At 74.1% G+C, this 55,545-nt stretch carries 55 protein-coding genes and 1 pseudogene (1 of these 56 only partly in view); 29 read left to right on the forward strand and 27 right to left on the reverse strand.

From position 1 onward, the window contains the following. The 3 genes from I4I78_RS01485 to I4I78_RS01495 all read left to right on the forward strand — a co-directional run. A partial coding sequence (locus I4I78_RS01485; RefSeq protein WP_218609324.1) for a PIG-L deacetylase family protein occupies positions 1-805 on the forward strand: 805 nt, incomplete at its 5' end. Positions 806-835: 30 nt separating this feature from the next. Further along, entirely contained in the window at positions 836-2,602 is a 1,767-nt protein-coding gene (lnt, locus tag I4I78_RS01490; protein ID WP_218609325.1) for an apolipoprotein N-acyltransferase, read from the forward strand. Continuing rightward, positions 2,595-3,383 carry a polyprenol monophosphomannose synthase gene (locus I4I78_RS01495; RefSeq protein WP_218609326.1) on the forward strand — a complete coding sequence of 263 codons (789 nt, stop codon included), beginning with the start codon at positions 2,595-2,597 and terminating at the stop codon, positions 3,381-3,383. Before lnt ends, I4I78_RS01495 begins: the two co-directional genes overlap by 8 nt. Before the next feature lie 4 nt (positions 3,384-3,387). On the opposite strand, the gene I4I78_RS01500 is transcribed toward I4I78_RS01495, so the two are convergent. From I4I78_RS01500 to I4I78_RS34110, 9 genes and pseudogenes are all read right to left on the reverse strand, one after another. Further along, positions 3,388-5,106 carry a DUF885 domain-containing protein gene (locus I4I78_RS01500; RefSeq protein ID WP_218609327.1) on the reverse strand — a complete coding sequence of 573 codons (1,719 nt, stop codon included), beginning with the start codon at positions 5,104-5,106 and terminating at the stop codon, positions 3,388-3,390. 109 nt (positions 5,107-5,215) lie between these two features. Then, positions 5,216-5,557 carry an RNA polymerase-binding protein RbpA gene (locus tag I4I78_RS01505; protein ID WP_218609328.1) on the reverse strand — a complete coding sequence of 114 codons (342 nt, stop codon included), beginning with the start codon at positions 5,555-5,557 and terminating at the stop codon, positions 5,216-5,218. A gap of 300 nt (positions 5,558-5,857) precedes the next feature. Next, the gene (locus tag I4I78_RS01510; RefSeq protein ID WP_218609329.1) at positions 5,858-7,186 is read right to left on the reverse strand and encodes an MFS transporter; all 1,329 of its coding nucleotides are present in this window, start codon (positions 7,184-7,186) and stop codon (positions 5,858-5,860) included. 112 nt (positions 7,187-7,298) lie between these two features. Further along, on the reverse strand, positions 7,299-8,435 hold the full coding sequence (locus tag I4I78_RS01515) for a CaiB/BaiF CoA-transferase family protein (RefSeq protein ID WP_218609330.1): 1,137 nt from the start codon (positions 8,433-8,435) through the stop codon (positions 7,299-7,301). Beyond that, positions 8,432-8,857 carry a hypothetical protein gene (locus I4I78_RS01520; RefSeq protein ID WP_218609331.1) on the reverse strand — a complete coding sequence of 142 codons (426 nt, stop codon included), beginning with the start codon at positions 8,855-8,857 and terminating at the stop codon, positions 8,432-8,434. Before I4I78_RS01520 ends, I4I78_RS01515 begins: the two co-directional genes overlap by 4 nt. Before the next feature lie 16 nt (positions 8,858-8,873). Then, the gene (locus I4I78_RS01525; RefSeq protein ID WP_218609332.1) at positions 8,874-10,388 is read right to left on the reverse strand and encodes a sodium:solute symporter; all 1,515 of its coding nucleotides are present in this window, start codon (positions 10,386-10,388) and stop codon (positions 8,874-8,876) included. A 168-nt stretch (positions 10,389-10,556) separates the two neighbouring features. Next, positions 10,557-11,513 (reverse strand): LysR family transcriptional regulator, encoded by a 957-nt coding sequence (locus tag I4I78_RS01530; RefSeq protein WP_218609333.1) that lies wholly within the window; start codon positions 11,511-11,513, stop codon positions 10,557-10,559. After that, positions 11,510-12,319: a zinc-binding dehydrogenase gene (locus I4I78_RS34105; protein ID WP_374225827.1), complete on the reverse strand. Its 810-nt coding sequence runs from the start codon at positions 12,317-12,319 to the stop codon at positions 11,510-11,512. Before I4I78_RS34105 ends, I4I78_RS01530 begins: the two co-directional genes overlap by 4 nt. After that, positions 12,202-12,627: pseudogene (locus tag I4I78_RS34110) on the reverse strand (alcohol dehydrogenase catalytic domain-containing protein); the annotation flags it as partial. The gene I4I78_RS34105 and the pseudogene I4I78_RS34110, both read right to left, overlap by 118 nt. A gap of 157 nt (positions 12,628-12,784) precedes the next feature. On the opposite strand from I4I78_RS34110, the gene I4I78_RS01545 reads away from it, so the two are divergent. Then, complete coding sequence (locus I4I78_RS01545) at positions 12,785-14,698, forward strand: NAD(P)/FAD-dependent oxidoreductase (RefSeq protein WP_308251843.1); 1,914 nt, start codon at positions 12,785-12,787, stop codon at positions 14,696-14,698. 25 nt (positions 14,699-14,723) lie between these two features. Here I4I78_RS01545 and I4I78_RS01550 read toward each other — a convergent pair whose 3' ends face one another. Next, positions 14,724-16,091 (reverse strand): sorbosone dehydrogenase family protein, encoded by a 1,368-nt coding sequence (locus I4I78_RS01550; RefSeq protein ID WP_226378913.1) that lies wholly within the window; start codon positions 16,089-16,091, stop codon positions 14,724-14,726. A gap of 147 nt (positions 16,092-16,238) precedes the next feature. Between I4I78_RS01550 and I4I78_RS01555 the strand changes: the two genes are divergently transcribed. Next, the gene (locus I4I78_RS01555) at positions 16,239-16,850 is read left to right on the forward strand and encodes a class I SAM-dependent methyltransferase (protein WP_218609336.1); all 612 of its coding nucleotides are present in this window, start codon (positions 16,239-16,241) and stop codon (positions 16,848-16,850) included. 149 nt (positions 16,851-16,999) lie between these two features. Here I4I78_RS01555 and I4I78_RS01560 read toward each other — a convergent pair whose 3' ends face one another. The 3 genes from I4I78_RS01560 to I4I78_RS01570 are packed head-to-tail and all read right to left on the reverse strand — an operon-like array spanning position 17,000 to position 20,405. Next, positions 17,000-17,929 (reverse strand): alpha/beta fold hydrolase, encoded by a 930-nt coding sequence (locus I4I78_RS01560; protein ID WP_218609337.1) that lies wholly within the window; start codon positions 17,927-17,929, stop codon positions 17,000-17,002. Continuing rightward, on the reverse strand, positions 17,926-18,807 hold the full coding sequence (locus I4I78_RS01565; RefSeq protein WP_218609338.1) for an SDR family oxidoreductase: 882 nt from the start codon (positions 18,805-18,807) through the stop codon (positions 17,926-17,928). Before I4I78_RS01565 ends, I4I78_RS01560 begins: the two co-directional genes overlap by 4 nt. After that, on the reverse strand, positions 18,804-20,405 hold the full coding sequence (locus I4I78_RS01570; RefSeq protein WP_218609339.1) for an NAD(P)/FAD-dependent oxidoreductase: 1,602 nt from the start codon (positions 20,403-20,405) through the stop codon (positions 18,804-18,806). The genes I4I78_RS01565 and I4I78_RS01570 overlap by 4 nt, the downstream gene beginning before the upstream one ends. A 109-nt stretch (positions 20,406-20,514) precedes the next feature. Between I4I78_RS01570 and I4I78_RS01575 the strand changes: the two genes are divergently transcribed. The 4 genes from I4I78_RS01575 (at position 20,515) to I4I78_RS01590 (ending at position 24,860) form a co-directional block, all read left to right on the forward strand. Continuing rightward, complete coding sequence (locus I4I78_RS01575) at positions 20,515-21,597, forward strand: AraC family transcriptional regulator (RefSeq protein WP_218609340.1); 1,083 nt, start codon at positions 20,515-20,517, stop codon at positions 21,595-21,597. 110 nt (positions 21,598-21,707) lie between these two features. Next, complete coding sequence (locus I4I78_RS01580; protein ID WP_218609341.1) at positions 21,708-22,514, forward strand: enoyl-CoA hydratase/isomerase family protein; 807 nt, start codon at positions 21,708-21,710, stop codon at positions 22,512-22,514. Continuing rightward, the gene (locus I4I78_RS01585; protein ID WP_226378914.1) at positions 22,511-23,746 is read left to right on the forward strand and encodes an acyl-CoA dehydrogenase family protein; all 1,236 of its coding nucleotides are present in this window, start codon (positions 22,511-22,513) and stop codon (positions 23,744-23,746) included. Before I4I78_RS01580 ends, I4I78_RS01585 begins: the two co-directional genes overlap by 4 nt. A 1-nt stretch (position 23,747) precedes the next feature. Then, the gene (locus I4I78_RS01590; protein WP_218609342.1) at positions 23,748-24,860 is read left to right on the forward strand and encodes an acyl-CoA dehydrogenase family protein; all 1,113 of its coding nucleotides are present in this window, start codon (positions 23,748-23,750) and stop codon (positions 24,858-24,860) included. Positions 24,861-24,972: 112 nt separating this feature from the next. Here I4I78_RS01590 and I4I78_RS01595 read toward each other — a convergent pair whose 3' ends face one another. Beyond that, entirely contained in the window at positions 24,973-25,836 is an 864-nt protein-coding gene (locus tag I4I78_RS01595) for a class II aldolase/adducin family protein (RefSeq protein WP_226378915.1), read from the reverse strand. Positions 25,837-25,981: 145 nt separating this feature from the next. Here I4I78_RS01595 and I4I78_RS01600 point away from each other — a divergent pair, with 145 nt between their 5' ends. Beyond that, a complete protein-coding gene (locus tag I4I78_RS01600) occupies positions 25,982-26,197 on the forward strand; it encodes a hypothetical protein (protein WP_218609343.1) in 216 nt (71 codons plus the stop codon). 19 nt (positions 26,198-26,216) lie between these two features. On the opposite strand, the gene I4I78_RS01605 is transcribed toward I4I78_RS01600, so the two are convergent. Beyond that, the gene (locus tag I4I78_RS01605) at positions 26,217-27,308 is read right to left on the reverse strand and encodes a class I SAM-dependent methyltransferase (protein WP_218609344.1); all 1,092 of its coding nucleotides are present in this window, start codon (positions 27,306-27,308) and stop codon (positions 26,217-26,219) included. Positions 27,309-27,470: 162 nt separating this feature from the next. Continuing rightward, positions 27,471-27,851: a MarR family transcriptional regulator gene (locus I4I78_RS01610; RefSeq protein ID WP_308251844.1), complete on the reverse strand. Its 381-nt coding sequence runs from the start codon at positions 27,849-27,851 to the stop codon at positions 27,471-27,473. A gap of 207 nt (positions 27,852-28,058) precedes the next feature. Between I4I78_RS01610 and I4I78_RS01615 the strand changes: the two genes are divergently transcribed. Continuing rightward, the gene (locus I4I78_RS01615; protein ID WP_218609346.1) at positions 28,059-29,867 is read left to right on the forward strand and encodes an ABC transporter ATP-binding protein; all 1,809 of its coding nucleotides are present in this window, start codon (positions 28,059-28,061) and stop codon (positions 29,865-29,867) included. A gap of 98 nt (positions 29,868-29,965) precedes the next feature. On the opposite strand, the gene I4I78_RS01620 is transcribed toward I4I78_RS01615, so the two are convergent. After that, positions 29,966-31,372, reverse strand: a complete 1,407-nt coding sequence (locus I4I78_RS01620; RefSeq protein WP_308251845.1) for an MFS transporter — start codon at positions 31,370-31,372, stop codon at positions 29,966-29,968. Next, a complete protein-coding gene (locus I4I78_RS01625; RefSeq protein WP_218609347.1) occupies positions 31,369-32,148 on the reverse strand; it encodes an IclR family transcriptional regulator in 780 nt (259 codons plus the stop codon). Before I4I78_RS01625 ends, I4I78_RS01620 begins: the two co-directional genes overlap by 4 nt. Before the next feature lie 196 nt (positions 32,149-32,344). Here I4I78_RS01625 and I4I78_RS01630 point away from each other — a divergent pair, with 196 nt between their 5' ends. From I4I78_RS01630 to I4I78_RS01645, 4 genes are all read left to right on the forward strand, one after another. Continuing rightward, positions 32,345-33,844, forward strand: a complete 1,500-nt coding sequence (locus I4I78_RS01630; RefSeq protein ID WP_218609348.1) for a long-chain fatty acid--CoA ligase — start codon at positions 32,345-32,347, stop codon at positions 33,842-33,844. After that, positions 33,841-35,565 (forward strand): alpha/beta hydrolase, encoded by a 1,725-nt coding sequence (locus I4I78_RS01635; RefSeq protein WP_218609349.1) that lies wholly within the window; start codon positions 33,841-33,843, stop codon positions 35,563-35,565. The genes I4I78_RS01630 and I4I78_RS01635 overlap by 4 nt, the downstream gene beginning before the upstream one ends. A gap of 34 nt (positions 35,566-35,599) precedes the next feature. Beyond that, the gene (locus I4I78_RS01640; RefSeq protein WP_218609350.1) at positions 35,600-36,442 is read left to right on the forward strand and encodes an alpha/beta fold hydrolase; all 843 of its coding nucleotides are present in this window, start codon (positions 35,600-35,602) and stop codon (positions 36,440-36,442) included. A 189-nt stretch (positions 36,443-36,631) separates the two neighbouring features. Beyond that, complete coding sequence (locus I4I78_RS01645) at positions 36,632-37,678, forward strand: CdaR family transcriptional regulator (protein ID WP_218609351.1); 1,047 nt, start codon at positions 36,632-36,634, stop codon at positions 37,676-37,678. 15 nt (positions 37,679-37,693) lie between these two features. Here I4I78_RS01645 and I4I78_RS01650 read toward each other — a convergent pair whose 3' ends face one another. Next, complete coding sequence (locus I4I78_RS01650) at positions 37,694-38,095, reverse strand: hypothetical protein (RefSeq protein ID WP_218609352.1); 402 nt, start codon at positions 38,093-38,095, stop codon at positions 37,694-37,696. A gap of 99 nt (positions 38,096-38,194) precedes the next feature. Next, a complete protein-coding gene (locus I4I78_RS01655; protein ID WP_218609353.1) occupies positions 38,195-38,539 on the reverse strand; it encodes a hypothetical protein in 345 nt (114 codons plus the stop codon). 120 nt (positions 38,540-38,659) lie between these two features. On the opposite strand from I4I78_RS01655, the gene I4I78_RS01660 reads away from it, so the two are divergent. Further along, positions 38,660-39,457, forward strand: a complete 798-nt coding sequence (locus I4I78_RS01660) for a hypothetical protein (protein ID WP_218609354.1) — start codon at positions 38,660-38,662, stop codon at positions 39,455-39,457. A gap of 22 nt (positions 39,458-39,479) precedes the next feature. Here I4I78_RS01660 and I4I78_RS01665 read toward each other — a convergent pair whose 3' ends face one another. From I4I78_RS01665 to I4I78_RS01680, 4 genes are read right to left on the reverse strand one after another with little or no spacing between them, the layout of a single operon-like run. Then, on the reverse strand, positions 39,480-40,712 hold the full coding sequence (locus I4I78_RS01665; RefSeq protein WP_218609355.1) for an acyl-CoA dehydrogenase family protein: 1,233 nt from the start codon (positions 40,710-40,712) through the stop codon (positions 39,480-39,482). Beyond that, a complete protein-coding gene (locus tag I4I78_RS01670) occupies positions 40,709-41,644 on the reverse strand; it encodes a 3-hydroxyacyl-CoA dehydrogenase NAD-binding domain-containing protein (RefSeq protein ID WP_218609356.1) in 936 nt (311 codons plus the stop codon). Before I4I78_RS01670 ends, I4I78_RS01665 begins: the two co-directional genes overlap by 4 nt. After that, positions 41,641-42,381, reverse strand: coding sequence for an acetoacetate decarboxylase (locus tag I4I78_RS01675; RefSeq protein WP_218609357.1), 741 nt, complete (start codon positions 42,379-42,381; stop codon positions 41,641-41,643). Before I4I78_RS01675 ends, I4I78_RS01670 begins: the two co-directional genes overlap by 4 nt. After that, entirely contained in the window at positions 42,378-43,595 is a 1,218-nt protein-coding gene (locus I4I78_RS01680) for a CaiB/BaiF CoA-transferase family protein (RefSeq protein ID WP_218609358.1), read from the reverse strand. The genes I4I78_RS01675 and I4I78_RS01680 overlap by 4 nt, the downstream gene beginning before the upstream one ends. 142 nt (positions 43,596-43,737) lie before the next feature. Here I4I78_RS01680 and I4I78_RS01685 point away from each other — a divergent pair, with 142 nt between their 5' ends. Next, the gene (locus tag I4I78_RS01685) at positions 43,738-44,424 is read left to right on the forward strand and encodes an IclR family transcriptional regulator (RefSeq protein WP_218609359.1); all 687 of its coding nucleotides are present in this window, start codon (positions 43,738-43,740) and stop codon (positions 44,422-44,424) included. A gap of 17 nt (positions 44,425-44,441) precedes the next feature. Here the strand turns inward: I4I78_RS01685 and I4I78_RS01690 are convergent, their stop codons facing one another. Next, complete coding sequence (locus I4I78_RS01690) at positions 44,442-44,903, reverse strand: MarR family winged helix-turn-helix transcriptional regulator (RefSeq protein WP_218609360.1); 462 nt, start codon at positions 44,901-44,903, stop codon at positions 44,442-44,444. Positions 44,904-44,933: 30 nt separating this feature from the next. Here I4I78_RS01690 and I4I78_RS01695 point away from each other — a divergent pair, with 30 nt between their 5' ends. Beyond that, positions 44,934-45,413 (forward strand): hypothetical protein, encoded by a 480-nt coding sequence (locus I4I78_RS01695; protein ID WP_218609361.1) that lies wholly within the window; start codon positions 44,934-44,936, stop codon positions 45,411-45,413. Between the two features lie 30 nt (positions 45,414-45,443). On the opposite strand, the gene I4I78_RS01700 is transcribed toward I4I78_RS01695, so the two are convergent. Next, a complete protein-coding gene (locus tag I4I78_RS01700; RefSeq protein WP_218609362.1) occupies positions 45,444-46,394 on the reverse strand; it encodes a TIGR03557 family F420-dependent LLM class oxidoreductase in 951 nt (316 codons plus the stop codon). 91 nt (positions 46,395-46,485) lie between these two features. On the opposite strand from I4I78_RS01700, the gene I4I78_RS01705 reads away from it, so the two are divergent. The 9 genes from I4I78_RS01705 to I4I78_RS01745 all read left to right on the forward strand — a co-directional run bounded on the left by I4I78_RS01705 (position 46,486) and on the right by I4I78_RS01745 (position 53,514). Then, on the forward strand, positions 46,486-47,598 hold the full coding sequence (locus I4I78_RS01705) for a Vms1/Ankzf1 family peptidyl-tRNA hydrolase (RefSeq protein WP_218609363.1): 1,113 nt from the start codon (positions 46,486-46,488) through the stop codon (positions 47,596-47,598). Positions 47,599-47,785: 187 nt separating this feature from the next. Next, entirely contained in the window at positions 47,786-48,493 is a 708-nt protein-coding gene (locus I4I78_RS01710; RefSeq protein ID WP_218609364.1) for an ANTAR domain-containing protein, read from the forward strand. A gap of 2 nt (positions 48,494-48,495) precedes the next feature. Continuing rightward, on the forward strand, positions 48,496-49,524 hold the full coding sequence (locus I4I78_RS01715; RefSeq protein ID WP_308251847.1) for a methylenetetrahydrofolate reductase: 1,029 nt from the start codon (positions 48,496-48,498) through the stop codon (positions 49,522-49,524). Between the two features lie 43 nt (positions 49,525-49,567). Then, complete coding sequence (locus tag I4I78_RS01720; protein WP_218609365.1) at positions 49,568-50,335, forward strand: class I SAM-dependent methyltransferase; 768 nt, start codon at positions 49,568-49,570, stop codon at positions 50,333-50,335. Between the two features lie 46 nt (positions 50,336-50,381). After that, positions 50,382-50,861: an SRPBCC family protein gene (locus I4I78_RS01725; protein WP_308251848.1), complete on the forward strand. Its 480-nt coding sequence runs from the start codon at positions 50,382-50,384 to the stop codon at positions 50,859-50,861. A 124-nt stretch (positions 50,862-50,985) separates the two neighbouring features. Further along, positions 50,986-51,285, forward strand: a complete 300-nt coding sequence (locus I4I78_RS01730) for a hypothetical protein (protein WP_218609366.1) — start codon at positions 50,986-50,988, stop codon at positions 51,283-51,285. 42 nt (positions 51,286-51,327) lie between these two features. Further along, positions 51,328-52,452, forward strand: a complete 1,125-nt coding sequence (locus I4I78_RS01735) for a maleylacetate reductase (protein ID WP_218609367.1) — start codon at positions 51,328-51,330, stop codon at positions 52,450-52,452. Between the two features lie 287 nt (positions 52,453-52,739). Further along, positions 52,740-52,973, forward strand: coding sequence for a hypothetical protein (locus I4I78_RS01740; RefSeq protein ID WP_218609368.1), 234 nt, complete (start codon positions 52,740-52,742; stop codon positions 52,971-52,973). A 31-nt stretch (positions 52,974-53,004) separates the two neighbouring features. Beyond that, positions 53,005-53,514 (forward strand): MarR family winged helix-turn-helix transcriptional regulator, encoded by a 510-nt coding sequence (locus I4I78_RS01745; RefSeq protein WP_218609369.1) that lies wholly within the window; start codon positions 53,005-53,007, stop codon positions 53,512-53,514. Positions 53,515-53,544: 30 nt separating this feature from the next. On the opposite strand, the gene I4I78_RS01750 is transcribed toward I4I78_RS01745, so the two are convergent. Beyond that, a complete protein-coding gene (locus I4I78_RS01750; RefSeq protein ID WP_218609370.1) occupies positions 53,545-54,063 on the reverse strand; it encodes a hypothetical protein in 519 nt (172 codons plus the stop codon). 169 nt (positions 54,064-54,232) lie between these two features. Between I4I78_RS01750 and I4I78_RS01755 the strand changes: the two genes are divergently transcribed. Together I4I78_RS01755 and I4I78_RS01760 are read left to right on the forward strand one after the other, a co-directional pair. Continuing rightward, entirely contained in the window at positions 54,233-54,802 is a 570-nt protein-coding gene (locus tag I4I78_RS01755) for a MarR family transcriptional regulator (protein ID WP_308251849.1), read from the forward strand. Then, a protein-coding gene (locus I4I78_RS01760; RefSeq protein ID WP_218609372.1) for an MFS transporter crosses the window boundary here: on the forward strand, positions 54,799-55,545 show its 5' portion. It continues 555 nt past the right edge of the window; 747 of the gene's 1,302 nt are visible here — the first part of the coding sequence; the start codon lies at positions 54,799-54,801; its stop codon lies off the right edge, out of view. Before I4I78_RS01755 ends, I4I78_RS01760 begins: the two co-directional genes overlap by 4 nt.

Genomic DNA, 55,545 nt, shown 5'->3' on the forward strand with positions numbered 1-55,545 from the left:
CTCCGGCGAGACCGTCCTCGCCCTGCACGCCCACCCCGACGACGAGGCCATCTTCACCGGGATCACGCTGCGCCGCCTCGCCGACGCCGGCGCCCGCGTCGTCCTGGTGATGGCCACCGGCGGTGAGCTGGGCGGTTCCCGCCTGCCGCTCTCCGACGGCGAGACCGTCGCCGCCCGCCGTCGCCGCGAGCTCGAGCACGCCGCCGAGCTGCTCGGCGTCGCCCGCCTGGTCCTGCTCGGGCACCGCGACTCCGGCCTGCCCGGTGGCCCCGGCGAGTCGCACGCCGGCGCGCTGGCCGGGGCCGACCCGCTCGCGTTGGGACGCCGCGTCGCCGAGCTCGCCGACGCCGAGGGCGCCGCGACCCTGGTCTACGACGACGACGCCGGCATCTACGGCCACCCCGACCACCGCGTCGCGCACGCGGTCGGGGCCACCGCGGCCTCGCTGTCCGGTGCCGCCGGCTACCGGATGACCGTCGACCGGGAACACCTGCACCTCAGTGCCCGCGACCGGCACCTGGTGCACGGCGCGGCCCGCGCCGCCGACGTCGCGTTCGGGCGGGTCACCGCCGAGATCGCGACGGCCGTCGCCGGATCCGCGCGCGACCTCGCCGCCAAACGGGCGGCGATGCTCGCGCATGCCAGCCAGATCGCCCCGGACGCGGTGCCGGACGAGACGTTCGCCGCGACCTACGGCTACGAGTGGTTCCTGCGCGACGACGCCCGCGCCGGGGCGGGAGGACACGGGCTGCTCGACGGCCTGGGCAACGCGCACCTGCTCGCCGGCGCGCCGAGTCCGCGATGACGCCCTGACCCGAGGACGTAGTCTCATCGCGTGTCCGCGACGTTGACGAGCCCGCCCGCACCGGCGTCGCCGACCCCGTCCCGAACCTCGCTGTGGGGGCTGCGGATCGGCGCCTGGCTGCTCGCCGCCGGGGCCGGTGTCCTGCTCTACGCGAGCTTCCCCCCGCGGACCCTGTGGTGGCTGGCGCTGCCGGCGTTCGCGCTGTTCGGGGTGCTCCTGCGCGGGGCCGGGCCACGGCGCGGGTTCGAGCTCGGGATGCTGTTCGGGATCGGCTTTCTGCTGCCGCTGCTGAGCTGGACCGGGTACTTCGTCGGGTCGCTGCCGTGGGTGGCCCTCGTCGTGTTCGAGTCGCTGTTCCTGGGCCTGGCCGGGGCCGGGATGGCGCTGGTGTCGCGCTTGCGCGCCGGGTGGTCCTCGGCACTGTGGCCGGTGTGGGCCGCCGCGGTGTGGGTCGCCGCCGAGGCGATACGCGGGCGGATCCCGTTCGGCGGGCTGCCCTGGGGCCGGGTCGGGTTCGGCCAGCCGGACGCCCCGACGCTGCCGCTGGCCGCGCTCGGCGGGGTCCCGCTGCTCTCGTTCGTCACGGTCCTGGCCGGGCTCGCGCTGGGCGAGGTGCTGCGGATCGCGGTGCGCGGGCTGCGGACCACATCGGAGCGCCCCGCCGACGGCCTCGCGACGAGGTCGACGCGGTGGGCCGCCGTCCCGGCGGTGCTTGTCGCACTCGTCCTGGTCGCCGGGCCGCTGGCGGCGCTCGTGCCGCCGCAGGCCGGTCCGCCGGAGCGGACGGTCACCGTCGCCGCGATCCAGGGCAACGTGCCGCGCCTGGGCCTGGAGTTCAACGCCCAGCGCCGGGCCGTGCTGGACAACCACGTCCGCCAGACCGAGCGGCTCGCCGCCGACGTCGCCGCGGGGCGCCAACCCCGCCCCGACATCGTGATCTGGCCGGAGAACTCCTCCGACATCGACCCGCTGCGCAACGCCGACGCCGCCGTCCGGATCGACGCGGCCGCCGCGGCGATCCGCGCGCCCATCCTGGTCGGCGCGGTGCTCGTCAACGGCGACCGCACCACCAGCAACGCGGCGCTGATCTGGGAGGCCGGGCAGGGCGTCGTCGCGCGCACCGACAAGCGGCGGATCCAGCCCTTCGGCGAGTACATGCCGTGGCGCTCGTTCTTCCGCCTGTTCTCCTCCTACGTCGACCGCGCCGGGAACTTCGTGCCCGGCCCCGGGTCCGGGGTGGCCCCGATGGCCGGGATCGCGGTCGGTGTCGCGATCTGCTGGGAGGTCGCGTTCGACGACCTGGTCGCCGACAGCGTCGACGCCGGCGCCCAGATCCTCGCCGTGCCCAGCAACAACGCCACGTTCGGCCTGACCGAGATGACCTTCCAGCAGCTGGCGATGTCGCGGGTGCGGGCGGTCGAGCACGACCGCCCGGTCGTCGTCGCGACCACCAGCGGGGTCAGCGCGATGATCCGCCCGGACGGCACGGTCACGGCCTCGACCGGCCAGTTCGTACCGGGTGTCCTGGTCGACCGGGTCCCGCTGAAGGGCACCTCCACGCTGGCCGGGCGCCTGCGGTCGGTCCCGGAGTGGACGCTCACGGCCCTCGGTGTGCTGGCGGTCGCGTTCGCCGTCGGGACGTCGCGGCGGCGGTCCGCGCGCCCGGGCGTAGGGTCGTCGGATGCCGTTGGGCCGAACGCGGACGGCACGGCGGGACGGGGCGGGCAGGGTGACGTTCCGCAGGGTCGCGTTGCGCAGGGTGGCGTTCCGCAGGGTGGAGAGGACGAGCATGGCTGAGCCCCCGGGTCCGGTCCTGGTGGTGATCCCGACCTACGAGGAGCGGGAGAACCTCGGCCCGGCTCTCGCGCGCCTGCACGCGGCCGTGCCCGAGGCCGACGTACTGGTCGTCGACGACGCGAGCCCGGACGGCACCGGTGAGCTGGCCGACGAGTTCGCCGCCGCAGACGAGCGGGTCCGGGTCCTGCACCGCACCGGCAAGTCCGGTCTCGGTGCCGCCTACCTGGCCGGCTTCGCGCACGCCCTGCGCGGCGAGCACCAGGTCGTCGTGGAGATGGACGCCGACGGCTCGCACGCCCCGGAGGACCTGCCCGCGCTGCTGCACGCCCTCGACGACGCCGACCTCGTCCTCGGCTCGCGGTACGTGCCCGGCGGGCGCGTGGTGAACTGGCCGTGGCACCGCCAGATGCTCTCCCGCGGCGGCAACCTCTACTCCCGGCTCGCGCTCGGCGTCCCGATCAGCGACATCACCGGCGGCTACCGCGTATACCGCCGCGAGGTGCTCGAGGAGCTGCGCCTCGAGACCGTCGCCTCGCAGGGGTACTGCTTCCAGGTCGACATGGCCTGGCGCGCGGTGCAGTCCGGGTTCCGGGTGCGCGAGGTGCCGATCACGTTCACCGAACGCGAGCGCGGGACGTCGAAGATGAACTCGACGATCGTGGGCGAGGCGCTCTGGCGGGTCACCTGCTGGGGCATGTCGCACCGCTTCGGCAGCGGGGCCTGCCCGCCGGACCCGATCGATCCCGTCGACCCGATCCCGGAGGGCCCCGTCCGCGCCTGACGGGTCAGATCGCGGCCAGCTCGCCGACCAGGTCGTCGAGGCCGAGCGAGCCCTGCGAGAGCGCGGTCATGTGCCAGGTCTTGAGGTCGAACTCCTCGCCGCGCCCGGTGTGCGCCCGACGGGCCGCCTCCCGCCCCGCCAGCCAGGCCCGCTCACCGAGCTTGTAGCCGATCGCCTGCCCGGGGCCGCCCAGGTAGCGCAGCAGCTCGCTGTCGACGAGCTCGTCGCTGCCTCCGACGTGGGCCCGGAAGAACTCCCGGCCCAGCTCCGGGGTCCAGCGCAGGCCCGCCCCGACCGGGGAGTCGTCCGGGATCGGCAGCGACAGGTGCATCCCGATGTCGATCACGACCCGGACCGCGCGCAGCATCTGGCCGTTGAGGTAGCCCATCCGCGAGCCGGAGTCGGTGTGGTAGCCGAGCTCGTCCATCAGCAGCTCCGCGTAGAGCGCCCAGCCCTCCAGGTTCGCGCTGACCGACCCGACGTTGGCCTGGTAGGACGACAGGTCCGCCGCCCGGTACGCCCACTGCGCCATCTGCAGGTGGTGGCCCGGGACGCCCTCGTGGTACCAGGTGCTGATCAGGTCCCACATCGGGTAGCGGTCGTCGGCGGTCACCGGCAGCCAGGTCCGGCCCGGGCGGGAGAAGTCCAGCGTCGGCGGCGTGTAGTACGGCGCGGCGGCGCTGCCGGCCGGGGCCAGGCGCGCCTCGACGGTGCGGAGCGGCTCGGCCAGGTCGAAGTGCGTGCGGCCCAGGTCGGCGATCGTGTCGTCCATCATGGTCTGCAGCCGGGCCCGCGCCGCCTCGCCGCCGGTGACGACGTCGCCGTGCAGGTCCAGGTGGGCCATCACCTCGGCGGCGCCGGCGCCCGGCTTGATCCGTCCGGCCTCGACCGTCATCTCCTCGCGCAGCCGGCGGAACTCCGACCAGCCCCAGGCGTACACCTCGTCGACGTCGATGTCGGCGCCGTTCCAGTAGCGCGTGGCGAGCCGGTAGCGCTCGGCCCCGACCCCGTCCGGGGTGCCCTCGGTGCGCGGCAGGTACTCGGTGCGCAGCCACTGCGCCAGCTCGGCGAGCGCCTCGGTGGCCCGCGGCGCGGCGGAGTCGAGGTCGGCGCGGACGGCGTCGCCGACGGAGGCGGAGTCGGCGGTGTCGGCGAACCCGGAGAACCAGCCGCGCCCTCCGGCGTCGCCGACCCAGGCGTCGATCTGCTCGGCGACCCGCCGGACCTGCCGCGGTGCGGCGTGCAGGCCGCGCCGGTCGCCCTCGGCGAGGCTGTCCCGGTACTCGCGCATCGCCTGCGGCACCCGGCTCATCCGGCCGGCCACGTTCGCCCAGTCCTGCTCGGTCGCCACCGGCATCAGGGTGAACGCCAGGCGGATGCCCTGGACCGGGCCGAACAGCTCCTGGACCGCGCGCAGGTGCTCGCCGGAGGCCGACACGTCCAGGTTGGCGTGCAGCCGCTCGGAGAGCAGCCGCGCGCAGCGACGCTCATCGGGGTCCTCGGGGGCGGTGCCGCCGGTGAGCGTGCTCAGCCGGTCGAGGGTGTCGCGGTCCAGGGCGTCGAGGGCGTCCTGACCGGTGGGGGAGAGATCGGGGAGCCGGTCCTGCCCGTCGGTGTGGCCCAGCTCGCCGGCGAGGACCGGGTCCAGGGCGGCCAGCCGGTCGACGTGGTCGTCGGCGAGATCGCGGACGGCGCGGGCGGGGTTCGGGGTGTGGGACGCCATGGCGCCATCATGCACACCCGCGCTGCCCCCACGCGACGGAGCCGGGCCCCCTTGTCCAGGTGGCCCGGCTCCGTGGTGTCCGTCGTCGCGGACGTGGTGGTGCGGTGCGTCAGGCGATCTCGGCGCGGCGCTCACGCAGCAGCTCGAGACGCTCGTTGAGCAGCTCCTCCAGCTCCGCGATGGAGCGGCGCTCGAGCAGCATGTCCCAGTGCGTGCGCGGAGGCTTGGCCTTCTTGGCCTCCGGCTCGTTGCCGTCGGCGCGCTTGCCGACGCCACCCTGCGGGGACTCCCAGGTGGCCGGCGGCTCCGCGTCGTTGGCGAACGGGACCTCGAACTCGAAACCCGCCTCGGACACATAGCGCACCATCTGCCGCGGCGCGAGGTCGTGGTTACGGTCGGTCTCGTAGCTGACAGCCCCGAGCCGGCTTCCACGCAGTACGCGGTCGGCCATGTGTCACCCTCCTGTGCGGTGTACGAGGGCGGACCCTCGACGGTTACTTCGCCGCCACCAGGTGTAACGTTTGTGCCGTTACTGTCATTCCTGGTGACCGACCCGGGGTGCTCCCACCGTGACTACCCGGTGGTAACTGTCCCTGGCCCGACGAGCCAGTGTTCCCTATCCGGGCCTATCGCACACGCTGATGTGACGTGTCAGCCATCTGTGACTTAGCTCACGTCGCGTTGGCGCAGTGTTCACGGCGTGTTCCCGGTCGGATCGCGGGTGCGTTCGGGGTCACGGTCCGCGGCCCGGTCAGGCGGTCGGCACCGCTTCTGCGGACCGGACCGGAGCCTTCACCGGCAGCACCGCGACCAGGCCGGCGGCGAGCACCAGCACGATTCCGACGGTGCCCGCCCGGTCGGAGGAGAACAGGTAGGTGAACAGCCCGATCAGGGCGGGGGCCAGGAACGACACCGCCCGCCCGGTCGTCGCGTAGAGCCCGAACAGCTGGCCCTCCTGCCCGGGCGGGCACAGCCGGTTCATGTACGACCGCGACGACGCCTGCGCCGGGCCGACGAACAGGCCCAGCACCAGCCCGAACACCCAGAACGCGTTCGGGCCGGAGACGAACAGCAGGATGATCCCGACGATGACGAGGCCGGCGAGCGAGCCGACGACGACCGCCTTGGGCCCCACCCGGTCGTCGAGCCACCCGCCGGCCAGCGCCCCGAGCGCGGACACCACGTTGATCACCACGCCGAAGATCAGGACGGTGCCGGGGTCCATCCCGTAGACGGTCACCGCGATCACCCCGCCGAACGCGAACACCGCGTTGAGCCCGTCCCGGTAGAGCGCGCTGGCGCCCAGGAAGTACACGGTGTGCGGTTCGCGCCGGTAGAGGTCGCGCAGGTCGGTGAGCAGCTTGCGGTAGGAGCCGAGCACCCCGAGCCGCGCCCGGGCGGCCGCCGGCGGGGTCTCCGGCAGCGAGAAGAACATCGGGATCGCGAACACGGCGAACCAGACGGCGGCCACGAGCGCCACCACCCGGATGTTGATCCCGTCCCCGGTGCCCAGGCCGAGCGCGCCGCCGTCGCCGGCGATCAGCCCGACGTAGACGAGAAGCAGCAGCACGATCCCGCCGAAGTAGCCCATCGACCAGCCGAACCCGGACACGCGCCCGACGTTGGCCGGTGTCGAGACCTGGGAGAGCAGGGCGAAGTAGGACACCTGGGCCAGCTCGAAGAAGATCGAGGCCAGGCCGAGCAGGGCCAGGCCGAGCCACAGGTACTGGTAGTCGTCGCGGACGAAGAACATCAGCGCCACGGTCACCACCACGGCCGCGGTCCACAGCCCGGTCGAGCGCAGCCGCCGCCCGGCCCGGTCCGCGCTCTGGCCGATCACCGGCGCCATCAGCGCGATCAGCAGGCCGGCCGCGGCGGTGGACCAGCTCAGCCAGCTGTTCACGCTGATCGTGCCGGGCAGGTCGTCGCCCACCGAGCCGGTCAGGTAGACCGAGAACACGAACGTCAGGATGATCGTGGTGAACGCCGAGGAGCCCCAGTCCCACAGGCCCCAGGTCAGTACCTGGCCGCGGCGCGGTGCGGGCTGCGAGGCCGGAGGGGCGGTGGCGGGGCTGGTCACGGCGCGAGCCTAGCGGCCGGCCGGCCGGGGCGAAGATCGTCGAACTACGTAGACGTCCGGTGACCGCAGCGCCGTTTCGTACCGACGAGACCGCCGGGTCGGCGGGTACGCATCAGGCTCCCTCGAGCTCGGCCAGGATCTCCACGGTGTGCTCGCCCAGGTCCGGCGGCCGGCGCAGGCCGCGCTCCGGGGGCAGGAACGGCAGGCGCATCAGCTGCAGGCCGTCGTCGGCGCCGTCGGCCTCGACCAGCACCCGGCGCTCCCGTGCGGCCGGGCTGTCCAGCGCGACGTCGAGCGGGTTCACCGCCGACACCGGGACCTCGGCCTCGACCAACCGGCGCTCGGCCTCGGCGCGCGACATCGGCAGGGTCCGGGCCTCGAGCAGGTCGTGCAGCTCGTCGCGGTGCGCGACCCGATCGGCCAGGGTGGCGAAGCGCGGGTCGGCGACGGTCTCCGGGGCCCCGAGCGCGGTGCACAGCCGGGCGAACAGGCCCTGGTTCCCGGCCGCGATCATGATCTCGCCGTCGCGGGTGGCCAGGGTCTCGTAGGGCGCCGCCATCGGGGTGACCGCGCCGGTCCTGGCCGGGGGACGGCCGGTGGCCAGCATCGTCATCGCCTGGTGGCTCATCAGCGCGAACCCGGCGTCGACCAGGGCCAGCTCCACCAGCTCGCCCTCGCCGGTGCGCTCGCGGCGGGCGAGCGCGGCCTGGATCGCGGTGGCCGCCCACATCCCGGTGGTGATGTCCACGATCGACGACGGGACCCGCGCCGACGGCCCGTCCGGGTGCCCGTTGGCGTCCATGATCCCGCAGAACGCCTGCAGCACCGGGTCGTAGCCGGGCAGGTCGTGCCCGATCGGGCCGGTGCCCCACGCCGAGATCGAGCAGTAGACCAGCCGCGGGTTGCGCGCGTGCAGCGCCTCCCAGGACAGGCCCAGCTTGTCGATCTTCCCTGGACGGAAGCTCTGCACCACGACGTCGGCGGTGTCGGACAGCCGCAGCGCCGTCTCCCGGCCCTCGTCCGTGGCCAGGTCGATCGCGATCGAGCGCTTGTTGTGGTTGAACGCGCTGAACACCGTGGACATCCCGTTCCGGAACGGCGGCAGCAGCCTGCCGTCCTCGCCGGTCGTCCGCTCGACCTTGATCACGTCGGCGCCCAGGTCGGCCAGGATCATCGTCGCCATCGGCCCGGCGATGACGGCGGAGAAGTCCAGCACCCGCAGCCCGGCGTAGGTCTGCGCCTCGTTCACGTGGCGCCCGCGCGGCCGGACGCCACGTCGGCGACCAGCCCGGACCGGACGGCGCAGAACGCGTACACCGGCCCGCCGAGCAGGGCGTAGACCGGCCAGGCGACGAGGGTCAGGATCCCGGTGCTCAGCGGCATCCCGGCGAACGCGGGGGTCTCGTCGCCGATCGCGCCGAGCGCCACGGCCCACAACGCGATCGAGACCGTGTGGAAGACACAGACCAGGAACAGTGTCGCGCGGTCGGGCCACCGGTTGTCCGGCCCGAGGACCGCGAGCAGCGTGAGGGTCAGTGCCAGCAGCGATATCGGCGCGATGACCAGGGCCGCGTGTCCGGTCAGCATCCCGACCAGGGCGATCACCAGCAGCAGCGCGAACACGGCCACGAACCGGTCCACCCGGGCCTGCCCGGTAGCAGAGGAGTACATCCGTGCGTCCCTTCGCTCAGGCCAGCGGCTGCGAGGTCGATGCCACCCGGTCGGGCCCGGGTGGAGCGGCTGCCGGGTAGAGGCCGTCGAACCGTTCCCGGTCGGCGGCCGACCGGGTGCACGCCGACACGCCGATGTAGACCAGGATCCCGGCGCAGACCACGACGCCGCCGGAGAAGAACGTCGGGGGAGGCGTCCACCCCGCGCTGGTGAGCAGTGTCAGCACGATGTTGAGCCCCAGCCCGACCACGACCGAGACGGTGGTGGCGACACCCGTGCCGCGTCGCCAGTAGATGCCCAGCACGACCGGGCCGAAGATCGCCGCGGCGAACGCGGCCCAGCCGATCGCGCCGAGCAGGTAGATGATCTGGTCCAGGTAGAGCCCGACGTAGAGCGCGGCCGCGACGACGGCCAGGCTGGCCACGCGGTTCCAGGCGAGCTCGTGGCGGATCCGCAGGCCGAGCGAGGACATCAGGTCCCGGGTCAGCGCCGAGGCGCCGATCGTGATGAAGCTGCTCGCGCTGGACATGATCGCCGCGAGCAGCGCGGTGAGCGCGAGGCCGGCCACCAGCGGACTGGTGAAGGTGTCCAGGAAGCTGGTCGCGGTGTCGTCGACGACGCCGGGTTCGGCCATCCGCCCGTCGGCGATCGCCGCCCGGGTGCCGAGCCCGACGCCGAGGGAGAACAGCGTGGTCGTCGCGTAGCCGATCGCCGCCACCGTCGCGCCCCACTTCAGCTCGCGCGAGGAGCGGAGCATGAGGAACTTGTGGATCAGCTGCGGCTGGGCCACCACCCCGAGCAGGATCATGATCGCGTTCGCGCCGATCCAGGCGGCCGGCTTGACCCCGTCGAGGGCCAGCAGGTCGGGGTCCGATGCGGTGATCGTGGCCATCGTCGAGCCCCACCCGCCGCCCACACCGAGTGCGACGACGAAGACCACGACCGACATCGCGATCATCAGGATGCCCTGCACGAGGTCGGTCCAGACCGCGGCGAGCATGCCCCCCGCGATCGTGTACGCGGCCACCACCAGGGCACCCAGCAGTGTCGCGGTGCCGAGCGAGATCCCGAGCAGCAGGCTCATGATGACCCCGGACGCGACGACCTGGGCGGTCATGTAGCCGATCGCGCCGATGATCATCGCCACCGACATCGAGAAGTGTGCGGAGCGGGAGCTGTACCGGACCCGGACGATGTCCGGGATGCTGTAGACCTCGTGGCGCTGCGCGATCGCGCGCAGGCGCCCGCCCAGCAGGAACCACGCCAGGGTGAAGCCCAGCGGCGGGAGCAGGGCGGCCGCGACGAACGCGCCGATGCCCCAGCTCGAGGTCGTCCCGGTGGCGCCGACCATGCCCCAGCCGCTCTGGATGGACGAGAACGAGGCCATCGCCATCACGAAGAACCCGAGGGACTGGCCCGCGACCAGGAACTCCTTCGCCGAGGCCATCCGCCGGTTGGCCCACACCCCGATGCCGAGCATCACGGCGAGGTAGGCGATCGAGATCCCGAGAATGATCGTCTGCTCGTCCATCGGACCTCCCGTGGGTGAGCGGACCCGGCCCGGGCGCGTGGCCGCGGGGCGGGCCCGTCCGGTCGCCCTTGACCGGTGCCGTGACGGTAGCCGCCGTACCTGCGCGCCGGGTGCGGAGTTTGGGCATGCAGCCATGCGGTGCGGACATACCCCGCGGAGGCGCGGCTCTCAGCCCGGCCCGGCGTCGCGGTAGGCCTCGCGCAGCAACGCGGCGAACTCCGCGGCGGCCGGGGTCGGCGGGCGGTCGGCGCGGAGCAGCGTGATCTCCCGGCGCAGCACCGGGTCCCGCAGCGGCATGCTGACGAAGCCGTCCGCGGGGCCGAGGCAGGCGATCGTGGACGCCGGCAGCGGCGCCACGCCGAGCCCGGCGGTCACCAGGCCGCCGATGGTGACCAGCTGCCCGGCCTCGAACACCGTCGCCGCATCGAGACCGGCCGCGCGCAACCCGGCGTCGACCAGCGGCCGGACGCTGGTGCCGGCGCGGGTCGTGATCACTGTTTCGGCGGCCAGCTCGGCCCACGCCACACCGCCGCGCCCGGCCCACCGGTGCTCGCGCGGCACGACCAGGTGGACCGGTTCGTCGAACAGCGGCTCGACCCGCAGCGGGCCCGGCGCTGCGGGCCGGTTGGCGATACCCAGATCGGCCTCGCCGGAGGCGACCTGGGCCACGATCGCGCCCGCCGGCGCGTCGCCGATCGTGAACGACACCTCCGGTCGGCGCTCCCGGTACCGCCGGATCGTGGGGCCCAGGCGGTAGCCGACGAGCGAGGGCAGCGTGGCCACGTGCACCGACCCGGCCTCGCCCGCGGTGAAGCGACGGAACGTCTCCAGCCCGGCGGCGCGCGCGTCCAGGATGCTCTGCGCCGACCGGCGGAACGCCTCCCCGGCCGGGGTCAGGGTCACCCCCCGGGCGTCGCGCACCGCGAGCTCGACGCCGAAGCGGCGTTCCAGTGCCGCCATCGACCGGCTCAGCGACGACTGCGCGACGTGCAGTGCGGCGGCCGCCGCGCTGAAGCTCCCCTCCCGCGCCACCGCGTGGAAGTACTCCAGGTGGGTCAGCGTGACGTCCGGGGCCGGCAGCCGGTCGTCCCAGCGCCCGGCGGCGTCCGGGGCCGTCCTGGTCATCGTCGGGCCGGCTCGATCACGGGCTTGATCTGCTCCATGGCGCGCATCGAGTTCATGGCCTCCTCCAGCCCGTCCAGGCCGTAGCGGCGACCCAACATCCGGTTCCAGTCGAACCGGTCCCGGAAGCGCTCCAGGATCTCGAGGGCGACGTGGTAGTCGGCGATGTCGCCGCTCATCGAGCCGAGAATGCGCAGGCCGCGGGTCGCGATCCTGGCCGCGTCGACGGCCTGGCGCTCGCCGCCGAGGGTGCCCATCACGACGTAGCGCCCGCCCCGTCCCATCAGGTCGATGCCCTCGGCGACCGCACCGGGCGCCCCGGCGAGCTCGAAGCCGACCGTCGGGCCGCCGCCGGGAGCTGCGCGATGATCTCGGCGCGCTCGGCCGCGTCCGGGTGCTCCTCGACCGGGACGGTGTCGGTGGCGCCCCACCCCGCGGCGACCGCGAGCCGGTCCGCCGGGCCCCCGACGACGATCAGCTTCCGTGGGTTGTGCAGCGACAGCAGCGCCGTCGCGAACAGTCCGAGCGGCCCCGCGCCCTGCACGACGACGGTGTCGGTGTGGTCGATCGGCCCGGCCACCTCGAGCGCCCTGACGACCGTGCGCAGGGCGCAGCTGCCGGCCGATGCCCAGGCGCTGTCGACGGCGTCCGGGACGAGGAGCCGCCCGGCCCGGGGAATCACGTAGCCGATCTCGGCGAAGGAGCCGGTGAAGTGCGGCGGAACGCTGCAGTCGTTGAGGTAGCCGATGTAGCGGGCGGCGCACTGCGTCGGTTCGCGCTCGACGGTGCACTGGTGGCAGCGCCCGCACGGGGTGTGCGCCCAGACGACCCGGTCGCCTATCCGCACCGGCCGCCCCAGGCTGTCGAGGTCCGCGCCGGACCCGACGGCGGTCACCCGGCCGGCCATCTCGTGGCCGAGGATGAGCGGGGGCGTGATCGGCAACCGGCCGGCGAGGTGGCCGAGCCAGACGTGCACGTCCGAGCCGCAGACCGTCGCCGCCTCGATGTCGACGACCAGCGCGCCGGGCTCGGGCACGGGTCGCGGGAAATCCTCGACGACGAACGGCGCCGAGTACTCGGCCAGGACGGCCGCCCGTCCGCTGGTGTCGGTACTCATGTGAACGTCCGCCCTCTCGTCGTCGACAGGTCGTGCTCACCGTGTCCGGTGGCGGTGCCGCGCCGCAACCTGTCGCCGTGATCGCGTCCGGGCGGCCGGTCGGTCATCCTGGAGGCGGGCCGGTGCGCGACCGCCGCACCGGACGAGGAGGTCTTCGGTGCCCGAGCAGGTCCCGCGCCGCCCGATCGACACCGCGCGGCTGCGTACCGCCGTGGAGTCGGCGAACCTGCCGACGCTGGCGATGGTGACCTTCCACCTGACCGGTGACCAGCGGTGGCTGACCGACCCGTTCCGGCCGTCCCGCTCGCCCGGGCTCGGGCCGCACGACTCCGGTGGCTTCGACGACGACACGGCCGCCGCGCTGAGGGCCGCCGCCGTCGAGGCGGTCACCGCCTGGTCCGGCGGTGCCGCTGCCGCGGTGCCGGATCCGGAACCGGAGCTGTTGCGCCGCATGCTGGGCACCGCCGTCGCCGAGGAGGTCCCGGACGAGTACGAGCGCCTGATGCGCGAGGACATGGGCTTCGCACCGGAGGCCGAACCGTCGCCGGTCCCGGCCGCGGAGGTCGCCGGCCGGGACCTGCGCGTGATCATCATCGGGGCCGGGGTGTCCGGGCTGATCGCCGCCGTCCGGCTGCAGCGCGCCGGGGTGCCGTTCGTGATCCTGGAACGCCGCCGCGACGTCGGCGGGGTCTGGCTGACCAACGACTACCCGGGTGCCGGCGTCGACACCCCCAGCTACCTGTACTCGTTCTCGTTCTTTCCCCGCGACTGGTCCACCCACTTCGGCAAGCGCGACGAGATGGTCGGCTACATCGCCGACATGGCCGAGCACTTCGACCTGCGCCGCCACGCCGAGTTCGGGGTCGAGGTCGAGTCCGCGGACTGGGACGGGGACGCCCGGCGCTGGACCGTCCGCGCCGGGGGCCGGACCTGGACCGGGACGGCGGTGATCAGTGCCGTCGGACTGTTCAACCGCACGGTCGTCCCGGACCTGCCCGGGCTCTCCGACTTCGCCGGGCCGGCGTTCCACACCACCGAGTGGCGCCACGACCTCGACCTGTCCGGGCGGCGGGTCGCCGTCGTCGGGACCGGGGCGAGCGCGATGCAGGTGGTGCCCGCGATCGTCGGGCGCCCGTCGCACCTGACGGTGTTCCAGCGCTCCCCGCAGTGGATCGCGCCGAACGCGGAGTACTTCGCGCCGGTCGGCGACGACGTGCACTGGCTGATGCACCACGTGCCCTACTACCACCCCTGGTACCGGTTCCGGCTGGCCTGGGTGTTCAACGACCGCGTGCACCCGAGCCTGCGCACCGACCCGGGGTGGGAGCACCCGGAGCGCTCGCTCAATGCCGTCAACGACGGGCACCGCCGCTACTTCACCCGTTACCTGGAGAGCGAGCTCGCCGGCCGCCCGGACCTGGTCGAGAAGTGCACACCGACCTACCCGCCGTTCGGCAAGCGGATGCTGCTCGACAACGGCTGGTTCGCCGCGCTGCGCCGCGACGACGTCGAGCTCGTCACCGACGCCGTCGCGCGGGTCACGCCGACCGGGGTCGTGACGGAGACGGGGGAGCAGCACGACGCCGACGTCCTGGTGCTGGGCACCGGGTTCGACGCGCAGAACTTCCTGCCCGGCGTCGAGGTCCGCGGCCGCGACGGGCGCGAGCTGCACGAGGTGTGGGGTGCTGACGACGCCACCGCGCACCTCGGGATCACCGTGCCCGGCTTCCCGAACCTGTTCCTGATGTACGGCCCGAACACCAACGCGGGGGCCGGCGGCAGCTTCATCTTCGTGGCCGAGGCGCAGGCCCGCTACATCGTCGACCTCGTCGCCCGGATGGGCCGGGAACGGATCGGCGCGGTCGAGGTCCGCCCGGAGTGCCACGACCGGTGGGTCGCCGACGTCGACGCCGCGCACGAGCAGATGGTCTGGACCCATCCCGGGATGACGACCTACTACCGCAACCCGGCCGGCCGGGTCGTCGCGAACTCGCCGTACCGGGTCGTCGACTACTGGGCGATGACCCGCGACGCCGACCCCGCGGAGTACCGCCTCGACCCGCTGCCCTGACGTTCTGTGCTGGGGTCCGGCGGGGTCAGCGGCCGGGTGGGGCGAGGCGGTAGACGGCGCCGGCGTCGTCGTCGGTCACGTAGACCGCGCCGTCGGGGCCCGCGACCGCGGCGACCGGGCGTCCCCAGCGCGACCCGTCGGTGTCCTGGAAGCCGCCGACCAGCGTCTGCTGAGGGCCCAGCGCGCCGTTCTCGTACGGGAAGAACGACACCTCCGGGGCCCGCGGCGGGCTCGCGTTCCAGGAGCCGTGCACCCCGGCCAGCGCGCCCTGCGCGTACGGGCCCGGCAGGGCGCCGTCGACGAACGACAGGCCCAGCGGGGCGGAGTGCGCGCCGAAGGTCTGCTCGACCCGCGGCAGCGTCGCGCAGTCCAGCTTCGACCCGTCCGGGTTCATCTCCGCGTCGCGCACGAAGCCCACGTCCGAGCCCTTCACCGGGCTGCCGGCGACACCGGGGTCGGCGTCGCGCTCGATGTTGCAGTACGGCCAGCCCAGGTTGCGGCCCTGCGTCAGCTTCGCCAGCTGCTCGCCCGGGTGGTTCGTGACGTAGTCCTTGATCACCTGGCCGTAGGCGGACCCGGTCCCGTCCCCGTACGGTTTGTCGTAGGGGTAGGGCACGTTGTCCCGTCCGTTGACCGCGGTCCACACCGCGCCGTCCGGGGCCACGGCCAGGCCGGTGCCGTTGCGGACGCCGGTCGCGAACGGCGCGGGCGCCCCGCCGCCCGGCGGGATCCGCAGGATCGACGCCCGCGGCGGGTTCGCCGTCAGATCCTCGGCGGAGATGTTGCCGGTGGACCCGACCGAGACGTACACCGCGCCGTCCGGGCCGACGGCGACGCTCTTCAACGCGTGCGCGTAGGCGCCCTTGAGGTCGGCACTCTTGGAGTCCGGCAGGTTCGCGGCCACGACCCGCCGGTTCGACACCTGCCCACCGGCGTAGTCGTAGGCGGCGACCTGGTTGCTCTCGGCGACGTAGAGCGTCGACCCGGCGAACGCCATGCCGTGCGGCTGCTCGAGGCCCTCGAGGAGGGGAGCCGTCGTGGAGCCGCCGCGGCCGTCCGGGGTGAGCCGGTCGACCCGGCCCTCCTCGGGCACCGACACCAGCAGCTGCCGGTCCGGGGTCCACACCGGCAGGCGCGCCTCGGGCACCCGGGCGAACACCGACATCGTCCAGCCCTGCGGCACCAGCGCCTGGCGCGGCGAGTCGAGGGGCGAGGCATCCATCCCGGCCGGGACGGTCAGGGTGGTCGGGACCAGGCCGGCCGCGGCCGCGGCGACCGGGGCCTGGGCGCCGGACAGGGCAACGTCGACCGGGGTCGGGCCGGAGCACGCGGTCAGCAACGCGGTGGCGGTGAGCGCGGCGGCGGCGAGCCGGAGCGGGCGGGTCGAGCGCATGGACACCCTTCGTCGAAGAAGATCTACCCGCGATTCTGCCCGAACCCGGGGTCCGTCGCGTGGTTCCGGGCCGCGCGAGGTCCCGGTCGTCGTGGTGGACGGCGACCGGGTCGTCGAGGCAGGACGCGGCGGGGAAAGATGCCCGCCATGGGTGACACGCTTCTGTTCGTCCGGCAGTTCCTCCGTTCCCCGACCACGATCGGTGCGGTCGCACCCAGTTCGGCGTACCTGGCCCGGCGGATCGCGGCGGACGTCCCGGAGTCCGGCGACCCGGTCGTGCTGGAGCTGGGCCCCGGGTCCGGTGCGTTCACCGGGGAGATCCGGCGCCGTCTCGGCGGGCGGGGCCGGCACGTCGCGGTCGAGGTGAACCCGTCGATGGCGGCCGCGCTGCGGTCCCGACACCCGGGCGTCGAGGTGATCGAGGGCGACGCCGCGGACACCGCGGGCCTGCTCCGCGCCGTCGGGGTGACGCGGGTCGACCTCGTGGTCAGCGGGCTGCCGTGGGCGGTGTTCCCGGGGCCGAAACAGGACGCGATCCTCGACTCCGTCGTCGCGGCGATGCCCCCGGACGGTCGTTTCGCGACGTTCGCCTACTCGCACGCCACCGTGCTGCCGCCCGCCGTGCGGTTCCGCCGGCGTCTGGAGGAGCGCTTCGAGTCCGTCGGTTCCGGGGCGACGGAGTGGCGCAACCTCCCGCCCGCCCGGATCCTGCACGCCGCGCGGCCCCGCGCCGGTGCGACCTCCGGGCCGTCCGTCTGATCGAACTGTGAGCCGCCCGGCGGCGGCGCGGTCTCCCGGGGACCTTCCCGCGGGAATTCGCTCGCGAACTCTCGGAGTTCGCGAGGGAATTCTCGAGAGGAGGGTGCCCGGGCCCTCCCTCGGACTCGGCCCGCCCGGCAGGACCCCGCTCAGACGTTCGGCTCGCGCGCGGCGTCGCGCAGGAACGTCAGCGCCAGGTCGGCGAAGGCGTCGGCGCGCTCGATCTGCGGCATGTGACCGCAGCGGGCGAACACGTGCGAGCGGGCGTGCGGGATCGCCGCGAGCGCCGCGCGCAGGTGGTGGCCGGGGAGGATGATGTCCCGCTCGCCCCACACGGCGAGCGTCGGGCGGGGGCGCCGGGCGACCTCGGCGAGCAGCGCCGCCCGCCACTGCGGACGCACGCCGCGCACGGTCCCGAGCTCCCTGGCGATGTCGGCGAACACGGCGGCCTGGTCGGCCCGGGCGGCGACCTCGAGGGCGAACGAGACCCGCTCCTCGGTGACGAACGCGTCGTCGAGGAAGATCGCCCGCTCGGTCCGGCGGGCGGCCGCGCGGTCGATCCGGGTGAGCAGCCGGGCGCCGACGAACGGGATGCCCAGCACCCGCAACGCCACCGTGACCTCGGAACCGAAGCCCGCGGCGTCGACCAGGGTCAGCGTGGCGACCCGCTCCGGGGCCCGGGTGAGCACCAGCATCGCCACCGCGCCGCCGAGCGAGTTGCCCATCAGGTGCACAGGGCGTCGCTCGCCGATCGCGTCCAGCACCCCGACGGCGCCGTCGGCGAGCTGCTCGAACGTCGCCGGGCCGGGCAGCCGGTCGGACAGGCCGAACCCGGCCAGGTCGGTGCTGATCACGCGGTGGGTACCGGAGAGGCGCTCGTGCTGGGCGTCCCAGTCCTCCAGGCTGCGCCCGATGCCGTGCAGCAGCAGGACCGGGGGCGCCGCCGGGTCGCCGCTGGTGCGGACCCGGATCCGGGCACCGCGCACGGTGACGGTCGCGAGGTCACCGGGCGGCGACGGGTGGGTCGGCGGCGCCGGAGCACCCGCGGTGAGCGGGCCCCGGGAGGTGCCGGTCGTCATCGCCGTGCCGCCCCCGCGCCGGACGGGAGCTTCTTCTGCGCCGCGCCGGCCGCGCCGACCAGGCGGGAGAACACCGTCACGCTGTTGGCCGGGAACAACCGAGCCAGCACGTCCGGGATCTTCGCGCTCATCCCGATCAGCACCCGCGCGCGGCGGTGCTCGATCCCGTCGATGATCTGCTCGGCGGCCTTCTCCGGCGGGATCGTGAGCAGCTTGGCGAAGTCGCGCTTGCCCTGCTCCGCCTCGTCGGCCGGGATGTTCACCCCGACCCGGGCGTCGGAGGCGATCCGGGTCTTGATCCCGCCCGGGTGCACGGTGGTGACGCCGGTGCCGCCCTGGGCCAGCTCGCTGCGCAGCACCTCGGAGAACCCGCGGATGCCGAACTTGCTCGCGCAGTACGCCGACTGCCCGGGCGGGGCGATCAGGCCGAACAGGCTCGACACGTTGACCAGGTGTCCGCCCGGCTGCGCGGTCAGGGCCGGCAGCAGGTGGTGGGTCAGCCGGACCGGGGCGTGGAAGTTGATGTCCATGACCCAGTCGAACTCGTCGAGCGTGAGCCGGGAGAAGTCGCCGCCGAGCGCGACGCCGGCGTTGTTGACCAGCAGCGTGATCTGCGGGTGCTCGGCCAGGATCTGCTGCGCGGCGGCGTCCAGGGCGGTCCGGTCGGCCAGGTCCACGACCAGCGTGGACACCGACAGGCCGGGGTGGCGGCCGCGGATCGTCGAGGCGACGGCGTCCAGGCGCCCGCCGTCGCGGTCGAGCAGGACCAGGTTGCTGCCGCGCACGGCCAGGCCGTACGCGAGGTTCTCGCCGATGCCACTGGCGGCGCCGGTCACCACGGCGGTGCCCTCGGCGAAGCGGTACGGGTTCGTGCTCACGATGCGAGCTCCTTTGCCCCGTGCTCGGTCGACGTCCTCGGGAGGTCGACGAGCCGGGTGAACGACATGTCGCGGGTCAGGTCGCCGCGGTTCATGCCGACGGCGTCGAGGAAGAAGTTCTGGCGCAGGCGCCACGGGTCGTTCTCGCCCTGCTTGGGGAACTTCGACACCGAGCGCTGCACGTACCCGGACTTGAGGTCGAGCAGCGGGCGGTCGGGCTTCTGGTCCGGGCGCGGGGTGGCGATCGCGTAGCCCTTGCGGTCCATGTGGGCGAGCAGTCGGGGCACGTAACGCGAGACCAGGTCCGCGCGCAGCGTCCAGGAGGCGTTGACGTAGCCGATGCACAGCGCCAGGTTCGGGATGCCGGACAGCATCAGGCCGCGGTAGGCGACGGTGTCACCCAGGTCGACCTGCGCGCCGTCGACGAACACCTCCATCCCGCCGAGGGGCTGCAGCGTCAGGCCGGTCGCCGAGACGATCACGTCGGCGGCGATCTCCTCGCCGGAGCGCAGCCGGATGCCGGTCGGGGTGATCCGGTCGATGTGGTCGGTGACCACCGACGCCTTCCCGTGGCGGATCGACGTGAAGAAGTCCCCCTCGGGGACGACGCACAGGCGCTGGTCCCAGGGCTCGTAGGACGGCGTGAAGTGCTCGTCGACGGCCTTCTCGTCCTTGAGGAACTTCAGGGCCAGCCCGCGCAGGATCTTCTTCACACGCTCCGGGCGGCGCCGGGCGAGCTGGTAGAACGCCTGGGTCAGCGTGACGTACTGGGCGCGCAGCAGGTGGTGCGCGAGCTTCGCCGGCAGGTACTTCCGCAGCGCGTCGGCGGACGGGTCGGTGCTGGGCAGCACCGTCAGGTAGGACGGCGAGCGCTGCAGCATCGTCACGTGCCCGGCCTTCTCGGCCATCGCCGGGATCAGCGTGACGGCGGTCGCGCCGCTGCCGATCACCACCACGTTCTTCCCGGCGTAGTCCAGGTCCTGCGGCCAGAACTGCGGGTGCACCCACTGCCCGGTGAAGTCCTCGCGGCCCTCGAACTCGGGCTGGTAGCCCTCGTCGTAGTTGTAGTAGCCCGAGCACATGTACAGGAACGAGCAGGTGTAGGTCTTCGGGCCGTCCGCGGTGCGGGTCTCGACCGTCCAGCGGGCGGTCGCGGTGTCCCAGGAGGAGCGCACGACCTTGGTGCCGAACCGGATGTGCGGCCGGATGCCGCCCTCGTCCGCGGTGTCGGAGATGTAGTGCCGGATGCTCTCGCCCGAGGCCATCGACTTGCGCTCACGCCACGGGCGGAACGGGTAGGCCAGGGTGAACATGTCCGAGTCCGAGCGGACCCCCGGGTAGCGGAACAGGTCCCAGGTGCCGCCGATGTTGTCGCGGCCCTCGAGGATCGCGTAGCTCTTGCCCGGCAGTTCCTGCTGCAGGCGCCAGGCCGCGCCGACACCGGAGAGCCCCGCCCCCACGATCAGCACGTCGAGGTGCTCGGCGCCCGGCCCGCCGGTGCCGGACGCCTGCGTGGGCGGCGGCTGGCTCGACGACTGCTGGCTCGACGACTGCTGGGTCGACGGCTTCGGGGTGGACGGCTGCTGGGTGCTCGTCATGTTCGGCCTCCTTCGGCGACGACGGCGTCAGCGAATCTGATCACGAGTATGGCCCGCGCGCAGCGACCGGTACTTGACCGAGCGCGACACTAATTTACTCTGACGCGACATGGCGTCGATGATCCGGGCGGCCGCGCTGCGCGGTCTCACCCCGCTGGTGGACTCGCTCGGCGGGGACGGCGCGGCGCTGCTGGCCCGCTTCCGGGTGCCGCCCGGCGCCGTCGACCCGGTCCCCGTCGACCCGGCCGCCGGCGACGCCACCGAGCACGGCGACGCCACCGACCCCGGGGGTCCGGACGCTCCCGACGTCCTGATCCGCTCCGCCACGGCCGGGCGGATCCTGGAGACCGCCGCCGCCGAGCTCGACTGCCCGGACCTGGGACTGCGCCTGGCCGAGCACCAGGGACCCGACGTGCTCGGCCCCCTCGCGGTGGCGGTGGAGAACTCGGCGACGATGGGGGAGGCGCTCGACTGCGCGTCGCGGTTCCTGTTCGTGCACAGCCCGGCGCTGCGGGTCTCCCGGATCGACGACCCGGAGGGCGCGCCCGGCGTGATGGGCCTGCTCTACGGCAGCACCGAGCCCGACCCGCCGCCCCCGCAGGCCGTCGACCTCGGGCTGGGCGTGTTCCACCGGATCGTGCTCGTCCTCGGCGGCGGACCGTACGGCCTGCGCTCGGCGCACCTGCCGCACCCGCCGCTGGCCCCGGTCTCGCGCTACCGCGAGTTCTTCGGCACCGACGTCCGGTTCGAACGCGACGCCGCGGTGCTGCGGGTGCCCTCCGAGCTCGCGTCCCGCCCGATGCACGGCGGGGACGAGACGGTGCGCGCGATCGCGATCGACTACCTGGAGAACCACTTCGACCGCCCCGGCCGCACGGTCACCGACCGGGTCCGGACCGCCCTGGTCCGCTCCCTGGGCACCTCACCGGCGCGGATCCCGTCGGTCGCGCGGCTGCTCCGGATGCACCCGCGCACGCTGCAGCGCCACCTCGCGGCCGAGGGGACGACGTTCGAGACCGTGCTCGACGAGGTCCGCCGGGAGGCCGCGCACCGGTTGATCACCCGCTCCGACCTGCCGTTCTCGCAGGTGACGGCGATGATCGGGCTGGCCGAGCAGTCCGCGCTGACCCGGGCGTCGCGGCGCTGGTTCGGCGACACCCCGCGGGCGGTGCGCCGGGCCGCCGGGCCGTAGCCCGTCCGGCCCGGAGATCACCGGCCGGGACGTGACGGGCGCCCACGGCGGGTGGCAGTGTGATCGGCGGGCGAGGAGGCCGCGCCCGCCGAACGACCCCGGAGGTGCGTGTGGGTGAGGAACCGGTGCTGCTCACGCACCGCGACGGCGGCGCCCTGACCCTCACGCTGAACCGCCCGCACCGGCGCAACGCCATCGACGGCGAGCTCTGGGAGGCGCTGCGCGCGGCGTTCGTCGACGCGCGGCACGACGCGTCCGTGCGGGCCGTGGTGCTCGCCGGCGCGCCCGGGGCGTTCTGCGCCGGGGCCGACCTCGGCTCGCAGCCCGACGGGCACCCGCTCGTGACCATGCACCGGGTCAACGAGGTCGCGCTGGCCCTGCACGAGCTGAGCGTGCCGACGGTGGCGAAGGTGGACGGGGTGGCCGTCGGCGCCGGCTGGAACCTGGCGCTGGGCTGCGACCTCGTCGTCGCCACGCCGCAGGCCCGGTTCTCCCAGATCTTCGCCCGCCGCGGGCTGTCGCTGGACTTCGGCGGGTCCTGGCTGCTGCCGCGCCTGGTCGGGATGCAGCAGGCCAAGCGGCTCGCGCTGCTCGCGGAGATGGTCTCGGCGGAGGAGGCGCGCGACCTCGGCCTGGTCACCTGGCTGGTCGGGGCCGACGAGGTGGACGCGTTCGTCGACGACCTCGCCGCCCGGCTGGCGGCCGGCCCGCCGATCGCGCTGGCCGAGACGAAGGCGCTGCTGGAGAGCGGCTCGTCGTCGACGATGCGCGAGGCGTTGACCGCGGAGGCTCGGGCGCAGACGATCAACCGCGGGACGGACGCACCGGCGGCGCTGCGCGCGTTCGTCGACCGGGTGGAGCCGGAGTTCACCGGTACCTGGGTCGTGGACGGCACGAACGCACGGAGGGACCCATGACGACCACTGCCGAGGACCGGCTGCACGAGTACCGGCGGACCCTGCGGGCCTGGCTGGCCGGGCACGTGCCGGAGAACCCGACCGGCGACGTCGAGGAGGCGAAGGCGTTCCAGGCCGCCCTGCACGACGCCGGCTACTCCGGGATCACCTGGCCCGCCGGGTCCGGTGGTCAGGGCCTCGGGCCCGCCGAGCAGCAGATCTTCGCCGAGGAGGCCGCGGCGTTCGAGATGCCGGTGCGTCCCTTCCTGATCGGGATGGGCATGTGCGGGCCGACGATCGTCGACCTCGGGACCGACGAGCAGAAGCGCCGCTACCTGCCGCCGCTGCTGCGCGGCGAGGAGATCTGGTGCCAGCTGTTCTCCGAGCCCGGCGCCGGGTCCGACGTCGCCGGCCTGCAGTGCAGGGCCGTCGCCGACGGTGACGGCTGGGTGCTGACGGGTGCGAAGGTGTGGACGTCGAACGCGCAGTGGGCCGACTACGGCGCGATCCTCGCCCGCACCGACCCGGACCGGCCCAAGCACGGCGGCATCACGATGTTCGTCGTCGACATGCGCGCCCCGGGGCTGACCGTGCGCCCGCTGGTCGACATGACCGGCGGCGCACCGTTCAACGAGGTCTACCTCGACGGCGTCCGGGTCGGTCCGGACGACGTCCTGGGGCAGGTCAACGCCGGCTGGGCGGCCGCGGTCACCATGCTCGGGCACGAGCGCGTCACGATCTCCGGGCTGCGCCAGAAGCGCAGCAGCGGGCTGACGTTCGAGGCGCTGGCCGATCTGGGCCGCCGGCACGGCACCGACCCGGTCGCCCGCGACCGCCTCGCCGACCTCTACGCCCACCAGCGGGTGCTCGAGCTGTTCAACGCCCGGATGCGCCAGGAGACCGTCGCCGGTGCCGCCCCCGGCTCGCGGGGCTCGGTCGGCAAGCTGGCCGGGGCGATGCTGCTGCGCCGCGCGGTGGACACCGCAGGGCACCTGGCCGGCGCGAACATGGTGGCCTGGGAGGACGGCGACACCGGCGCCGCGAGCCTGGAGCTGGGGACCAACTCGACCCCGGCCTCGAACATCGCCGGCGGCACGAACGAGATCCAGCGCGGCATCATCGGCGACCGGATCCTCGGCCTGCCCCGCGAGCCGCAGGTCGACCGGGGCGTCGCGTTCCGCGATCTCACGGTGGGGACCCAGACCTCGGCGGCAGAGACCTCGTCCGAGCAGACACCGAAGGGCGGGAGCTGAGATGGACCTGGTCCTGACCTCCGAGCAGCAGGAGCTGCGCGCCGCGGTGCGCGACCTGCTCACCGACCACGCCGACTCGGCGAGGGTCCGCACGGCGATGGACAGCGACACCGGCCACGACGCCGAGCTGTGGCGGCGCCTGGGCACCGACCTGGGTGTGCTCGGCCTCGCGGTCCCGGAGGAGCTGGGTGGCGCCGGGGCCGGGCACGTGGAGCGCTCGGTCCTGGCCGCCGAGCTGGGGCGCGCGCTCGTCCCGTCGCCGTTCCTGGCCTCGGCGGTGTTCGTGCTGGACACCCTGCTGGCACTGCCGGCCCAGCCGGCCCGCGACGAGCTGGCGGCGGCGCTGGCGTCGGGGGAGCGGATCGCGGCGCTCGCCGTCGCCGAGGACGGGGCCGGGGTGTTCGACCCGGGCCCCTCGGCCACCCGCGCGACCCGCTCCGGGGACGGCTGGAGGATCGAGGGCCGCAAGAGTCCGGTGCTGTCCGGGGAGGTCGCCGACGTGCTCGTCGTGCACGCGGTCACCGACGACGGCCCGGCGCTGTTCCTGGTCGAGGCCGGGGCCTCGGGCCTGACCCGCGCCCGCCTGGCCTCGATCGACCCGACCCGTCGGCTGGCCCGGATCGACCTGGCCGGCACACCCGCGACCCGCCTCGACGGCGACGCCGCCGCGGCGCTGTCCGCGGCGGGCGACCGGGGCGCCGTCGCACTGGCCGCGGAGCAGACCGCCGGCATCGAGCGGGCGATGGAGCTGACCGTCGAGTACGCGAAGATCCGGGTGCAGTTCGGCCGGCCGATCGGGTCGTACCAGGCGGTCAAGCACGGGTGCGCGGACATGTACGCGGCGTGGGAGCAGTCCGAGTCGGCCGTCCGCTACGCCGCCTGGGCCGCCGACCACGACCCCGGCGCGCTCCCGCTGGCCGCCGCGGTGGCAGGCGTCTACGTCGGCCCGCGGTACTTCGAGGTGGCGACCGGGATGGTCCAGTACCACGGCGGCATCGGCTACACCTGGGAGCACGACGCGCACCTGTTCTACAAGCGCGCCAAGTCCGACGAGCTGCTCCTGGGCACCCCCGGCGCGCAACGCGCCCGCCTGGCCGGCCTGCTGAACATCTAGCGCTCCCGCACGCGAAACGGTGCCCCCGCACGCGTCATGTCACGTGCGAGGGCACCGTTTCGGATGCGGCGCCGGAATGCGGCGGCGGCGGTGGGCGGCGTCGGGGTGCGAGTCAGTCGAACAGGTCGGGGTCGGTGCGGACGACCTCGTCCCAGAGCGGCTGGAAGGAGAACCAGCCGGCGAACGGGCTGCCCGTCTGCTCGCGGGTGAAGTCGGCGTTCGCGTGGTCGATCATCGTCGGCGTGCCCGCGGCCTCGGCCAGGAGCTGGGCCTGGCAGTTGCGCTCGGTGCTGATGAACCACCACGCGGCCTCGGCGACGGTGTCGCCCACGGTGAAGATGCCGTGGTTCTGGTGGAACGCCATCCGCAGGTCGCCCAGCCCCTTGGCCAGTGCCGCGCCGGCCTCGCGGTCCACGACCACCGCCCCGGCGCCCTCGGCGACGACGGTGTGGTTGTCGTAGAGCGCGCACGCGTCCTGGGTGATCGGGTCGAGCTTGCGTCCCAGCGACGACCAGGCCTTGCCGTGCACCGAGTGCGCGTGGCAGGCGGCGACGACGTCCGGGCGCGCCTCGTGCACCGCGGAGTGGATCACGAACCCGGCCCGGTTCACGGGCTTGTTCCCGTAGCGGACGACGCCGTCGTGGTCGACCAGGATCAGGTCGGAGACCCGGATGTGGCGGAACGACATGCCGAACGGGTTGACCCAGAACATGTCCGGGTCCTCCGGGTCGCGGACGGTGATGTGCCCGGCGATGCCCTCGCCGAACCCGAACCGACCGAAGATCCGGAACGCGCCCGCGAGCTGCTGCTTGCGGTGCAGGCGCTCCTCGGCGCTGGTCGCGAAGACCGGGGGCTTGGGCAGGGAGATGCCGTCCTGCGTCGGCTCGAACGAGGGCATCGAGGACTCGGGCGTCTCGGCGGACGGTGCCTCGGCGGACGGCGTCGCGGCGGTATGGGGCTTCGTGGGTGCGGCCATGATTCGAAGGTGCGCCGCGGCGCCGCCGTCGTCAACCCACCGCTCCGGCGAACCTTTCGGGCCCGGAAGGCGAATACTGGTCAGACGGGAGGCGCGCCGCCGGTCCTCGGCGGCGCACGGACCACCGTGGGCATGAGGTAAGGACATGAGCACCGACACCGGATGGTTCGCCGGCGACCCGGCGGGGGAGCGCCCCGTGTGGTGGGGCGCGGTCTGCGCGAGCGGGCTGGTCGCCATCGGGGCGCCCACCGCCCTGCAGGTCCTCTGGCTGATCGTGGTCGGGGCGAGCGCGGCGGCCGGGCCCCGGGCGTCGAAGGCCCTGCGCGAGGCACGGGAGCAGCAACGACGTCAGGCGGGCTGAGCGCTGTTCTTCGGGCCGCTCACTCCGGACGCCCGGTCACGTAGATCAGGTTCAGGCCCTGCCCGGGCGCCGGGTGCGCGGTGACCTCGCCGAACCCGGCCTCGCCCAGCATCCGGCGTGCCAGACCCTCGCCCCAGGCAGCGCCGAGCCCCGCGCCGCCGGAGGCGAGCGAGACCGTCATGCAGTGCAGCGTGCTGATCGAGTAGATCCACGGCGCGAACGGGTTGCCCACGTTCTCGGACAGCTCGCTCGACGCCGCCATGTCGATCATGACGAACGTCCCGCCCGGGGTGAGGGCGTCGTGCACGCCGCGCAGAACCTCGGCCGGGGCGGCCTGGTCGTGCACCGCGTCGATCGCGAACACGACGTCGAACGGCCGCTGCGGCGCCAGTGCGGAGACGTCGGCGACCTCGAACGACACGTTCGCCAGCCCCGCGTCCGCCACCTCGGCGCGGGCCAGCCCGATCGCCTCCGAGGACAGGTCGTAGCCGACGAACGTCGACGCCGGGAACGCGGCGCCGAGCACGGCCAGTGCGTGCCCGGTCCCGCAGCCGACGTCGGCGACCCGGGCACCCGCGGCGAGCCGCTCGGTCAGGCCGGGCGCCAGCGGGAGCCACGCCTCGACCAGCAGCTCGTCGAGCGGGCGGCGGTTGAGCTCGTCCATCACGCCGGTGAAGTGCGGGGCGAACGCGTCGTAGGGCACCCCGCCGCCGGTCCGGAACGCCTCCTCGACGCCCTCGAGGTTGCGGCCCAGCAGCGTGACCATCGCCGCCATCGGGCCCATGTTCTTCGAACCCGGCCCGGTCAGCGCGGCCGCGTGCTCCGGCGGGAGCGTGTAGGCCGCCGCGTCGCGGTCGTAGGTCATGATCTCGGCGGTCACCATCGCGCCCAGCCACTCCCGGACGTACCGCTCGTCCAGACCGGCCCGCGTGGCCAGCTCGGGAGACGTCGCGGGCCCGTGGGCGGCCGCGGTGAACAGCCCGAGCCGGTGCCCCAGGTCGATCATGTAGGCGAGCGCCCCGTGGGTGTAGATCCCGAAGAGCGACCGGGCGAACGCCCGCACCTTCTTCCGGTCCGGGACGGCACTGTCGGGGGACTCGGCGATGGTCATGTGCCGATCGTGCCCCAGCCGTGGCGGCCGCCGGAAGGATCGATGTCGACTCCGGTAGACCGGGCGGTCCGACGGGGTAAGCGTGATCGATTTCTGTGGTCACCTTCCGGCCACCGATGGCCACGATCCTTCCTCGAACGTCGATCACGGACGCGACGTCGGTCAGGGCGGACAGCCGGGCGGGTTCTCCGGGTCCTCGCGCAGGGCGTGCAGGATCCGGGTCAGCTCGGCCCGGTCGGCGGCGTCGAGGCGGCCGAAGAAGTCCTCCGCCTCGGCGGCCCGCGCGCCCCGGATCTCGGCCGCCACCTGCGCGCCGCCGCCGGTCAGCCGCAGGATCGTGGCGCGCCGGTCCTGCGGGTCGGGGGAGCGCTCGACCATGCCGCGGGCCTCGAGATCGTCGACGACCTCGGTCGCCGAGCGGGGCGCGATCCGCAGGTGGCGGGCCAGCTCGCCGGGGCGCATGTCGCCGTGCCGGGCCAGGACGCCGATCGCCCGGGACTGCGACGGCGACACGTCGTAGGGGGCCAGAGCCTCCTTGGACACGTGCCGCAGCGTCCGCGCGACCGCCCAGAAGGCCTCGGTCAGGGTCTCCTCGCGATCCCGGGTCTCTTCACCATCCCGGGTCTCTCCACGATCTCGGGTCTGTTCGCGATCGTCCCCCGGCACGGGAACAAACTAGCAAGAACTACGGTTGCTGCCTCATGATGAGGTTACCTCAGCAAACATGAGTCCACCGAGAGGACCACCACCTTGGCCACCGATACCCCCACCCCGCCCGGACGTCCGGGCCGTCGCGGCACCACGACCAACGCCGCCGACCGGGCGGCCGCCCGCGACGTGTCCCTGCGCCGCATCGGCGCCCTGTTCGCCCCGCACCGGGGCCCGCTGACCGTTGTCATCGCGATCATCGTCGCGTCCTCGATCGTCGGGATGGCCTCGCCGTTCCTGCTGCGCGAGGTCATCGACGTCGCGCTGCCCGACCGCGACGTGGTGCTGCTCGCCTGGCTCGCCGGCGGCATGATCGCCGTCGCCGCGGTGACCGCCGCGCTCGGCGTCGTCCAGACCTGGATCAGCACGCAGGTCGGCCAGAAGGTCATGCACGGCCTGCGGACCAGCGTGTTCGCCCACCTGCAGCGCCAGTCGATCGCGTTCTTCACCCGGACCCGCACCGGCGAGGTGCAGTCCCGCATCACCAACGACATCGGCGGCATGCAGTCCGTCGTCACCTCGACCGCCACCTCGGTCGCCTCGAACCTGACCACCGCCGTCGCCACCGCGGTCGCGATGCTCGCCCTGTCCTGGCAGCTGACGCTGATCTCGCTGGTCGTGATGCCGCCCGCGGTGTTCCTGACCCGCAAGGTCGCCGCGATGCGCCGCGCGGTCACCGCCCGCCAGCAGCGCGAGCTGGCCGACCTCAACGTCACCGTCGAGGAGAGCCTGTCGATCTCCGGTGTGCTGCTGTCCAAGACGATGGGCAGTGGCCCCGCGCTGACCCGGCGGTTCACCGACTCCTCGGCCCGCCTGGTCGACCTGGAGCTGCGGTCACAGCTCGCCGGCCGATGGAGCATGGCCTCGATGCAGGTCATCTTCGCCGCGATCCCGGCCGTGATCTACCTGTCCGCCGGGCTGCCGTTCACCGCGGGTGCGATGAGCATCGGCACCCTGGTCGCGTTCACCGCGCTGCAGTCGGGGCTGTTCCGCCCGATCATGGGCCTGCTCGGCGTCGGCGTGTCGCTGATCGCCTCGCTCGCCCTGTTCGCGCGGATCTTCGAGTACCTGGACCTGACCGTCGAGGTCGACGAGCCGGAGCACCCGGTCGTCATCGACCCGGCCGCCGTCGGCGGCCACGTGCGCTTCGAGGACGTGACGTTCGCCTACCCGGGCAGTGACTCCGCCGCCGTCGCCGGGGTGGACCTCGACGTCCCGGCCGGGACCACGCTGGCTCTGGTCGGCGAGACCGGTTCCGGCAAGTCCACGCTCGCCTCGCTCGTCGCACGGCTCTACGACCCGACCGGCGGCCGGGTGACGATCGACGGCGTCGACGTCCGCGACATCGCTCTCGGCGACCTGGCCTCGATCGTGGGTGTGGTCAGCCAGGAGACCTACCTGCTGCACACCACCGTCCGGGAGAACCTGCGCTACGCCCGCCCGGACGCGACCGACGCCGAGATCGAGGACGCGGCCCGCGCCGCGCAGGTGCACGACATGATCGCCGAGCTGCCAGAGGGCTACGACACCCTCGTCGGCTCCCGCGGGCACCGGTTCTCCGGCGGCGAGCAGCAGCGGATCGCGATCGCCCGCACGCTGCTGCGCGACCCGAAGGTCCTGGTCCTCGACGAGGCCACCAGCGCCCTGGACACCGAGACCGAAAGGGCAGTGCAGCACGCGTTCGACGCCCTGTCCCGGGGCCGCACCACGATCACCATCGCGCACCGGCTGTCCACCGTCCGCGACGCCGACGCGATCGCCGTCGTCGACCACGGCCGGATCGCCGAGACCGGCACGCACGACACCCTGGTGGCGAGCGAGGGCCGCTACGCCGCCCTCGCCGCCGCCTGACCATCACCTCGACCCCCGACGTCGTGGAGCCCTGATGCACTCCCACGTGCTCTGATCTCGCGATACGGCTCCACAACGCGACGGTGGGGAGGGGGGCGTCAGGCTCGGCCGGTGACTATGTCGCCGGCTTCGCGGGGGAGGAACGCGCCCTCGAGCGCGGGCCACAGGAGCACGACGGCCAGGGCGACGAACGCGACCCGGAACGGGGTCGCGCCGTCGGCGCCGGTCACCGCGCCGCCCAGGCGGACCAGCAGCGCACCGGCGGCGACGCCGAGCCCGGTGCCGAGCTCCTGCAGCGTCGACATCAGGGTGTTGGCGTGGGTCATCCGGCCGGCGGCGACGTCGGCGTAGGCGACGGTGTTGAACGCGGTGAACCCGACCGAGCGGAACACCCCGCTCGCCACCAGCAGCGCCAGCAGCAGCGGTGTCGGCGTCGCGGCCTGCAGGAACGCGATCGCGCCCAGGCAGGCGGCCGACCCGGCGACGCTGGCGAGCAGCACCGTGCGGATGCCGAACAGGCGCATCAACGGTGTGGTCGCCGGTTTGACCGCGACGTTGCCCACGAACAGGGCGATCACCGTCAGGCCGGCCCGCGCCGGGTCCCAGCCGAAACCGAGCTGGAACAGCAGTGGCAGCAGGAACGGCACGGCGCTGATCACCGCCCGGAACACCGACCCGCCGGACGCCGTCACCCGGAACGTCGGGACGCGCAGCACCCGCAGATCCAGCAGCGGGCGGGCCGCCCGCAGGAGGTGCCGGACCGCGGTCGCCAGCAGGGCGAGCGCCGCGACGAGTGCAACGGTCGCCACCACCGGCTCGGGCGTGGCCGCACCGAGCGACTCCATGCCCAGGACCAGCGCACCGACCCCACCCGCGGTGAGCAGGACACCCCACCGGTCGAGGCGGTCCGGGGACGCGGCGCGGACGTCCGGGACCAGCCGCAGCGCCAGCACCAGCCCGACGAGCCCGAGCGGCACGTTCACCAGGAAGATCCACCGCCACGACGCGTACTGCGCCAGCACCCCGCCCAGCGCGGGCGCGACCACCGGGGCGACGAGGGCCGGCCAGGTCAGGTAGGCGATGGCGCGCACCAGGTCGGTCTTGGCCGTGGTCCGCAGCACCACCAGCCGCCCGACGGGCACCATCATCGCCCCGCCAGCGCCCTGCAGGATCCGGGTACCGACCAGCATCGGCAGGTCGACGGCCAGCGCGCAGCCGGCCGAGGCCAGCGTGAACAGCGCCAGCGCGCAGGCGAACACCCGCCGGGCACCGAACCGGTCGGTCAGCCATCCGCTGATCGGGATCAGCACGGCGACGGTGAGGACGTAGGCGGTGACGGCCACGTTCACCGACACGGCCGGGACGCCCAGGTCCGCCGCGATCGCCGGCGCCGCCGGGGCGATCACCGTGGCGTCGAGGATCTCCATGAAGAACGCGCCCGCCACCAGGAGGGCGAGCGCGGGCCGGACGGTCCCGGGGACGTGGTTCAGGGGAGCCCCGTTCACGGGGCCCCGAGGGCACGCGAGATGGCGCGCGCCGTCGTCCGGACGGGGGTGGCGAGCTGCTGGGCCGGGACCGACCCGGCGTGCACCACCAGCGACACCGCGGCGACGACCTGGCCGCTGCGGTCGTGCACCGGCGCGGCCACCGACAGCGCGTCGTCGGTGACCTGGCGGTCGCTGACCGCGAAACCGCGGGTACGGGTGTCGGCCAGCATCGCGCGCAGCCGCGCCGGGTCGGTGACGGTGAACGGGGTCAACGCCTCGACCGCGCCGCCCAGCACGTCCTCCTGCACCTCCGGCGGCGCGTGCGCGAGCAGCACCAGCCCGACGCCGGTGCTGGTCAGCGCGAACCGGCCGCCGACCCGGGTCAGCACCGGGACGGCGCCGGTCCCGGCGATCCGCTCGACGAAGACCAGCTCGGTGCCCTCGCGCACCGCGAGCTGCACGTTCTCCCGGCTGACCTGGCACAGGTCCTCCAGGAACGGCAGCGCGCGGTCGCGCAGGGCCTGGCTGCGCGGGGCCAGCGAGCCGATCTCCCAGAGCCGCAGCCCGATCCGGTAGGTGCCGTCGTCGGCGCGCTCCAGCGCGCCCCAGTCCATCAGCGCCCCGAGCAGCCGGTGCACGGTCGAGACCGGGATGCCGGTGTGCCGGGCGATCTCGCTGAGCGTCATCGCCGGCCGGGCGGCGTCGAACGCGCCGAGGATCTGCAGGCCACGGCCCAGGACCGGGCCGGTCGAGGGGGCGGCGCCGCCCACCGCCCGTTTCGCCGCCTCCGGCATCGGTGCCGCTCCCTTCCGTCGCGGCCAGACTACTGTCGGGCCGAGCCCACCCGGGGACCCGTGCGCACGTGGCCGTCCGGCCGGGTCGTTGTCGTCCGCGACAACGACACCTGTCGCGCTCCCCATCGACAATCCCTGTGATTGGCGACACGATGCGCGGGCCCAGCGTCCACAACCGACGGAGACAGAGCAGCGCATGAACCTTGCCAGCATCCTGGCCGGCACCGCCGCCGACCACGGCGACCGGATCGCCCTGCGGGTCGACGACGAGACCGTCGACTACGACGGATTCCTGGAACGGGCCCGCACGGCCGCCGGTGTGATCCGCGGGCTCGGCGCGCAGCCGGGCGACCGGGTGGGCCTGGTGTCGCCCAACCTGCCGGCGTTCCCGGTGGTCTTCTACGGAGCGCTGATGGCCGGCTGCGCCGTGGTGCCGATGAACCCGCTGCTCACCGCCCGCGAGATCGGCTACTACCTCTCCGACTCCGGCGCGGTCGCCGTCGTCGCGGTCGAGGCGGTGGCCGACGCGACCCGCGAGGCCGCGGACAAGGCCGGGATCGCGGCCCTGGTCGTCGGCGCCGACGGCGTTCCCGTGCAGGAAGGCACGGCGACCGACCCGCTGGAGAACGAGGTCGAGCGCGACGGCTCCGACCTCGCCGTCATCCTCTACACCTCCGGCACCACCGGGCAGCCCAAGGGCGCGCTCCTGAGCCACGACAACCTGATCAGCAACGCCGCGACGTCGGCCGAGACGCTCGTCGAGGCCACCCCGGACGACGTCATCATGGGCTGCCTGCCGCTGTTCCACGTGTTCGGCCTGACCTGCGGGCTCAACGCGTCCGTCCGGGCCGGGGCGTCGCTCGCCCTGCTGCCGCGGTTCGACGCGAAGAAGGCTCTCGAGACGATCGCGAAGCACAAGGTCACGGTGTTCGAGGGCGTCCCGACGATGTACGTCGGGATGCTCGGGGTCGAGGGCGAGTACGACACCAGCAGCCTGCGCACCTGCCTGTCCGGCGGCGCGGCGATGCCGGTCGAGGTGATGCGCGGGTTCGAGGAGCGCTACGGCTGCCAGGTGCTCGAGGGCTACGGCCTGTCCGAGACCTCCCCGGTGGCCTCGTTCAACCAGCCCGGTTCCGAGCGCAAGCCCGGCTCGATCGGCACCCCGGTGCGCGGGATGGAGATCCGGCTGGTCTCCGACGAGGGCACCGACGTCCCGGTCGGCGAGATCGGGGAGATCGCGATCCGCGGCGAGGGCGTGATGTCGGGCTACCACGGCCGCCCCGAGGCGACCGCGGAGTCGATCCCGGACGGCTGGTTCCGCAGCGGCGACCTGGCCCGGGCCGACGACGACGGCTACATCTTCATCGTCGACCGCAAGAAGCAGATGATCATCCGCGGTGGCTACAACGTCTACCCGCGCGAGATCGAGGAGGTGTTCTACGAGTACCCGGCCGTCGCCGAGGTCGCGGTGGTCGGCCTGGAGCACTCCGAGCTGGGTCAGGAGATCGGTGCCGCGGTCGCGGTGAAGCCGGGGGAGTCCTTCGACGCCGAGAAGATCCGCGCGTTCGTCAAGGAGCGTGTCGCGGCCTACAAGTACCCGCGCCACATCTGGCAGGTCGAGGCGCTGCCGAAGGGCCCGACCGGCAAGGTGCAGCACCGCGAGGTCGTCGTGCCCGACGACGTGGTCGTCGAATGAGCCCGTCGTCCCCGGGAGGCGCGGCACAGGGCCACGACAACGACCACGAGCACGCCGACGCGGCGGGCGCACCGCTGGACCTGCTGCTGACCGACGCCACGCGCAGCCCCTGGCAGCGGATCCTGCCGCGCACCTCCACGCTGCGTTTCGCCGCGGGCCTCGCCCAGCACCCGGCCGCGGTCGCCGGGCGCCTGCGGGGCCTGGCCGGTGAGCTCGGCGAGGTGGTCCTGGGCACCTCGCAGGCGGCGCCAGACGCGAAGGACCGGCGCTTCTCCGACGAGGCCTGGACCGGCAACCCGGTGCTGCGCCGGGCGCTGCAGTCCTACCTGGCGCTGTCGCGGACCGCGGAGGCCCTGGTCGACGACGCGGAGCTGGGCGAGACCGACGACCTGCGGGTGCGCGCCGCCGTCGGCAACGCATCCGACGCGCTCGCCCCGAGCAACAACCCCCTGGTCAACCCGCGGGCACTGCGCGCGGTCGTGGACAGCGGCGGCGGGAACTTCGTGCGCGGGGTCCGGAACCTGGCCCGCGACCTCGCGAGCTCGCCGCGGGTGCCGACGATGGTCGAGCCGGACGCGTTCGAGGTCGGCGAGACGGTCGCGGCCACCCCCGGCACCGTCGTCGCCCGCACGCCGGTGTTCGAGCTGATCCAGTACACGCCCGCCACGGCGACGGTGGGCGAGGTGCCGCTGCTGATCGTCCCGCCGACGATCAACAAGTACTACGTCACCGACATCTCCCCGGGGCGCAGCCTGGTCGAGTACCTGGTGGGGCAGGGCCACCAGGTGTTCGCGATCTCCTGGCGGAACCCGGACGTGCGGCACAAGGCGTGGGACGCCGACACCTACGGCGAGGCGATCCTGTCCGCGATGGCCTCGACCCGCCGGGTCACCGGCGCGGGGCGGACCGCGCTGATGTCGCTGTGCTCGGGCGGGATCCTCAGCTCGATGGTGCTCGCGCACCTGGCGGCCCGCGGCGAGCTCGACACCGTCGCGGCGTCGGTGCTCTCGGTGTCCGTGCTCGACCAGCGCGACGCCGGGCTGCCGGGGGCGCTGCTCACCCCGGCCGCGGCGGAGGCCGCCGTGGCGGCGTCGGCGGCCCGCGGCTACCTCGACGGGCGTGCGCTGGCCGAGGTGTTCGCCTGGCTGCGGCCCAACGACATGATCTGGAACTACTGGGTGGAGAGCTACCTGCTCGGCCGCTCCCCGAAGCCGTTCGACGTGCTGTTCTGGAACGCCGACTCGACCCGGATGACGGCCGGGCTGCACGCCGACTTCATCGACATCGCCCGGCGCAACGCGCTCGCCGACCCGGGCGCGGTGAGCATGCTCGGCTCGCCGGTCGACCTCGGCGCGATCGATGTGGACTCCTACGTCACCGCGGGCGAGTCCGACCACCTGTGCCCCTGGCAGAACTGCTACGCCACGACCGGGCTCTACGGCGGCGAGTCCCGCTTCGTGCTCTCCACCAGCGGGCACGTCGCCTCGATCGTCAACCCGCCGGGCAACAAGAAGGCACGGTTCCGCACGGCGGAGAAGAACCCGCCGACGGCGCAGGAGTGGCTGGCGCTCTCCGAGGCCACCGAGGGCTCGTGGTGGCCGGACCTGAGCGCGTGGCTGCACACGCGGACCGGCGACGAGTGCGACGCCCCGGAGGCCGCGGGCGGGCCGGAGGACCCGCCGCTGGACCCGGCACCGGGCCGGTACGTGCACGCGTCGTGACCGCCGACGTGCTTGTTCCCGCGGAGGCGGCGTGATGACGGGCCGGGCGACGGTGACCCGCACCGTCTCGGTGCGCGGCCGCCGCCTCTCGGTGACCCACCGCCCGGGCGGGCCCGGGCGGGTGCCGCTGCTGCTGTGCAGCGGGATCGGGTCGGGCAGCCGGCTGTTCGACCCGCTCGTCGCCGAGCTGGACCCGGACCGGCCGGTGATCCGGTTCGACGCGCCGGGCGTCGGCGGGTCGCCTGCGCCGCGGGTGCCCTACCGGTACTCGACGCTCGCGGCCACCGTCGCCTCGGTCGTCGGCGGGCTCGGCTACGACCGGGCCGACGTGCTGGGGATCTCCTGGGGCGGCGGCCTGGCCCAGCAGCTCGCGCTGCAGCACCCCCGCCTGACCCGGCGGGTGGTGCTGGTGGCGACCGCGACCGGGTCGCTGATGGTGCCGGCCCGGCCCCGGACCCTGGTCACGATGCTCACCCCGCGCCGGCACCGCGACCCCGCGTACGCGGTGTCGGTGGCCGGTGACCTCTACGGCGGCAGCGCCCGCACCGACCCGCACGCCACGGTGGTCGCGCTGCACCCCGAGGGCTCCGCCTCGACCTCGCAGCTCGGGTACCTCTACCAGCTGTTCGCGATCAGCGGCTGGACGAGCCTGCCGCTGCTGCCGCTGATCCGCCGGCCGGTGCTGGTGCTCTCCGGCATCGACGACCCGTTGATCCCGGCGGTGAACGCGACGGTGATGGCGCGGCTGCTGCCGCGCGCGCAGCTGCACCTGCACCCGGGCGGGCACCTGGCCCTGCTCACCGACGCCGCCGAGCTGGCGCCGGTGATCGAGACGTTCCTCGACGAGGCCGACGGCGGCGCCCGGGACGCGCGATGAGCCAGGCCCCCGTGCCGGATCCGAGCCACTCCGCCCCGGACCCCGACTCCGCCGCCCGGGCCCGGCTGGTCGACGCCGTCGTCGACCGGGTCCCGGCGTTGATCTGCGAGCACGTCGACACGATCGTGCGCGACATCGAGATCTACCGCCACGACGACGTCGTCCCCCCGCGCGGACCTGCGCCGCTCGGTGCACCACAACATCACCTACATGGTCGCGGCGATCCGCGACCCGTCCACCGCGGGCGACCTGGGGGCGCCGTGGGAGACCGGCCGCAGGCGCGCGGAGCAGGGGGTGCCGCTGCCCGAGGTGCTACGCGCGTTCCGCACCGGGTTCATCGCGCTGTGGGAGCTGCTCGCCGACGGGGCGCGGCGCGAGGGCGACCCGGCCGTGCTGGACACGCTGGTCTCGACCGCGGCGCTGATCTGGCAGCTCAGCGACGACTACGCGATCGCCGTCACCGAGTCCTACCGTGCAGCCACCGCGGACCTGCTCGTCGCCCGCGAGCAGCGACGTTCCGCGCTGGCCGAGGCGCTGTTCACCGGTGAGCCCGGTCCGGAGGCGGGGCCCTGGGAGGTGGCGCAGCTGCTCGGCCTGCCGGCCGACGGCGGGTTCGTGGTCGTCGTCGCCGAGACCCCCGGGATGGCCGAGGAGGGGCTGCCGCACGTGGAGCGGCGCCTCGCCGACCGCGGGGTCGCCTCCGCATGGCGTCTCAGCGCGCCGCTGCAGACCGGCGTCGTGTCGCTACGACACCACGACCTCGACGACGTCGTCGCCGTCCTGGCCGACGGCGCCCGCGGACGGGCCGGGGTCAGCCCGGCGCAGCCGTCGCTGCGCGGCGCGCCCCGCGCCCTGCGCCTGGCCCGGATGGCGATGAGCGGCATCCCCGGCGGGCGGGCCGAGGTGGCGGTGTTCGACCCGGGCCCGCTGGCCGCGCTCGTCGCGCTCGACCCCGACGAGGCCCGCCGGCTCGTCGACGCCGTGTTCGGTGCCGTGCTCGAGCTGCCCGCCGACGACCGGACGACGCTGCTCGACACCGCGCACGCCTGGTTCGCCCACGGCGGTTCCGCCGACCGCGCCGCGGCCGCGCTGTACTGCCACGCCAACACGGTGCGCTATCGGCTCCGGCGCCTGCACGAGCTGACCGGGCGCTCGTTCACCGAGCCCCGCGACGTCGCCGAGCTGTCCGCGGCGCTGCACGCCCTGGGGCCGGGGTGGGCGACCGGGCGGCGGTGACGTCCCGCGGCCCGCTCAGCTCCGCGTCCGGGTGAACGACCACGCCGCGACCCACACCGCGCCCACGGTCAGCACCATGGCCCCCGGCACGTGGACGCCGAGGCTGTCCCGCGCGCCGTAGGCGGCCTGGACGAATGACGCCGCGAACACCAGCACCGCCACCACCGCAGGCCACAGCGATCCGCCGAACGGGCGGAACCAGGCGACCGCGGCGAGCGCGACGACACCGGTGACCACGTGCAGGGTGATCGCCCCGACCGCGTGCAGCTCCTCCGGCCCGCCGCCGGGGAACAGCTCACCGGCGGTGACGAACTGCCAGGCCAGGTTCAGCACCGACAGCGCGGACGCGACCTGCAGCGTCCGCAGGACGGTCACCGCCCGGGACGTCCGGACCACCGGCGTCGCGCTGTGGGTCATGGGGCTCCTCGCCTCGGGAAGGACCGGAGGATCCGGTGCGGGACAGTCTTCGCCGGTCGGCGTGTGGTCGGGGTGTGCCCGCGCCCTCGGCACGGCCCGTCAGGCGGGTGTGCGGTCGCGAGCCGGGTCGGGCGCGGTGAGGAAGTCCGTCTCCGGCGACAGCGGACGCCCGAGCCCGGCCAACACCGGGCGTGCCTCGCCGAGCTCGGCGAAGTGCTCGGAGAACCAGTCCTGCGCCGCGGCGCGGAAACCACCCGGGTCCGACGGGTGCGAGCGGCCGTGCCAGCCGCACTCGCACGCGGGCGCGTAGGCCACCGGTTCCGGCCCGGTCCGGTGGCGGACGTCGGTCCAGATGTCGGTGTAGGCACCGTCGGCGGACAGGCCCGCCACGTACCCCTCGTGGTCGTCCGAGCCGGGGATCTCGACGGCTCCGATGTAGAGCATGCGTTGATGATCCGCTCCTTCGGTGACCGCGCAACCAACCTTTCGAGTGGCGGGCGCTCCGGTCGGCAGGCGGTCGGTGGGCGGTCGATGGGGGGCGGTCGGTGTGCCATCGTCGGCGGTATGGACGGGAACGACGCGGACGCGGTCCTGGGCGCGGTGGTCGACGTGGCACGCGAGGTGTTCACCGAACGGCTGGTCGCGGTGTACGCGCTCGGCAGCCTGGCCCACGGCGGCTTCGCGCCGCTGGTCAGCGACGTCGACGTGGCGCTGGTACCGGCCGTGGTCGACGCGCGGACCCGGGAGCGGGTCGCGGCCGTCGGGGCCGCCGTGCGCGAGCGTGCGCCGGGCACGCTCGCCGACCGGCTCTCGGTGTTCTGGGCCGACCCCGAGGGCGTGCGGCACGGCCCGGGCCCGCACGGGCGGCTCCCGGCCGTCGACCGGCTGGACCTGATCGACTCCGGACGGCTGCTGCACGGCCGCGACGCCACCGGCGGAGCGGTCCGCCCGGACGGGCCGACCCTGGTCCGGGAGGGCGCGGAGTTCGCCGTGAGCCGCTTCGACGACGACTACCTGGACACGCTGCGGGACCCGGCCCGGCTCGTCGCGGGCGGCGCCCGGACCGTCACCAAGGCGGTGCTGTTCCCGGTCCGGTTCCTCCACACGCTGCACACGCACCGGATCGGGCTCAACGCCGACGCCGTCGAGCACTACGCCGGCCCGCACCGGGCCCTGGTCGCCGCCGCGGCGCAGTGGCGCGAGCACGGCCTGAGCGACCCGGTGCGCGCCCGGGTGCTGCTGGCGGCGCACCTGACCGGTCTGCACACCGAGTTCCTCGACGCCTACGCCGAGGCGATGGACCGCGCCGGCGAGACCGGCCCGGCCACCGACCTGCGGTACCGCCGCGCCCGCCTGTCCTGATCCGGGCCCGGACCCCCGTGCGTCAGCGCTTCCGGGCGGGGGCGTGCCCGACGAACGCGCCGATCCCGGTGATCGCCCGGCCCACGACCAGGGTGTTCATCTCCTTGGTGCCCTCGTAGGAGTAGAGCGCCTCGGCGTCGTTGAAGAACCGGGTCACCTTGTTCTCCAGCAGCACCCCGTTGCCGCCGAACACCTCGCGGGCCCGGGCGGCGGCGTCGCGCAGCGCGATCGTGGCCTCCCGCTTGGCCAGCGCGGCCTGCTCGTCGGTGAACGTGCCCGCGTCCTGGAGCTGGGCGACCCGCACGGCCATCCCCAGCGAGGACGTCACGTGCCCGAGGATCGTCACCAGGTGGTCCTGGATCAGCTGGTAGGACGCGATCGGGGAGCCGAACTGCTCGCGCTGCAGGGCGTAGGCCTTCGCCAGCTCGTAGACGCCCATCATGGCGCCGACCGCGTTCCAGGCGACGCCGCCGCGGGTCACCCGCAGGACGCGGTTCGTGTCCTTGAACGAGTTCGCGCGCTGCAGGCGGTTCGCCTCCGGCACCCGGGCGTCGGTGAAGGTCAGGTCCGCGTTCTGCACGGTGCGCAGCGCGAGCTTGCCCTCCATCTTGGTGGCGACGAAGCCGGGTGTGTCCTTCTCCAGCACGAAGCCGAGCACGGCCCCGTCGGAGCCCTGTGTCACGTCCCTCGCCCACACGATGGTCAGGTCGGCGAACGTGCCGTTGCCGATCCAGCGCTTGGCGCCGTTGAGGACCCAGGTGTCGCCCTCACGCCGTGCGGTGGTCTCCAGCCCGCCCGCGACGTCGGAACCGCCGTGCGGCTCGGACAGCGCGAACGCGCCGATCTTCTCCATCCGCCGCATCGCCGGCAGCCAGCGCTCCTTCTGCTCCTCGGACCCGCACAGGTCGATCGAGGACAGCGCCAGGCCGGTGTGCACGCCGAAGAACGTGGCCATCGACGGGTCGATCCGGGACAGCTCCAGGCTCACGAACGAGGTCAGCAGCTTGGAGTAGGCGCGGCGGTCCGGCCACTCGCGGCCCAGCCCGACGATGTCGAGCTCGGCGAAGCCGGGGATCAGGTCGTGCGGGAACGTGGTCGAGGCCCAGTTCTCGTCCGCGACCGGGGCGATCTTCTCCTCGGCGAAGCGGCGGACCCGGGCCAGGATCTCCAGCTCCTCGGGGTCGAGGAGATCCAGGTAGCCGTAGAAGTCGCCGGGCAGCGGCTCCAGGACGGTGTTCGTGCCGGTGCTGCTCATCGTGTGGCCTCCTGGTTGTTGCGCCGCGGGGTGGTCCGCGCGGAGAGCACGGCGGTCTCGGCGCGGTCGCGGTCGGTGGTCAGGGCGGCGTAGTCGTCGCCGTAGGCCTGCTCGGTCGCGGTGCTGAGGTGCTCGACGGTGTCGGCGTCGAGGGTGGGGTTGCCCAGGTCGGCCCAGCGACGCGCCATCCCCGGCCCGAGGTGGTCGAGCATGTGGCGAAGCCCGCCGGGGCCGCCGCCGAGGTGGAAGCTCAGGAACGGCCCGCCGGTCGCCCAGCGCGGTCCGAGCGACCCGGTGACGACGCGGTCGAGCTCGGCGGGGGAGACGACGCCGTCGCGCACCAGGGAGACGGCCTCCCGGAACAGGGCCGACTGCAGCCGGTTCGCCACGAACCCGGACACCTCCTTGTGCAGCTCGACCGGGTCCTTGCCGACCGAGCGCAGGAACTCCGCGGCGGCGTCCAGCGCCGCGCGCGAGGTGCGGTCGCCGGCGACGATCTCGACCAGCGGCAGCAGGTGCGGTGGGTTGAACGGGTGCGCGACGAGCAGCCGGGCGGCGACGCCGTCGTCGAGGTCGCGGGCGATGTCGGTGGGCATCAGCCCGGACGTCGAGGTCAGCAGCGGTGTCGCGGCCGGGGCGGCGGCGCCGATCCGGGCGAACAGCGAGCGCTTGAGGTCCAGGTCCTCCGGGCCCTGCTCCTGCACGACCTCCGCGCCCGCGACGGCGGACTCCAGGTCGGGCTCGCAGCGCACCCGCGCCAGCAGCGCCTCCGGGTCGGCGTCGAGCGACGGCGCGAACTGCCGCACGCCCGCGGCGACGACCTCTGCGAGGTCGTCGCGCGGGTCGGTCACGACGACGTCGTGGCCGTGCAAGGCCAGCAGCGTGGTCCAGGAGACGCCGATCGTGCCGGCGCCCACCTCGGTGATCCTCATGATCCGTCCTCCAGGTAGTCGTGCACGGAGGTCGCCGGCGCCAGCGTGAGGTCGGTGAGCACGTGCGATGCGGACACGATCTCGCGCACCGGCAGGTCCGCCAGCGGCGCGAGGACGTGGGAGAAGAGCTGCAGACGGGCCGGGCCCGACCAGGCGTCCTTCACCGTCAGGTCGGTGATCTTCGTCCGCACCAGGCGGGCGACCGACGGCCGCCCGGCGCCGGGGACGAGCTTGACCATCCACGTCGGGACGCCGATCTGCGCGGCGGCGGCGTCGTGGTCGAGCGGGGCGTTCTTGTAGGCCATCGTCGCGGTGGCGACCGGCAGCTCGCCCACGCGCAGCGTCCCGACCAGCGCGCCGTTGTCCACGCGCAGTGCCGGCGTGCCGAACGACTTCGGGTACGCGCTCTGCTCGCGCCCGGCGAAGACCGCCGGGGCGTTGTCGAGCCACATCCCGTGCAGGTACTCGCCCCGCTCACCGTCGAACGAGCAGGCCAGCGCCTGCCCGCACTCGGTGTAGGGGCCGAACCCGTCGACGTCGCCCATGTGCATCACCTCGAACCGCACGAGCGGGTCGCCGACCTCGAGCGGCTCGGGGACCGCGGCGCGGAACGCCTCGGCGTCGGTGCGGTAGACGATGTTGAGGTACTCGCGGTCGGTGAACCGGTGCGACCCGGCCGGGAACGCGGGAGCGGTCAGCGGCGTGGAGCCGGCCGCGAGGACGTCGGAGGCCTTCACGACGTGGCCCCCGACCCGGCGACGACGGTACCGGCCCGCACCAGCTCCTCGATCTGCTCCGGCGACCGCCCCAGCTCGCGCAGCAGCGCGACGCTGTCCTGCCCCAGCGACGGGCACGGCGACCGCATCCCGGCCGGCGTCCCGGACAGCTTCACCGGGAAGCCGATCGACCGGTAGCGGCCCTCGGTGGGGTGCTCGGACTCGGTCAGCACGCCGCCCTCGGTGACGTAGGGGTCGTTCTCGGCCTCGTCGATCGCGAGCACCGGCGCGAACGGGATCGAGTACTCGGCGCAGAGCCGGGCCCACTCGTCGGTCGTGCGCTCCGGGGACAGCCCGCCGATCAGGCCGTAGAGGTCCTCCTGGTGCGCGGACAGCGCCGCGCCGTCGGCGAATCGCGGGTCGTCGGCCAGGTCCTCGCGGCCGGCGGCGCGGAAGAAGTCGGCGATGTTGCGCGGGGTGTAGGGCAGGATGCAGGCCCACCCGTCCTTCGTCGCGACGGCCTGGTGCCCGGCGGCCATCGACCGGTTGAACCCGGTCGGTCCCTGCTCCGGCACGAACGTGTGCCCGGACAGGTGCTCGACCAGGTTGAACGCGAGCATCGTGTCGTTCATCGGCACCTCGACGACCTGGCCCTGCCCGGTCGCCTTCTGGTGGATCACCGCGGCCAGCACCGAGTAGACGATGGTGAGCGCACAGACCTTGTCGGCCAGGATCGTCGGCGCGTACGACGGCGTGCCGGTGGCCCGTCGCATCAGGTCCACCATGCCGGACGAGGCCTGCACGATCTCGTCGTAGGCGGCCCGGTCGGCCAGCTCGGAGTCCGAGCGGAAGCCCTGGGCGCGGCAGTAGACCAGGCGCGGGTTGTGCGCGGTCAGCGTCTCCCCGTCGAGGCCGAGACGCTCCAGCGCGCCCGGGCGCATGTTCGTCACCAGCACGTCGGCGGTCGCGACCAGGTCCAGGAACGCGGCGTGTCCCTCGGGGGACTTGAGGTCGAGGGCGATGCTGCGCTTGTTCCGGTTGACGTTGAGCGCCAGCGCGCCCATGCCCTCGTGGCGCTGGGGGTGCGTGCGCCGCACCATGTCCCCGCCCGGGGACTCGACCTTGATCACGTCGGCTCCGAGGTCGCCGAGGATCTGGGTCGCGTACGGGCCCATCACCACCGAGGCGAGGTCGATCACGCGGACGCCCGTCAGAGCGCCTGTCCCGTTGTCCATCACGGTCCTTCCGCTGTCGTTCTCTCCGGCTGTCGTTCTCGCCGCACGGCCATAACGTTAGGCATGCTCACGAACCTACGCAATGTGAGATAGGGTTACCCATATGGATAGGCCGCATGCGCATCACCGCACCATCGATCGGGTGGCATCGCTGCTCGACGTCGTGGTGGGCCGGCCCGGCGGCGTCACCCTGACCGGGTTGGCGCACGCGGTCGACGCCCCGGTCTCGTCGGTCCAGAAGCTCGTGGACGGGCTGACCGCGGTCGGGTTCCTGGACGAGCACGACCGCCGGTACTCGCTCGGACCCGCGCCCTACGTGCTGGCGCTGCGGGCCGGGCTGCCGCCGGTGCAGTCGGTGCGCCACGCCCGGCTGGCGGCACTGAGCGAGCGGCTCGGGGTCCCGGTGCTGCTCGCGGTGCGGGTCGGCGACGACGCCGTCTACGTCGACTGGGCAGGCGCCGACGAGGCGTTCGACGTCGCGATCTCCGCACAGGTGCGCCGTCCGCTGCTCGACACCGCCGCCGGCCGGGTGCTGTTCGCGCACCTGCCGGAGGCGGCCCGGCGCGAGATCGCCCTGGCCGCCCACGCCGACGCCCCGGCCGCCGTCGTCGCCGTCCTCGACGACGCCGCGGCGGTACGCGAGCGGGGCGCCGAGACCGGCCACAGCGGGCCCCTGCTGCCCGGCGCGACGGCCGTCGCGGTCCCGGTGTACCGCGACGGGCAGGTCGTCGCCGCGGTGTCGGCCGCGGACCGCCGCGGCGTGCTGGGGGGCCGGTGGGACGCCACCGCGACGACGCTGGCCGACGCGGTGCGCGACATACAGGAGTAGAGACGGCCGGGGTCCGGTCAGAGCCCGCCGTGCTGGTCGATGACCTTGCCGAGCAGCGCGGCGAGCCGGCGCCGCTCGTCGGCCGAGAGCGACGCGACGCTCTCCTCGTTGAGCCGGAGGACGACGGGGTAGGCGTCCGCGAGCCGCGCCCGTCCGGCCGCCGTGACGTGCACCGTGGCCGACGTGCCGCGCCGGGCGGTCGTGCGGTCGAGCAGCCCGCCCTCCTCCAGCCTGCGCAGCAGCTCTCCCATGCTCTGCGGGGTGATCGACGCGCGGCGGGCGAGCCCGGCCTGGCTGAGCCCGTCGTCGGCCGCGACGATCGCGAGCACGCTGAACTGGCGGGGGTTGATCCCCTGGCGTCGCAGCCCGGACAGCCACGGCCGGGAGACGAGCTCGCCCGCCCGGACCAGCAGGTAGCCGAGCTGGTCCCCGGGCTGCAGGGGCCGGGGGTCGTCGGGGGAGTTCTCGGTGCCATCCATAAGGAGCCTTATGCTAGCATCAGCCTCCTTATGGTCACCGTGGTCGCCCCCCGCACCCTCCGCCCGGCGCTGGTCGTGTCGCTGGTCGGCTTCGCGTGGTGGTTCTTCGGCAACCTCTACGAGGCGGTCGTGATCTCGCCGAACTGGGTCACCGACAGCCCGGCCCAGCTCACCCGGCTGCACGAGTTCTTCGTCGTCACCGGGCCCACCCTCTACTTCATCCCGGCGAACCCGGTGGCCGTGGTGGTCTTCTGGGCGGCGCTCGTGATCGGACGCCGCGTCCTGCCGCGCCGGCTCGCGGCCGCGGCCCTCGTCGCGTCGGTCCTGCTCGTCGCGCTCACGGCGGTGATCGTGGCGGTGCTGGTGCGGGGCCTGTTCGGGGCCGACTACCTCGACCACGCCGACCGGCTCGTCGACTACGCGAGGTGGTGGAACGTCGCGAACGCCGTCCGGATGGCACTGACCGCCACCTGCCTGGTGCTCGTGTGGCGGATGCTGCGTCGCCTCTGACGGCGCGCGACACGCAGGAACGTGACGGCCTCAGCGCAGCGCGGTCAGCACCTGCTCCTGCCACATCCGGAAGAACTCCTCGTGGTGCCCGCCGATCTGCTGGACGTAGAGCTCGTCGGCGCCGGCGTCGAGGAAGGGCTGCGCCGCGGCGCGGTGGCGCTCCGGGTCCGGCCCGCAGGCGAACTGCTCGGCCGCGGTCTGCAGCGGGATCGTCGCCGCGGCGGCCTCGAAGTCCTGCGGCCGGGGCAGGACCTGGGCGAGCTGCCCGCCGAGCATGTCGTTCGGCCACGTCCGGTGCGCGGTCTCGACACCGGCCTGCTCGGTCTCGGCCCAGCACACCTTCAGGCCCGCCTGCACCGGGCCGCGGCCGCCGGCGTCGCGGTAGGTGCGGATCAGCTCGCCGTCCGGGGCGACCGTGCAGTACCCGTCGCCGATCCGGGCCGCCAGCTCGGTGGCCTGCGGCCCGAAACCGGACACGTGGATCGGCACGGGCTCGTCCGGGACGGTGTAGATCCGCGCGTCGTGCACCTCGTAGTGCGTGCCGTGGAAGCTGACCTGACGACCGGTGTGCAGCAGGCGGATCAGCTCGACGGCCTCCTCGAGCATCTCCAGCCGGACCCCGACCGAGGGCCAGGGGTCGCCCAGGATGTGCTCGTTGAGCGCCTCGCCGCTGCCGACGCCGAGCACGAACCGGCCGTCGAGCTGCACCGCCGCCGTCGCCGCTGCCTGGGCGATGACCGCCGGGTGGATCCGGACGGTCGGGCAGGTCACCGCGGTCGTCACCGGGATCGACACCGCTTCCGAGAGCGCTCCGATCACCGACCACACGAAGGGACTCTGCCCCTGCGCCTCGGTCCAGGGGTGGAAATGGTCGGAGATCCACAGCCGTTCGAACCCGGCCGCCTCGGCCATCCGCGCCTGGCGCACCAGCTCGCGCGGGCCGTACTCCTCACAGGACAGGAAGAACCCGAAGCTCGTCATGATCCGCGCGTACCCGGGCCGGGCGCGCCGAACCACGAGCGGCCCGGCCGGGCCTCGTTTGGACCCGTCCTGTGCGGGTACGCCGGGCCCGATGCGACTCGACTGGCTACGAACCACGACCACCGACGACGGCCCGTTCGCGACCGTCGTACTCGACGTCACCCAGGACACCCCGGACGGCGCCGAGCAGGTCCGGCTGCGCTGGCGCTCCGCGCGCGAGGACCTGGCGCGCCAGGGCGCCGACGACAAGGCGCTGGACCGGCTCGAGGAGGCCGTCACCGGAGCGGGCGCCTCCGACGGCACGGGCGGACGGGTGCTCGTCGCGGGTGCCGACGGCGTGCTCGTCGACCGCGTCGTGGACACCCCGCCCGAGCGCGGACTCGCCCACTGGGGCACCACGCCGGACCTGCTCTCGGTGGCCACGGCCGTACCCGAGGTGATCCGCACCGTCGTCGCGAGCATCGACGAGGAGGGCGGCGAGGTCCGCGGACCGGGGGACACCGAGGCCCACCGGGTGCGGGGCGACAGCTCCGGCCCGGTGCACAAGACCTCGCCCGGCGGGCCGTCCGACGGGCCGGTGCAGGAACGGGTCGAGGAGACCTGGCGGCGCAACGCCCAGGCCGTCGCGGCCGAGGTCGACACGGCCGTGCGCTCCGGCGCCGCCCAGCTGGTCGTCCTGCTCGGCGACGCCCGGTCCCGGTCCCGGCTGCGCGACGAGCTGTCCGCGGGCAGCGTCGAGCTGGTGGCCGAGATCGAGCACACCGGGGGACAGCCGTCGGCCGAGCTGCCCGACACCGTCGTCGCCGCCGCCGACGACGTCCGGACCCGGCGGCGTTCCGAGGCCCTGGAGCGTTTCGCCGCGGCGGCCGGTCGCAGCGACGGTCTCGCCGTGACCGGACTCGCCGACGTCGCCTCCGCGACCCGGGCGCACGCGGTCGAGGTACTGGTCCTGGACCCGGAGCGCAGGCCCACCGACGAGCTCTGGCTCGGCGCCGATCCGAGCGAGGTCTCCCTGCAGCGTGACGAGCTGGTCGCGCTCGGCCGCGAGCCGGGCGCCACCGCCGAGGCGGCCTCCGCGCTGGTGCGGGCGGCGGTGTCGACCGACGCCGAGCTGGTGCTCGCCGGCCCGGGCGCCGGGACGGGCGTGGAGCTGAGCGACGGCGTCGGAGCGGTGCTGCGCTTCCCGATCGGCCCCGGCTCCTGACCCGTTCCGGGTACTGCACGGCGGGTACGGGGGCTCGTCGTGCCTGCGGCCGGGGCCGTGACCGTCGGCGCAGGCCGCACGCCCGGTTCTTGTACGCTCGCGGCACCGTCCCGCAGCCGGACGTGGGCGCGTGTCGAGGGACGATCCGGTCACCGGAGAAGGTGAGTGCGCGATCGAGGGGGACTCGATGGACCATGTGGACGCCGATCGCCTGCGTCGCACCCTGCAGGGCCCCGAGGACCGCAGCGCCCACGCGCAGGTCCCGTCGCCCCATGCCGTGGTTCCGCTGCTGCGGGACATCCTGGACACCGCGGTGCGCGACGTGCCGGGCGCCGAGGGCGCGGGGATGACGCTGTTGCTCGACGACCCGCTCGTGCGCCGTCCCCGCGTCCAGAGCCTGGTCGGGGGCTGGGGCGAGTGCGAGGAGGGGCCCTGTGTGGACGCCATGCGGGCCCGGCGGGTCACCACGTTCCTGGTCCACGACGTCGAGTCGGAGACGTCGGCACGCTGGCCCGACTACGCCGCGGCGGCGGCCCGGGTCGGGGTGCGCAGCGTCCTGTCGTTCGTGATGGCACCCCCGGACGCCACACCCGCGTCGGTCTCGTTCTACGCCGGCCGGCCGGGAGAGCTGACCGAGCAGGACCGCGCGACCGGCAGCGTGTTCGTGATCCAGGCCGCGGTCGCGCTCTACGGTGCCGCGCAGGTCGGCCGGATGCTCGCGGCGCTGGAGACACGCGACGTGATCGGCCGGGCCACCGGCATCCTGATGGAACGCTTCGGGCTCGACGACCAGCAGGCCCTCGCGATGCTGGTCAGCAGCTCGCAGGACACGAACACACCGCTCACCGACATCGCCGTCTGGCTGAGCACCCAGGGCAAGCCGCAGGTCTCCTGACCGTGACGACCCGGCTCGAGGCGGGTGCCGACGTGCCCGGCTGCCCGAAGCACATGACCTACGGACCCTGCGGCGGCGTCCGCGACGACCTGGGGTGCGAGGTCGAACCGGTGCCGTGCCCGTTCGTCGCCGCGCCCGGGCCGGTCCGGTGGACCGGCCCGACGGCGCCGCCACGGCCGGAACCCGACCTGTTCGTCCGCGCCCGGGGCCGCCCGGTCGTGCTGACCGACCTGTCCGTGCCGCCCTACGACGCGGCGACCCTGCAGCGCACCGTGGCCGGGCTGTCCGACGCCTGCGACGCGATCCTGGTCGGCGAGCACCACGACGACCCCGACTTCCCGCCGACGATGCTCGCCTCGCTCGTCCGGGACGCCGGCGGCCATCCGTGGATCACCCTGACCTGCCGCGACCGCAACCGCGTCGTGCTGGAGCAGGAGCTCGCCGGCCTGGCCGCGACCGGGACCGACGGCGTGTTCTGCGTGACCGGCGACGCCCGGGCACCCGGCGTGCGCCCGGACGTCACGCAGGTCTTCGACCTCGACGGCACCCGGCTCACCGGGCTCGCCGCCGCGGCCGGCCTCCCGGTCGCCGTCCCGGAGGCCCCGGACGCCCCGCCCCGCGGCCACCGTGCCGGGCGCCTGGCCCAGAAGCAGCTCGCCGGCGCCCAGCTGGCCGTGCTCAACCACGCCGGCTCGGCCGCGCGCGTCGCAGCGTTCGCCGCGGCGGTGCGCGCCGAGGGCGCGTCCCTGCCGATCGTGGCCGGTGTGGCCGTCTACACCGACGAGCCGTCCGCGCGGCGGCTGCAGGCCTACCCGGGCCTGGAGCTGGACCCGCGCCGGGTCGAGGCGGTGCTGGCCGCGCCGGACCCGGTCGCCGCCGGGATCGACGCCGCCGTCGCCGAGGCCCGCGAGCTGCTGGCCGTCGACGGCGTGGCCGGGGTGAACCTGTCCGGGCGCGGCACGTCGGCCGGTCTCGGCGAGTCGACGGCGATCAAGGCCGAGATCGGCAGGCGGATCCGGTCCGGCACCTGAGGCGTCCGGGGGTGGAACGGTGCCCGGTGGGGTACCACCGGGGATGACCGAGAGCGGCGGGACCCCGATGGAGGCCGAGTTCGACACGGTCGCGCGCTGGACCGAGGAGGTCGTCGGGCGGCTCGGCCCGGAGCACGCGATCCCGGCCGGCTGCCGCGGCAGCGCCAGCCCGGCCGGCCTGGACTGGCTCCTCCGGACGTGCGGGGTCGGCACCGGGACGCGCCTGGTCGACGTCGGCGGAGGCGTCGGGGGACCGGCCGGGTACGCCGTCCGGCACGCCGGTGCCGCCCCGGTCGTGCTGGACCCGATGTTCGGGGCGTGCCGCGCGGCGTCGCGGCTGTTCGGGGTGCCGGCGCTCGCCGCGGACGGCGAGCGGCTCCCGATCGCCGCCGGTGCCGCCGACGCGGTCTGGTGCCTGGGCGTGGTGTGCACCGTCCGGGACAAGACCGGGCTGCTCCGCGAGATCCGCCGGGTCCTGCCCGCCGGTGGCCCGCTCGGTCTGCTGGTCGTGGTCGGGGACGAGGAACGCCCGCCCGGGGCGCCGGAGGGGAACTCGTTCCCGACCCGCCGGGTCCTGCGCGAGGCGCTGCGCGAGAGCGGGTTCCGGGTGCGGGCCGAGACCGACGTCGACGACCTGCCGGAGCCCCCGCCCGACTGGACGGCCCGCACGGAGGAGTTCGAGCACGCCCTGCGTGAGGCCCACGGCGAGGACCCCCGCTTCGCCGAGGCCGAGGACCAGTCGCAGCGGCTGGCGGCTCTGGCCCGGGACGGGCACGTCGCCGTCCGGCTGCTGCACGCCGTCGCCTGCTGAGCCGTCTCCTGCGGCCGTGGGCGCCGGCGGTGGCAGGATCACCGGTGTGAGTGACGAACGGATAGAGGTACGGCGCACCATCTCCGCGGACCCGTCGGAGGTCTTCCGGGTGCTGCGCGACCCGAAGGGCCACGTGGCCATCGACAGTTCCGGCATGCTGATGTCCGCGACCGGCGACCCGGTCGGCGCCGTCGGTGACGAGTTCGTGGTGCACATGGACCGCGAGTCCCTCGGCGACCGGCCGATGGGCCGCTACGACGTGACCGTGAAGATCGCCGCCTACGAGCCGGACCGCGAGATCGCCTGGACGATCGTCGGCGTCTCCCGCCCGGTCATCGGCCACGTCTTCGGCTACCGGGTCGAACCCGCCGCCGGGGGCTCGCTGGTCACCTCCTACTACGACTGGTCCGACATCCACCCGGAGTGGCGCGCGAAGAACGTCTTCCCGATCATCTCCGAGCAGGCGCTCAAGGCGACCCTGGGCATCCTCGCCCGCACCGTGCAGGACGGCGACGGGGCCGGCTGATACCCAGAATTGGGTAACTCCCGCGCCCGCGGCGAACCGCCACGACCGCAGCCTCCGATCACCCGGGGTCAGCGTTCGACGACTCCGGGAAGGCAGCGGTGGTGGCGATGACGGAGGCGACGTCGTGATCGGCTACCGGCGGGTCGCGCAGACGGTCCCCGCTCCGGGCGTGTACGGCGACGGGCCGGTCTACCTGCGGGTGCACCGGCGCACCGCGGGCGAGCGGTGGCCGGTGCCCGGCTACGAGCGCGAGGTCAACGACCACGAGCTGGAGAACGACGCGACCTACGACTGGGTCCGGGTGCCGCACAACAGCCGGGCCGCGTTCGTCCAGCTCGACCGGCTCGTCGGCGAGCTCCGGATCCCCACGCGCGCGATCACCGTCGTGCGGCTCCGCCGCCCCGGGCAGGGAGAGGGAGACTGAGCGGAGCCGGCAGGGGCACCGGCAGGGGTGGAGGGGTGGGGCGTGGAGCATCGGTTCGAGTACCAGGGCAGGCCCGGACGGGTCGTGTTCGGCGCCGGGCGACGCGCCGAGCTCGGCGCGGAGGCCGAACGGCTCGGCCTGCGCCGGGTCCTGGTCGTCACCACCCCCGGCCGCGCCGACCTGGCCGCCGAGACGGCCTCGACGCTGGGTGACCGCCTCGCCGGGCTGCACCCGCACGCGGTGATGCACGTACCGGCCGAGGTCGCGGCGCGGGCCGTGGACCGGGCCCGCGAGCTCGGCGCGGACGGGTGCGTCGCGGTCGGCGGCGGTTCCGCGGTCGGCCTGGGCAAGATCGTCGCGCGGGACACCGGCGTCCCGCTGCTGGCCGTGCCGACCACCTACGCCGGCTCCGAGGCCACCCCGATCTGGGGCATCACCGAGGACGGGCGCAAACGCACCGGCCACGACCCCCGGGTGCTGCCGGTGACCGTGGTCTACGATCCCGAGCTGACCCTGTCGATGCCGGTCCGCCTGGCCGCGGAGAGCGGGCTCAACGCGCTGGCGCACGCCGCGGAGACCCTCTACGCGCCGGACGTGTCCCCGGTGACGTCGCTGGTCGCGGCCGGCGCGGCCAGGTCGCTGGCCGCCGGGCTGCCGCGGGTGCTGGCCGACCCGTCGTCGGTGCCGGCCCGCGCCGAGGTCCTGCAGGGCGCCTGGCTGGCCGGCTGGTGCCTGGCCTCGGCGACCATGTCGCTGCACCACAAGCTCTGTCACACCCTCGGCGGGACGTTCGGCCTGCCCCACGCACCGACCCACGCCAACGTCCTCGCGCACGTGCTGGCGTTCAACCTGCCCGCCGCGCCGGTTGCGGACGCGGCGCTGCGCGAGGCGCTGGGCACCGACGACGTCCCGGGGCGGGTGCACGCGCTGGTGGCCGAGCTCGGCGCGGCACGGTCGCTGGCCGACCTGGGCCTGCCCGCCGACGCGGTCGACCGGGTGGTCGAACTGGCCACCGCCGACCCGTACGCCAACCCGCGGCCGGTCACCCCCGAGGGCGTCCGGACGATCCTGGCGGCGGCGCTGGTGGGCGCCCCGCCGGCCGGCGCCGCCGGTCCGGCTGGGCCGGACGGCGCCGTGCGCACGTCCGACCGGGGGCGAATCGCGTAATTCACCCCGTCGGGCCGCATAAAAGGGTTACCGTGATGACAACCACGGCGGCCGCTGGTCGACGTGGGTGAACCTCGACCGGAACGGGTGTCGCCGCACGTCGGTGCGGGAAGTCGTCCTCCGGGGAGACCACGCAGAGACCACGCGACGGAACCGGGTGCTGGGGAGCCACCGGGTCCGTCGGTACCGGGGCCCGGGGATCGACCGCTTCGGGGGCGGCCGATACCCGGGCCCCACCATCGTCCCCGGTCGCGTGTGAGGTCCCCGGTGGCGGGTACCCGACTCTTATGTTGGATCGTCTGCGCGAGAAGCTCGGCCACAGCACGGCCGAGGACGTCGAGAGCAACCCGACCCTGGCCAACAGCCGGCCGGAGGGGGGCGCGGACACCGACGAGGGCGACAGCGCCTCGACCACCGGCAGCGGCGACACCGGTGAGTACGTCGGCCGCGTCGCCGGTCAGCCGGAGTTCGACGAGGACTCCGGCGCCGAGGCCCGGGCCGAGGAGGGGGAGAAGAACTGAGGCCGGCGGCGGGTGCACCTAGTCTGGGGTGATGGACACCGTGGGCGCCAGGGCTCCGTTCACCCTGGACGAGCAGCTGTGCTTCGCGTTGCACTCCGCGTCGCGGGCGATGACCGGCTGCTATCGACCCCTGCTCGAGCCCCTCGGCCTGACCTACAGCCAGTACGCGCTGCTGCTCGTGCTGTGGGAGAGCGGCGCCGTGTCCCAGGGCGAGCTCGGCGACCGCCTGTTCCTCGACAGCGGCACCCTGTCGCCGCTGCTGCGACGTCTGGAGTCACGCGGCCTGGTGTCGCGCCGGCGCAGGCCCGAGGACGAGCGGACGGTCGAGGTCGCGGTCACCGCCGAGGGCGAGGCCCTGCGTGACCGGGCGTCCGCCGTGCAGTCGCGGGTGCAGGCCGCCACCGGGCTCTCCACCGAGGAGCTGGGCCGGATGCGCGACGACCTGCACCTGCTCGCCGAACGCCTGCGGCGGGCCGAGAACACACGGGTGCTCATCGACGACGACCCCGCGGACCCGGGCGTCGGACGCCACGCCGGCTGATCCACTGCGGCGGGCGCCGGCCGGGCCCGTTCAGCGCGGGGCCGGCGTGCGCACCTGATCCAGGATCGTCCTGCTGATCGCCCGGTCGAGCAGGTCCAGGACGTCGCCGCGGGTCCGCTCCGGGGCGTCGTTCCAGCGGACGAGCTCACGCATCCGGGCCCGCCGCACGACCGGGGCCACCGCCGCGCCGGGCCGGTCGACGGGGCGGCCGTGTCGCTCGCCGAGGGCGTCGCAGAGCCGGTCCATCGACGGCCCGGAGTCCCGGTCGACCCGGGTGAACGCGCCACCCGCGTGCCCGGCGACGGCGACGGCCGCGACCAGGCACGCGCCCTCGAGCATGTCCGGGGTCGGTATCGGGCCGAACAGCCTCTCCCGCCACGACCGGGGCGCCGTCTCGTACCAGCGGTGCTGCAGCCAGCCGCGGTCCACGACGGCGCGTGCGGTCTCGAGCACCGCCCGGACCCGTTCGTCGCCGGATGCCGGCGGGGCCGGAGCCGGCGGGCCGATCGGATGCGGTGCGGTTCGGCGGTCGACGATCGTCCGGGTCATGGCTGCGCTCCTCGGCGTGACCTCCCGAGTATGACGTTCCGAGTGTGACCCATGACGCCCCGATCCGCACGGTTCGCACGATCCGCACGGTCCGCACCCACCGGGGTCCGGTGGGCCACCGGACGACCCCCGGCGTATGCTTGCCGGCAGGCAAACGAACGGAGGTCCGGTGTCCGACGTCTTCGACCACGACGACCTCGCCCGGCTCAGGATCGCGCTCGCCCGGATCGGGCGCACCGTCGACCGGCAGGTCCGCGGCGACGCGCTGACCCGAACCCAGGTGTCGGTGCTGGGCACGGTGGCCCGGCTCGGGCCGATCGCGATGGGGGAGCTGGCCGAGATCGAGGGCGTCAACCCGACGATGCTGTCCCGCATCGTCGGGAAGCTCGAGACCCAGGGCCTGCTCGCCCGGGAGGCAGACCCGGGCGACCGCAGGGTCGTGCGGGTCGCGGTGACCGGGGACGGGCGGCGGACGCAGGAGCACCTGCGGGCCGAGCGGACCCGAGTCCTCGACGAGCACCTGCGGCGGATGCCCGAGCCGCACGGCCGTGACCTGCTCGCCGCCCTCCCGGCGATCGAGGCCCTGGCCGACGTCCTCGGCCCGCGTCCGGTCCGCGACACCCCCGACACCGACACCCCCGACACCGACCCCGACGCCACCGCCGGCACCGACACCGACCCCGGCCCCGGCACCGACCGATCCGGCGGCGCGCTCGTCGCCGACGAGAAGGTCCGGTGAGGGCGACGCTGCAGGACCGGGTCGTCACACCGCTGCGCCGGCTGCGCGGGCAGACGTTCGCCTCGCTGGCCAACCCGAACTACCGCCGCTACATCACCGGCCAGGCCACCTCCCTGGTCGGGACGTGGATGCAGACCGTCGCGCAGTCCTGGCTGGTCTACCAGCTGACCGGGTCGCCGGCCGTGCTCGGCACGGTGATCGCCGTCCAGACGCTGCCGATGCTGGTACTGGGCCCCTACGGCGGCGTCGTCGCGGACCGGATGGACAAGCGCAGGCTGATGATCGGCCTGCAGACGATGATGGGCGTGCAGGCGCTGCTGCTCGGCGTCCTGACCGTCACCGGGACGGTGCGGCTGTGGCACGTGTTCGTCCTCGCCGCGCTGCTGGGCCTGAACAACTGCTTCGAGAACCCGGCCCGGCAGGCGTTCGTCCTGGAGATGGTCGGCCCGGTCGACCTGCGCAACGCGGTGAGCCTGAACTCCGTGCTGGCCAGTTCGGCCCGCGCGGTCGGGCCCGCGGTGGCCGGGATCGTGATCGCGACCGGCGGGATCGGGTTCTGCTTCCTGCTCAACGCGACGAGCTTCGTGGCCGTGGTCGTCTCGCTGCTACGCCTGGACACGTCCCGGCTGACCCCGTCCGAGCCGGCGCCGCGACGGCCCGGGCAGCTGCGCGAGGGTTTCGCCTACGTCCGGGGGACCCCGGAGCTGGCGGTGCCGCTGCTGATGATGGCGCTGGTCGGCTGC

This window comes from Pseudonocardia sp. KRD291 (assembly GCF_019263595.1).
Taxonomy (GTDB): Bacteria; Actinomycetota; Actinomycetes; order Mycobacteriales; family Pseudonocardiaceae; genus Pseudonocardia.

What these genes read in the sequence shown, in the direction of transcription:
- I4I78_RS01495 (WP_218609326.1), top strand. Translation starts at nt 2,595, where the DNA reads ATGGCTGAGCCCCCGGGTCCGGTCCTGGTGGTGATCCCGACCTACGAG.
- I4I78_RS01500 (WP_218609327.1), bottom strand. Translation starts at nt 5,106, where the DNA reads ATGGCGTCCCACACCCCGAACCCCGCCCGCGCCGTCCGCGATCTCGCC.
- I4I78_RS01505 (WP_218609328.1), bottom strand. Translation starts at nt 5,557, where the DNA reads ATGGCCGACCGCGTACTGCGTGGAAGCCGGCTCGGGGCTGTCAGCTAC.
- I4I78_RS01520 (WP_218609331.1), bottom strand. Translation starts at nt 8,857, where the DNA reads ATGTACTCCTCTGCTACCGGGCAGGCCCGGGTGGACCGGTTCGTGGCC.
- I4I78_RS01525 (WP_218609332.1), bottom strand. Translation starts at nt 10,388, where the DNA reads ATGGACGAGCAGACGATCATTCTCGGGATCTCGATCGCCTACCTCGCC.
- I4I78_RS01530 (WP_218609333.1), bottom strand. Translation starts at nt 11,513, where the DNA reads ATGACCAGGACGGCCCCGGACGCCGCCGGGCGCTGGGACGACCGGCTG.
- I4I78_RS01550 (WP_226378913.1), bottom strand. Translation starts at nt 16,091, where the DNA reads ATGCGCTCGACCCGCCCGCTCCGGCTCGCCGCCGCCGCGCTCACCGCC.
- I4I78_RS01555 (WP_218609336.1), top strand. Translation starts at nt 16,239, where the DNA reads ATGGGTGACACGCTTCTGTTCGTCCGGCAGTTCCTCCGTTCCCCGACC.
- I4I78_RS01560 (WP_218609337.1), bottom strand. Translation starts at nt 17,929, where the DNA reads ATGACGACCGGCACCTCCCGGGGCCCGCTCACCGCGGGTGCTCCGGCG.
- I4I78_RS01570 (WP_218609339.1), bottom strand. Translation starts at nt 20,405, where the DNA reads ATGACGAGCACCCAGCAGCCGTCCACCCCGAAGCCGTCGACCCAGCAG.
- I4I78_RS01575 (WP_218609340.1), top strand. Translation starts at nt 20,515, where the DNA reads ATGGCGTCGATGATCCGGGCGGCCGCGCTGCGCGGTCTCACCCCGCTG.
- I4I78_RS01585 (WP_226378914.1), top strand. Translation starts at nt 22,511, where the DNA reads ATGACGACCACTGCCGAGGACCGGCTGCACGAGTACCGGCGGACCCTG.
- I4I78_RS01590 (WP_218609342.1), top strand. Translation starts at nt 23,748, where the DNA reads ATGGACCTGGTCCTGACCTCCGAGCAGCAGGAGCTGCGCGCCGCGGTG.
- I4I78_RS01595 (WP_226378915.1), bottom strand. Translation starts at nt 25,836, where the DNA reads ATGGCCGCACCCACGAAGCCCCATACCGCCGCGACGCCGTCCGCCGAG.
- I4I78_RS01600 (WP_218609343.1), top strand. Translation starts at nt 25,982, where the DNA reads ATGAGCACCGACACCGGATGGTTCGCCGGCGACCCGGCGGGGGAGCGC.
- I4I78_RS01605 (WP_218609344.1), bottom strand. Translation starts at nt 27,308, where the DNA reads ATGACCATCGCCGAGTCCCCCGACAGTGCCGTCCCGGACCGGAAGAAG.
- I4I78_RS01625 (WP_218609347.1), bottom strand. Translation starts at nt 32,148, where the DNA reads ATGCCGGAGGCGGCGAAACGGGCGGTGGGCGGCGCCGCCCCCTCGACC.
- I4I78_RS01630 (WP_218609348.1), top strand. Translation starts at nt 32,345, where the DNA reads ATGAACCTTGCCAGCATCCTGGCCGGCACCGCCGCCGACCACGGCGAC.
- I4I78_RS01635 (WP_218609349.1), top strand. Translation starts at nt 33,841, where the DNA reads ATGAGCCCGTCGTCCCCGGGAGGCGCGGCACAGGGCCACGACAACGAC.
- I4I78_RS01640 (WP_218609350.1), top strand. Translation starts at nt 35,600, where the DNA reads ATGACGGGCCGGGCGACGGTGACCCGCACCGTCTCGGTGCGCGGCCGC.
- I4I78_RS01650 (WP_218609352.1), bottom strand. Translation starts at nt 38,095, where the DNA reads ATGACCCACAGCGCGACGCCGGTGGTCCGGACGTCCCGGGCGGTGACC.
- I4I78_RS01655 (WP_218609353.1), bottom strand. Translation starts at nt 38,539, where the DNA reads ATGCTCTACATCGGAGCCGTCGAGATCCCCGGCTCGGACGACCACGAG.
- I4I78_RS01660 (WP_218609354.1), top strand. Translation starts at nt 38,660, where the DNA reads ATGGACGGGAACGACGCGGACGCGGTCCTGGGCGCGGTGGTCGACGTG.
- I4I78_RS01665 (WP_218609355.1), bottom strand. Translation starts at nt 40,712, where the DNA reads ATGAGCAGCACCGGCACGAACACCGTCCTGGAGCCGCTGCCCGGCGAC.
- I4I78_RS01670 (WP_218609356.1), bottom strand. Translation starts at nt 41,644, where the DNA reads ATGAGGATCACCGAGGTGGGCGCCGGCACGATCGGCGTCTCCTGGACC.
- I4I78_RS01680 (WP_218609358.1), bottom strand. Translation starts at nt 43,595, where the DNA reads ATGGACAACGGGACAGGCGCTCTGACGGGCGTCCGCGTGATCGACCTC.
- I4I78_RS01690 (WP_218609360.1), bottom strand. Translation starts at nt 44,903, where the DNA reads ATGGATGGCACCGAGAACTCCCCCGACGACCCCCGGCCCCTGCAGCCC.
- I4I78_RS01695 (WP_218609361.1), top strand. Translation starts at nt 44,934, where the DNA reads ATGGTCACCGTGGTCGCCCCCCGCACCCTCCGCCCGGCGCTGGTCGTG.
- I4I78_RS01700 (WP_218609362.1), bottom strand. Translation starts at nt 46,394, where the DNA reads ATGACGAGCTTCGGGTTCTTCCTGTCCTGTGAGGAGTACGGCCCGCGC.
- I4I78_RS01705 (WP_218609363.1), top strand. Translation starts at nt 46,486, where the DNA reads ATGCGACTCGACTGGCTACGAACCACGACCACCGACGACGGCCCGTTC.
- I4I78_RS01710 (WP_218609364.1), top strand. Translation starts at nt 47,786, where the DNA reads ATGGACCATGTGGACGCCGATCGCCTGCGTCGCACCCTGCAGGGCCCC.
- I4I78_RS01720 (WP_218609365.1), top strand. Translation starts at nt 49,568, where the DNA reads ATGACCGAGAGCGGCGGGACCCCGATGGAGGCCGAGTTCGACACGGTC.
- I4I78_RS01740 (WP_218609368.1), top strand. Translation starts at nt 52,740, where the DNA reads ATGTTGGATCGTCTGCGCGAGAAGCTCGGCCACAGCACGGCCGAGGAC.
- I4I78_RS01745 (WP_218609369.1), top strand. Translation starts at nt 53,005, where the DNA reads ATGGACACCGTGGGCGCCAGGGCTCCGTTCACCCTGGACGAGCAGCTG.
- I4I78_RS01750 (WP_218609370.1), bottom strand. Translation starts at nt 54,063, where the DNA reads ATGACCCGGACGATCGTCGACCGCCGAACCGCACCGCATCCGATCGGC.